Annotated in this window: 47 protein-coding genes (2 of these 47 cut by a window edge); 23 read left to right on the top strand and 24 right to left on the bottom strand. The window is 68.0% G+C overall.

Annotation, left to right across the window (positions count from 1 at the left end; translation table 11 throughout):
* On the top strand, positions 1-1,228 hold the 3' portion of the coding sequence (yczR, locus tag AB4Y75_RS11065) for a MocR-like transcription factor YczR (RefSeq protein WP_441435930.1). 260 nt of this gene lie to the left of the window's left edge; 1,228 of the gene's 1,488 nt are visible here — the last part of the coding sequence; the start codon falls outside the window, past its left edge; it ends in the stop codon at positions 1,226-1,228.
* A 103-nt stretch (positions 1,229-1,331) separates the two neighbouring features.
* Here the strand turns inward: yczR and AB4Y75_RS11060 are convergent, their stop codons facing one another.
* From AB4Y75_RS11060 to AB4Y75_RS11050, 3 genes are all read right to left on the bottom strand, one after another.
* Complete coding sequence (locus AB4Y75_RS11060) at positions 1,332-2,024, bottom strand: SRPBCC family protein (RefSeq protein ID WP_441435929.1); 693 nt, start codon at positions 2,022-2,024, stop codon at positions 1,332-1,334.
* On the bottom strand, positions 2,017-2,670 hold the full coding sequence (locus AB4Y75_RS11055; RefSeq protein WP_441435928.1) for a helix-turn-helix domain-containing protein: 654 nt from the start codon (positions 2,668-2,670) through the stop codon (positions 2,017-2,019). The genes AB4Y75_RS11060 and AB4Y75_RS11055 overlap by 8 nt, the downstream gene beginning before the upstream one ends.
* Before the next feature lie 162 nt (positions 2,671-2,832).
* Positions 2,833-3,270 carry a VOC family protein gene (locus AB4Y75_RS11050; RefSeq protein WP_441435927.1) on the bottom strand — a complete coding sequence of 146 codons (438 nt, stop codon included), beginning with the start codon at positions 3,268-3,270 and terminating at the stop codon, positions 2,833-2,835.
* Between the two features lie 169 nt (positions 3,271-3,439).
* Here AB4Y75_RS11050 and AB4Y75_RS11045 point away from each other — a divergent pair, with 169 nt between their 5' ends.
* Positions 3,440-4,390, top strand: a complete 951-nt coding sequence (locus AB4Y75_RS11045; protein ID WP_441436032.1) for a pseudouridine synthase — start codon at positions 3,440-3,442, stop codon at positions 4,388-4,390.
* A gap of 44 nt (positions 4,391-4,434) precedes the next feature.
* On the opposite strand, the gene AB4Y75_RS11040 is transcribed toward AB4Y75_RS11045, so the two are convergent.
* Entirely contained in the window at positions 4,435-4,851 is a 417-nt protein-coding gene (locus AB4Y75_RS11040) for a hypothetical protein (protein WP_441435926.1), read from the bottom strand.
* Between the two features lie 113 nt (positions 4,852-4,964).
* Here AB4Y75_RS11040 and AB4Y75_RS11035 point away from each other — a divergent pair, with 113 nt between their 5' ends.
* Positions 4,965-5,555: a DedA family protein gene (locus tag AB4Y75_RS11035; RefSeq protein ID WP_441435925.1), complete on the top strand. Its 591-nt coding sequence runs from the start codon at positions 4,965-4,967 to the stop codon at positions 5,553-5,555.
* A gap of 76 nt (positions 5,556-5,631) precedes the next feature.
* On the opposite strand, the gene ppc is transcribed toward AB4Y75_RS11035, so the two are convergent.
* The 5 genes from ppc to AB4Y75_RS11010 form a co-directional block, all read right to left on the bottom strand.
* Positions 5,632-8,466 carry a phosphoenolpyruvate carboxylase gene (ppc, locus tag AB4Y75_RS11030; RefSeq protein WP_441435924.1) on the bottom strand — a complete coding sequence of 945 codons (2,835 nt, stop codon included), beginning with the start codon at positions 8,464-8,466 and terminating at the stop codon, positions 5,632-5,634.
* Between the two features lie 133 nt (positions 8,467-8,599).
* Entirely contained in the window at positions 8,600-9,535 is a 936-nt protein-coding gene (locus tag AB4Y75_RS11025) for a class C sortase (protein ID WP_441435923.1), read from the bottom strand.
* A gap of 27 nt (positions 9,536-9,562) precedes the next feature.
* Positions 9,563-10,966 carry a SpaH/EbpB family LPXTG-anchored major pilin gene (locus tag AB4Y75_RS11020; protein ID WP_441435922.1) on the bottom strand — a complete coding sequence of 468 codons (1,404 nt, stop codon included), beginning with the start codon at positions 10,964-10,966 and terminating at the stop codon, positions 9,563-9,565.
* Between the two features lie 77 nt (positions 10,967-11,043).
* Positions 11,044-13,359 (bottom strand): SpaA isopeptide-forming pilin-related protein, encoded by a 2,316-nt coding sequence (locus AB4Y75_RS11015; RefSeq protein ID WP_441435921.1) that lies wholly within the window; start codon positions 13,357-13,359, stop codon positions 11,044-11,046.
* Between the two features lie 1,026 nt (positions 13,360-14,385).
* Positions 14,386-15,975 carry a sigma-70 family RNA polymerase sigma factor gene (locus AB4Y75_RS11010; RefSeq protein ID WP_441435920.1) on the bottom strand — a complete coding sequence of 530 codons (1,590 nt, stop codon included), beginning with the start codon at positions 15,973-15,975 and terminating at the stop codon, positions 14,386-14,388.
* 236 nt (positions 15,976-16,211) lie between these two features.
* Between AB4Y75_RS11010 and AB4Y75_RS11005 the strand changes: the two genes are divergently transcribed.
* On the top strand, positions 16,212-16,973 hold the full coding sequence (locus AB4Y75_RS11005; protein ID WP_441435919.1) for a hypothetical protein: 762 nt from the start codon (positions 16,212-16,214) through the stop codon (positions 16,971-16,973).
* 196 nt (positions 16,974-17,169) lie between these two features.
* Positions 17,170-18,054, top strand: coding sequence for a DUF1684 domain-containing protein (locus tag AB4Y75_RS11000; protein WP_441435918.1), 885 nt, complete (start codon positions 17,170-17,172; stop codon positions 18,052-18,054).
* A 38-nt stretch (positions 18,055-18,092) separates the two neighbouring features.
* Here AB4Y75_RS11000 and AB4Y75_RS10995 read toward each other — a convergent pair whose 3' ends face one another.
* Positions 18,093-19,265, bottom strand: coding sequence for an acyl-CoA dehydrogenase family protein (locus AB4Y75_RS10995; RefSeq protein ID WP_441435917.1), 1,173 nt, complete (start codon positions 19,263-19,265; stop codon positions 18,093-18,095).
* A 211-nt stretch (positions 19,266-19,476) separates the two neighbouring features.
* Here AB4Y75_RS10995 and AB4Y75_RS10990 point away from each other — a divergent pair, with 211 nt between their 5' ends.
* On the top strand, positions 19,477-20,532 hold the full coding sequence (locus AB4Y75_RS10990; protein WP_441435916.1) for a glycoside hydrolase family 76 protein: 1,056 nt from the start codon (positions 19,477-19,479) through the stop codon (positions 20,530-20,532).
* On the opposite strand, the gene AB4Y75_RS10985 is transcribed toward AB4Y75_RS10990, so the two are convergent.
* Both AB4Y75_RS10985 and AB4Y75_RS10980 read right to left on the bottom strand, forming a co-directional pair.
* Positions 20,516-21,238 (bottom strand): phosphatase PAP2 family protein, encoded by a 723-nt coding sequence (locus tag AB4Y75_RS10985; RefSeq protein WP_441435915.1) that lies wholly within the window; start codon positions 21,236-21,238, stop codon positions 20,516-20,518. The two genes, AB4Y75_RS10990 and AB4Y75_RS10985, sit on opposite strands and share 17 nt — an antisense overlap.
* Before the next feature lie 78 nt (positions 21,239-21,316).
* Entirely contained in the window at positions 21,317-22,132 is an 816-nt protein-coding gene (locus tag AB4Y75_RS10980; RefSeq protein WP_441435914.1) for a helix-turn-helix domain-containing protein, read from the bottom strand.
* Positions 22,133-22,337: 205 nt separating this feature from the next.
* On the opposite strand from AB4Y75_RS10980, the gene AB4Y75_RS10975 reads away from it, so the two are divergent.
* The 6 genes from AB4Y75_RS10975 to tgt all read left to right on the top strand — a co-directional run bounded on the left by AB4Y75_RS10975 (position 22,338) and on the right by tgt (position 28,784).
* Positions 22,338-24,329, top strand: coding sequence for an MDR family MFS transporter (locus AB4Y75_RS10975; protein ID WP_441435913.1), 1,992 nt, complete (start codon positions 22,338-22,340; stop codon positions 24,327-24,329).
* 77 nt (positions 24,330-24,406) lie between these two features.
* A complete protein-coding gene (locus tag AB4Y75_RS10970; protein WP_441435912.1) occupies positions 24,407-24,991 on the top strand; it encodes a TetR/AcrR family transcriptional regulator in 585 nt (194 codons plus the stop codon).
* 172 nt (positions 24,992-25,163) lie between these two features.
* Positions 25,164-25,679, top strand: a complete 516-nt coding sequence (locus AB4Y75_RS10965) for a VOC family protein (RefSeq protein ID WP_441435911.1) — start codon at positions 25,164-25,166, stop codon at positions 25,677-25,679.
* Between the two features lie 27 nt (positions 25,680-25,706).
* Complete coding sequence (locus tag AB4Y75_RS10960; protein ID WP_441435910.1) at positions 25,707-26,249, top strand: NUDIX hydrolase family protein; 543 nt, start codon at positions 25,707-25,709, stop codon at positions 26,247-26,249.
* A gap of 101 nt (positions 26,250-26,350) precedes the next feature.
* Entirely contained in the window at positions 26,351-27,445 is a 1,095-nt protein-coding gene (locus AB4Y75_RS10955; protein ID WP_441435909.1) for a DUF6707 family protein, read from the top strand.
* A 76-nt stretch (positions 27,446-27,521) separates the two neighbouring features.
* A complete protein-coding gene (gene tgt, locus AB4Y75_RS10950) occupies positions 27,522-28,784 on the top strand; it encodes a tRNA guanosine(34) transglycosylase Tgt (protein WP_441436031.1) in 1,263 nt (420 codons plus the stop codon).
* 221 nt (positions 28,785-29,005) lie between these two features.
* On the opposite strand, the gene AB4Y75_RS10945 is transcribed toward tgt, so the two are convergent.
* Positions 29,006-30,322 (bottom strand): MFS transporter, encoded by a 1,317-nt coding sequence (locus tag AB4Y75_RS10945; RefSeq protein WP_441435908.1) that lies wholly within the window; start codon positions 30,320-30,322, stop codon positions 29,006-29,008.
* Positions 30,323-30,469: 147 nt separating this feature from the next.
* On the opposite strand from AB4Y75_RS10945, the gene AB4Y75_RS10940 reads away from it, so the two are divergent.
* Positions 30,470-31,153, top strand: coding sequence for a hypothetical protein (locus AB4Y75_RS10940; RefSeq protein WP_441435907.1), 684 nt, complete (start codon positions 30,470-30,472; stop codon positions 31,151-31,153).
* A 327-nt stretch (positions 31,154-31,480) separates the two neighbouring features.
* On the opposite strand, the gene AB4Y75_RS10935 is transcribed toward AB4Y75_RS10940, so the two are convergent.
* Entirely contained in the window at positions 31,481-32,851 is a 1,371-nt protein-coding gene (locus AB4Y75_RS10935; RefSeq protein WP_441435906.1) for a hypothetical protein, read from the bottom strand.
* Positions 32,852-33,092: 241 nt separating this feature from the next.
* Here AB4Y75_RS10935 and AB4Y75_RS10930 point away from each other — a divergent pair, with 241 nt between their 5' ends.
* Positions 33,093-33,500 carry a DUF6264 family protein gene (locus AB4Y75_RS10930; RefSeq protein ID WP_441435905.1) on the top strand — a complete coding sequence of 136 codons (408 nt, stop codon included), beginning with the start codon at positions 33,093-33,095 and terminating at the stop codon, positions 33,498-33,500.
* A 119-nt stretch (positions 33,501-33,619) separates the two neighbouring features.
* Here AB4Y75_RS10930 and AB4Y75_RS10925 read toward each other — a convergent pair whose 3' ends face one another.
* Positions 33,620-33,814: a hypothetical protein gene (locus tag AB4Y75_RS10925; RefSeq protein WP_441435904.1), complete on the bottom strand. Its 195-nt coding sequence runs from the start codon at positions 33,812-33,814 to the stop codon at positions 33,620-33,622.
* A 9-nt stretch (positions 33,815-33,823) separates the two neighbouring features.
* On the bottom strand, positions 33,824-34,471 hold the full coding sequence (locus AB4Y75_RS10920) for a hypothetical protein (RefSeq protein ID WP_441435903.1): 648 nt from the start codon (positions 34,469-34,471) through the stop codon (positions 33,824-33,826).
* A gap of 296 nt (positions 34,472-34,767) precedes the next feature.
* Here AB4Y75_RS10920 and AB4Y75_RS10915 point away from each other — a divergent pair, with 296 nt between their 5' ends.
* Positions 34,768-36,060 carry an MFS transporter gene (locus AB4Y75_RS10915; RefSeq protein ID WP_441435902.1) on the top strand — a complete coding sequence of 431 codons (1,293 nt, stop codon included), beginning with the start codon at positions 34,768-34,770 and terminating at the stop codon, positions 36,058-36,060.
* A gap of 68 nt (positions 36,061-36,128) precedes the next feature.
* Here AB4Y75_RS10915 and AB4Y75_RS10910 read toward each other — a convergent pair whose 3' ends face one another.
* Positions 36,129-37,922, bottom strand: a complete 1,794-nt coding sequence (locus AB4Y75_RS10910) for a LamG-like jellyroll fold domain-containing protein (protein ID WP_441435901.1) — start codon at positions 37,920-37,922, stop codon at positions 36,129-36,131.
* A 26-nt stretch (positions 37,923-37,948) separates the two neighbouring features.
* A complete protein-coding gene (locus AB4Y75_RS10905; RefSeq protein WP_441435900.1) occupies positions 37,949-39,691 on the bottom strand; it encodes a PHP domain-containing protein in 1,743 nt (580 codons plus the stop codon).
* A gap of 218 nt (positions 39,692-39,909) precedes the next feature.
* Here AB4Y75_RS10905 and AB4Y75_RS10900 point away from each other — a divergent pair, with 218 nt between their 5' ends.
* On the top strand, positions 39,910-40,227 hold the full coding sequence (locus tag AB4Y75_RS10900; protein ID WP_441435899.1) for a hypothetical protein: 318 nt from the start codon (positions 39,910-39,912) through the stop codon (positions 40,225-40,227).
* Positions 40,228-40,337: 110 nt separating this feature from the next.
* Here the strand turns inward: AB4Y75_RS10900 and AB4Y75_RS10895 are convergent, their stop codons facing one another.
* The gene (locus AB4Y75_RS10895) at positions 40,338-41,066 is read right to left on the bottom strand and encodes a queuosine precursor transporter (RefSeq protein WP_441435898.1); all 729 of its coding nucleotides are present in this window, start codon (positions 41,064-41,066) and stop codon (positions 40,338-40,340) included.
* 530 nt (positions 41,067-41,596) lie between these two features.
* Here AB4Y75_RS10895 and AB4Y75_RS10890 point away from each other — a divergent pair.
* The 3 genes from AB4Y75_RS10890 to AB4Y75_RS10880 all read left to right on the top strand — a co-directional run bounded on the left by AB4Y75_RS10890 (position 41,597) and on the right by AB4Y75_RS10880 (position 43,187).
* Positions 41,597-41,833 (top strand): hypothetical protein, encoded by a 237-nt coding sequence (locus tag AB4Y75_RS10890; protein ID WP_441435897.1) that lies wholly within the window; start codon positions 41,597-41,599, stop codon positions 41,831-41,833.
* 5 nt (positions 41,834-41,838) lie between these two features.
* Positions 41,839-42,267 (top strand): hypothetical protein, encoded by a 429-nt coding sequence (locus AB4Y75_RS10885; RefSeq protein WP_441435896.1) that lies wholly within the window; start codon positions 41,839-41,841, stop codon positions 42,265-42,267.
* A gap of 71 nt (positions 42,268-42,338) precedes the next feature.
* A complete protein-coding gene (locus tag AB4Y75_RS10880; RefSeq protein WP_441435895.1) occupies positions 42,339-43,187 on the top strand; it encodes a hydroxymethylpyrimidine/phosphomethylpyrimidine kinase in 849 nt (282 codons plus the stop codon).
* A 111-nt stretch (positions 43,188-43,298) separates the two neighbouring features.
* Here AB4Y75_RS10880 and AB4Y75_RS10875 read toward each other — a convergent pair whose 3' ends face one another.
* The 3 genes from AB4Y75_RS10875 to AB4Y75_RS10865 all read right to left on the bottom strand — a co-directional run bounded on the left by AB4Y75_RS10875 (position 43,299) and on the right by AB4Y75_RS10865 (position 48,967).
* Positions 43,299-43,781: an SRPBCC family protein gene (locus tag AB4Y75_RS10875; protein ID WP_441435894.1), complete on the bottom strand. Its 483-nt coding sequence runs from the start codon at positions 43,779-43,781 to the stop codon at positions 43,299-43,301.
* A 296-nt stretch (positions 43,782-44,077) separates the two neighbouring features.
* Positions 44,078-46,789, bottom strand: coding sequence for a restriction endonuclease (locus tag AB4Y75_RS10870; RefSeq protein ID WP_441435893.1), 2,712 nt, complete (start codon positions 46,787-46,789; stop codon positions 44,078-44,080).
* A gap of 279 nt (positions 46,790-47,068) precedes the next feature.
* Positions 47,069-48,967, bottom strand: a complete 1,899-nt coding sequence (locus AB4Y75_RS10865) for a site-specific DNA-methyltransferase (RefSeq protein WP_441435892.1) — start codon at positions 48,965-48,967, stop codon at positions 47,069-47,071.
* Positions 48,968-49,075: 108 nt separating this feature from the next.
* On the opposite strand from AB4Y75_RS10865, the gene AB4Y75_RS10860 reads away from it, so the two are divergent.
* Positions 49,076-49,351: a helix-turn-helix domain-containing protein gene (locus AB4Y75_RS10860; RefSeq protein ID WP_441435891.1), complete on the top strand. Its 276-nt coding sequence runs from the start codon at positions 49,076-49,078 to the stop codon at positions 49,349-49,351.
* A 113-nt stretch (positions 49,352-49,464) separates the two neighbouring features.
* Here AB4Y75_RS10860 and AB4Y75_RS10855 read toward each other — a convergent pair whose 3' ends face one another.
* Complete coding sequence (locus AB4Y75_RS10855; RefSeq protein WP_441435890.1) at positions 49,465-50,889, bottom strand: amino acid permease; 1,425 nt, start codon at positions 50,887-50,889, stop codon at positions 49,465-49,467.
* A gap of 275 nt (positions 50,890-51,164) precedes the next feature.
* Positions 51,165-52,667, bottom strand: coding sequence for a helix-turn-helix domain-containing protein (locus tag AB4Y75_RS10850; protein ID WP_441435889.1), 1,503 nt, complete (start codon positions 52,665-52,667; stop codon positions 51,165-51,167).
* A 141-nt stretch (positions 52,668-52,808) separates the two neighbouring features.
* Between AB4Y75_RS10850 and aceA the strand changes: the two genes are divergently transcribed.
* From aceA to AB4Y75_RS10835, 3 genes are all read left to right on the top strand, one after another.
* Positions 52,809-54,125, top strand: coding sequence for an isocitrate lyase (gene aceA / locus AB4Y75_RS10845; RefSeq protein WP_441435888.1), 1,317 nt, complete (start codon positions 52,809-52,811; stop codon positions 54,123-54,125).
* 33 nt (positions 54,126-54,158) lie between these two features.
* Positions 54,159-55,784 (top strand): malate synthase A, encoded by a 1,626-nt coding sequence (gene aceB / locus AB4Y75_RS10840; RefSeq protein ID WP_441435887.1) that lies wholly within the window; start codon positions 54,159-54,161, stop codon positions 55,782-55,784.
* 255 nt (positions 55,785-56,039) lie between these two features.
* Positions 56,040-56,217 carry the start of a type II toxin-antitoxin system RatA family toxin gene (locus AB4Y75_RS10835; RefSeq protein ID WP_441435886.1) on the top strand. It continues 308 nt past the right edge of the window, so only the first 178 of its 486 coding nucleotides appear in the window; its start codon is at positions 56,040-56,042; the stop codon falls past the right edge of the window.

The following is a 56,217-nucleotide window of genomic DNA, read 5'->3' as shown; positions in this document are numbered from 1 at the left end:
CTGCATCCCCAGCCAGACGGGGAACGCGGACCCCTGGGCGGCCCGGACGGACTACGCGCCGGGACTGCGCGCACCCGAGGGGGTGGTCGACTTCGCCTACGCGTGCCTCCCCGCCAACGGCGCGGCCGTTCATCAGGCCTACACCGCCGCACTGAGCGAGCTGCCCGCACTGCTCCCCGGATTCGGCTACGACTCGTACGGGCTCCCCGAACTCCGGGAGGCCATCGCCGCGAAATTCACCGCCGAGGGCCTGCCCACCACCGTGGACCAGGTCATGGTCACGAGCGGGGCGCAGCAGGCGATGACCCTGGCCCTGGCGGCATTCGTCAGCCCGGGGCAACGGGTCCTCGTGGAACACCCCAGCTACCCTCACGCGCTGGACGCCCTCAACGCCCGCAGGTGCAAGGCGGTCCCCCTCGCGTTCCCGCTCGCCGGGGACTGGGACGTCGACGGCTTCGAGGCCGCCCTCGCCCGGCACCGCCCAGCCGCGGCGTACTTCATCCCGGATTTCCAGAACCCCACGGGCCGCCTCATGCCTGCGGACCAGCGACGCCGTGTGGTGCGGGCCGCGACGGCGGCCGGCACGGTGCTGATCGCCGACGAGACACTGCGGGACATCGATTTCGACGGCATCGCTCCCCCGCACCTGGGCTCGTACGGCCCGGGCGTGGTCACGATCGGCTCGCTGAGCAAGACCCATTGGGGCGGGCTCCGCATCGGCTGGGCACGGGCGTCGGCGGAGAACATCCAGCGCATGGCGTGGGCCCGGACTCCACTGGACCTCGGCGGCCCGGTGGCCGAGCAACTGGCCGGCCGGCACCTCCTCCAGCACGACCTTCCGGGCCTGCGCCCACGGCTGGTCGAGCTGGAGCGGCAACGGGACACCCTGCTCGCACTCCTGGCGGAACACCTGCCGGGATGGCGCACCGAGAAGCCCCGCGGCGGGCTGTCCGTGTGGTGCCGGCTCCCCGGGACGGGTGCCCAGGGCGAGGCTGTGAGCAGCGCTGCACTGACCCTCCTGGCGGCACAGCGCGGGGTCCGGCTGGCCGCGGGACCGCGTTTCGGCGTCGGCGGCGCGTTCGAACATTTCCTGCGCCTGCCGTTCACCCTTCCACCCGGCGACCTCGAACGAGGCGTGCTGGTGCTCAGGGACGCCCAGGACCAGCTGCTCCGCACCCCCGGACTCCGGCGCCTGCTGCCCGAACCGCCCGCCGTCGCGATCGCCTGACGCCCCGCCCCTCACGAACGACCGCTCCACAGGGCACCGATTCCACCCGTTTCCAGGGTTGGGACGGCGCCCTGCGGAGCAGTCGATTCGAAGGGACGAAAGCTCAGGAGTAGAGGCCCTCGAGGTACCGGCTCCACGCGGCGGCGGTGGCCTCGGAGTCCCCCGATCCGGAGAAGTCGTGGACGGTCAGACCCACCACGGAGCCGAAGTGGTTCCGGCCGAAGAAGCGGTACAGGGCGTCGCTCGTGCGGATCCCGAAGAACCATTCGTTGGCGTAGTCGAGTTCGCCGTTCAGCTCACCGACCCCGGGGACCGTCACGGAGACCTTGTCCCCGGCCTGCGCCTCGGCGATCCCGAAGGCCTCCTTGAGCTTGTCGAACGCATCGGTGGTTCCCGAGGCGGCCGGGCCCTGGACGTCGGTGAACACCACGGACTGGCCGTCGAAGTACTTGAGGTACTGCCCCAGGGTGTGCTGGTAGAACAGCGTGTGCTTGGACGCGCCGTCATACTGCTGGTCCCAGTCATCGGTGAAGACTCCGCTGTGCACATAGTTGATGCGGGACTTGCCGCCCGGAAGCGCCTCGATGGTGTTCTCCAGCTGGTTGAACCACCCGTCGGGGCCGTCCATCCGCGAGATCACATGCGTGGGGTATTCCTTGACCGGGTACTCGGCCGGCCACTGGTCCGTGGGGAACATCCAGGCGGCGGTGGCGTCGTTGATCGCCTCCCACACCCGTTCGGGAGTGGCTTCCACCTCGGTGGTGGCTTCGATGCGGAATTCGCGGTTCTCACTCATGGTCCTGCTCCTTGTCTGCGTCTACGGTGTCTGCGATGCCGCTTGCGGGCGCGGCGGCTTCCGCGCCCTTCTTCAGTTCGGGGTGCAGCGCGAGCACCAGGCGGTGCCGGCGCGCGCCGGGGGTGCCGGCGTCGTGATACTTCTCCACCAGGGAGTCGACGACGGCGGACAGCTCCTGGGCGAACTCCGCCCGGTCGCGGGCGCTGGCGAAGCTGAGCTCGGCGTCGATCGCGAAGGTCGCCAGCGGCTTCCGCGCGGCGACCGCTCCCGCGATCAGCTTGCCCACTTCCTGGACCAGCCGCCCCGCGAGGGCGAGCATCCAGAAGGCGGAGAAGCGGTCCGTGTACTTCTCGGGTTTCGGCGCCATGGAGGCCAGAGCCAGCGGCGAGATCAGGTACGACCCTGCGCTGGACTGCATGACCCGCTCGGTCATATTGCCCTTGCGCCGCTCCTCCACCAGTTCCACCAGACCGGCCGATTCCAGGGCCTTGAGGTGGTAATTCACCTTCTGCCGAGGGGCCCCGATCCGCCCGGCCACCGTGGCCGCCGAGGCGGGTTCCACGAGCGCTTCCAGGATCCGCGAGCGCATGGGGTCCAGCGAGACCTCTGCGACCTGGGGATCCTCGATCACTTCGATGTCCTTCATGGCTCCATGATTTCACCGACAAATTTTCTTGTCAAGAAGATTTTTCCCTCCAACCATCGACTGCTCCACAGGGTGCCGCTTCCGGCCTGAATCGGCGGGAAAACGGCATCCTGTGGAGCAGTCGATGAAAGGGGCGGTCTGCGAAAAGGAGCGGCCCGAGCCTCAGAGCGCCTGGGCGACCTCGACCAGCAGGCCTTCGGGGCCGCGGAGGTAAGCGAGCAGGTAGATGTCCTGGTAATTGACCAGCTCCCGCACCAGGCCGTAACCGGCCGCTTCGGCCCGCGCCACGACGTCGCGCACATCGTCCACCTGGTAGCAGATGTGGCTGAACCCGTAGCTGTTGACGGGTCGTCCGCCCGAATCGCCTTCGGCGGGCGGAGTGATGAAGCGGGTGAGTTCGAGCTTCCCCTCCCCGCCGCCGGGCGGCCGGACCATCGCCATCTCCACCTGGGTTCCGTTCAGGCCGTTCACCCGGTCAGCCCAGGGGCCGCCGACTTCGGCCCGGCCCTCCACCTCGAACCCGAGCGCCTCGAAGAACGCGATGGCGCCGTCCAGGTCCTGCACGGTCACACCCACATGGTCCAGCCTGAAAGTGGTCATGGCGCCAGCCTACGCCCGGGCCTCGCCGTCGGGGACCCCTGCGTGAGAATGCACTTTCTCGGGGTTCCAGACCTCATCGCCCCGAGAAAGTGCACAGTCGACGGAATGCGCGCCCCGCCAGCACCGCCCGCCACCCGACCAACCGCCTCCCGACTAAACTGTCCCGGTGATGAGATCCCCCCTGCCGGTCCGCGACGGCGTCAACGCCACCCGCCTGCGCCTGCCGCACGACGGCCCGTGGGAGACCGCGCTGGAATACATGCTGCACCGCTGGGGCCACGTCGACCCCCAGGGGATCCTGGATCGCTTCGACGCCGGGGAGATCGTCGGCGAGACCGGCGCACCGCTGGACCGTGGCACTCCCCTCCGCGACCACACCTTCATCTGGTATTACCGCACGCTCCCGGCCGAGGAGCGACTACCCGTGGAGTTGTCCATCCTGCACCAGGACGGCGATCTGCTGGTGGTGGACAAGCCGCACTTCCTGCCCACCACCCCCGGCGGGACCTACATCCAGGAGTCGGCCCTGGTCCGGCTGCGCAAACTGCTCGACATCCCGGACCTCATCCCCATGCACCGCCTGGACCGCATGACCGCGGGCGTGCTGCTGTTCTCCACCAACCCGGACACCCGCGGGAAGTACCAGGTGCTCTTCGAGAAGCGGAAGGTGCAGAAGGAGTACGAATGCGTCTCCGCCGCGATCCCCGCCGAGGGCTTCGCCGAACCGGAGTTCCCGGCCCTGGTCCGCAATCGCATGGCCAAGTCCCGCGACTACCTTCTGGCCCAGGTGGTGGACGGCGAGCCCAACACCGAGACGCGCATCGAGCGCGCGAAGGTCTTCAGCACCCGGAACGACGACGGCGCACACCCCCGCGGGCGCGCCCTCTACCGTCTGGAACCGCACACCGGGAAGACGCATCAGCTGCGCGTGCACATGGCGTCGCTGGGGCTGGGGATCGTCAACGACCCCTTCTACCCCGTCCTGCTGGACAAGGCCCCGGACGACTACGACCGGCCGCTCCAGCTCCTGGCCCGAGGCATCCGCTTCGTAGACCCGCTGTCCGGCAAGCCGGTGGAATACCGCAGCGAGCTGACGCTGTCCGAAGCGCACGGCGGCTGAGGGTCCTGCGGCTCAATACCCAGGCGAGTCAGCACCCGGCCGACTCAATACCCAGGCGGCTGGTAGCCGAGCCGGCTCGACAATCCCATGCCGACGCCGAGCACCCAGAGGATGCTGAAGCCCACGCTGATCCAGCCGAGCACCTTGCCCGCCGTCGCCGTGACTCCGAGGGCTTCGGCACGGCCCGCCTGGACGATCGCGACGGGCCCGAAGACGATGCCCAGCACGAACAATCCGATCACGCCCGACACGAGGGCCCGCGTGCGGTGGCCGACCCCCTGCAGGTAGTCCGTCTGGCTCTCGACCGTCAGCTGACCGTCGCGCAGCCGGGCCAGATACGCCGCGTCCTGACTGGGCCGAGCGCTGGCGACCACTGCCAGGATGAGCAGCGCGGCCACCACTCCCAGGGTCAGGATGATGATGAGCAGAACCGGCCACGGGCCATCGAACAGTCTTCCCATGGAAATACCCCCAAAGATCTCCGTACGAGTGAACGGTGCCCACTTTACCGGCCCGGGATTCACCGCCCGCGGCTCCGCCCCCACCCCGGCCCGCGGTGACGTACCTTGTAGCCATGGACTTCTCCGATCCCACCACGTGGAGCACCGCGCTCTACTGGTGGATCGTCCCCCTGGTGATGGCGGACACCGTCTTCCCGCCCCTGCCCTCCGAGGCGCTGGTGGTGGCGGCGGGCGCCCTGGCCGCGGAGGGGCACTGCTCCCTGCCACTCGCGCTGGCCCTCGCGACCCTCGGCTCGTTCCTGGGCGAGCTCGTCGTGTTTCTGCTGTTCAAGCGGCGGCTGGCCCATCTCATGGACCGGTGGACGCTCACCTCGAAGATCCATGCGGGGATACACCGCGCCCTGGAACGCGCAGGGCGGACACCGACCTACGGCGTGATCATCGGACTCCGCTTCCTGCCGGGCGGGCGGCTCGCGCTCTCCGCCGGATCCGGGATCGCGGACGTGTCCACCCGGAGCTTCGTGGCGTGCTCGCTCCTGGGCAGCCTCCTGTGGGCCGCGTGGAGCGTCGGCCTCGGCTACGTCACCGGCCACACCACCCGCCTGCCGTTCTGGGCCAGCTCACTGCTGGGGCTCGCGGTGGGCGTGCTGGTGGGCGGCGTGCTGGGGCTGATCGTGACCCGCCGCCGTCGTCGGTCATCCTGACACCGGACGGCGCAAGACACCGACGACGACGGCCGCGCGGGGCAGGAGCCTCCCGCCCCGCGCGGCGCGCCGCGGCTCAGCCCGTGTTGCGCAGGCCGGCGGCCACTCCGTTGATGGTGATGAGCATGGCCCGCTGCAAGGTCTCGGCGATCTCCGACTCCCCGGCGCCGGCCTCCTCCCGGACGCGGCGCAGGAGTTCCACCTGCAGGTAGCTGATGGGATCCAGGTACTGGTCACGGACCCGCAGGGAACGCTGGAGGGTGGGCTGCGCGTCCAGGAGTTCGTTCTCCCCGGTCAGACGTTCCACCTCCGCCACCGTCAGCGCGTGCTCGGCACGGATGGCGTCGAAGAGCCGGTGCAGTTCCTCCGGGACCAGCGTGCCGACGTAGTGACTCGCGATGTCCATGTCCGTCTTGGCCAGGGTCATCTCCACGTTGGAGAGCACCGAGGCGAAGAAGTTCCAGCGCTGCGCCATCTCCTGCAGTTCCTGCTCCAGACCGGCTTCGCGGGCGGCCTTCAGACCCGAACCGACGCCGAACCAGCCGGGCACGATCTGACGGGACTGCGTCCAGCCGAACACCCAGGGGATGGCCCGCAGACCGCCCAGACCGGCCCCGGAGTCGGGGCGCTTGGACGGGCGGGACCCGATGTTGAGCTGGCCCAGCTGCTCCACCGGGGTGGACGCCAGGAAGTACGCCGGGAGGTCGGGGTCGTCGATCAGCGTGCGGTACCGGGCGAACGCCGCGTCCGAGATGACGTCCATGACCTGGCCGTAGCGCTCCCGTTCCTCCTCCGTGGTGCGCGGGGCCCGGTGCAGGGCCGAACCCTGCATGACGGCCGCCAGGGAGAGCTCCAGGTTCTCGCGGGCCAGCTCCGGCAGCGAGTACTTGTCGCTGATGACCTCGCCCTGTTCGGTGAACTTGATCTCGCCTTCCAGGACGCCGTTCGGCTGGGCCAGGATGGCGTCATAGGTGGGCCCGCCGCCGCGGCCCACCGAGCCGCCCCGGCCGTGGAAGAGGCGCAGGCGCACCCCGTGCTTGAGTGCCACGTCGCGGAGCTTGCGCTGTGTCTTGTGGATCTCCCACTGGCTGGTCATCACGCCGGACTCCTTGTTGGAGTCGGAGTAGCCGAGCATGATCTCCTGCACGTCGCCGCGCAGCCGCACGAGTTCGCGGTACGAGGGTTCGGAGAGGAGCTGGTCCACGATCTCCGCCGAGGCACGCAGCTCATCCACCGTCTCCAGCAAGGGTGCGAAACCGATCTTGGCGTAGCGGTTCTCGCCGTGCAGCTGGACCAGGCCTGCCTCGCGGGCCAGGACCGCGGGGGCCAGAACGTCATCGGCGCCGCGGGTCATCGAGATGATGTAGGTCTCGATCACGTCCGGACCGTAGGCCTTGAGCGCCTGCCGGATCACCCGGAACACGTTGTAGGTGTTGTCCGCGACGCCGTCCAGCACGATTGGGTGGCCGGAGAGCGGGCGGTGCGAGGCCAGCTCGGCCCGGAGCACGTCCCAGCGTTCCTCCCGGGACAGCTCCGCGTAGGGGCCGCTCAGCTCGCCGATGCGGTCGAAGAGCTGGCCGACGGCGTCATGGTGGTGGTCCGCGTGCTCCCGGATGTCCAGCGTGGCCAGCTGAAGGCCGATCGAGGCGACGGCTCGCTGCACCCGCGCCAGCGCGCCGTCGGCGGCCAGGGATGCGGAGTGTTCGCGCAGGGAGTTCTCCACGAGCCGCAGATCCGCCAGGACGGCTTCCGTGCTGACGTAGTCACGGCCGGGCTCATGGGGTCCGCCCGCGGCGATGCGGCGGGCCGTGTTGAGCAGGCGCGCCTTGATGCAGGTCAGCTTGAGACGGTACGGCTCCTGGGCGTTCAGCTCGAGAACCCGCTTGTCCAGGCCCGGGAGCTTCGCCAGATCCTCGCGGAGCGACTCCTGAAGCTCCTCGCTGGCGCCGGCCAGGGCGGTGGAGTTGGACAGCACGGAGATGAGGTCGTCCAGGAGGGAGATGGCGATCCGGACCGCGTTCTGGTTCTGGAGCTGGAGGATCTCGCGGGTGACCTCGGCCGTGACGTTCGGGTTGCCGTCCCGGTCGCCGCCGATCCAGGAACCGAACCGGATGGGGGCCTTCTCGGCCGGCAGGGTGACGCCGTGTTCGGCCAGGAGGTCCCCGAGCTCGGTCATGACCTCCGGCATGGCCCCCGTGAGGATGTTGCCGAGGTAGTAGATGGCGTTGCGGGCCTCGTCGATCGGGGTGGGCCGGACCTGGCGCAGTTCGTCGGTCTGCCACATCTGGTCGATGATCTCGGCGAGCCGGCGGTCCTGGCGGCTGCGGGCGGAGGTCCCCTCCTCGGTGGGCTCGGACAGCACATCGGAGAGGGCGCGGAGCTTGTCCAGCACGGACCGGCGGGAGGCCTCCGTCGGGTGCGCGGTGAACACCGGGCGGACGTCCAGTTCGTTGACCAGGTCCTGCAGTGCTTCGGTTCCGGCGTGCTCGGCGATCTCGGTGACGGCGCGTGCCAGCCAGCCGTCCTTCTCAGCCCGGGAGCGCAGAACACGCACGCGGTGGACCTGCTCGGCTGCGTTCACCAGGTGGAAGTAGAAGGCGAAGGCGCGGACCAGGCGGGTGGCCTCCTCGAGCGGCAGGGAGGAGAGCAGCTCGCGGACCTGCTGCGCGACGTCGTCGGCGCTCCAGGGCCCGGTGGCGTCACCGACGCCGCGCGCGGCTTCCTTGGACTCCTTGGTCAGGAGGCGCACCTGCTCCACGAGCTTGAGGAGTTCGGGGCCGTGCTGACGCACCAGGGACTGGCCCAGGAGCGTGGAGACCCGGCGGACATCGGCACGCAGCTCCGCGGCCAGTTCCTCGCTGGGGTCACCCGGATTCGGGACGGCGGTGGGCACAGGGTTGTTCAACGGCATGGGCGCTTCCTCGGAACAGGGGATGGCCAGTACACGTCGCTGGATACTGAGAGCCAGATCGGCTGGCTGCTGAGCATGTGATCTTAGCCGCAAGCACCCTCTGAGGGGAACCATCGGCCGCCGTGCGGACCGTTCAGGCAGCGCTCCGCACGGCCCGGACGCGCGGCGCGTAGCCACTGCGCCAGACGTAGACGATCGCGAGCAGAAGTCCTCCGCCCAGGATCACGGCCCACCAGGGGAAGCCGGGGATGGTCGGAATGGCCGCGGCGGCTTCGATGTCGGCGGGCGGCGTCGGCGTGACCCGCTCCCCCGTGACCAGGATGCGCTGGGAGTTGATGCCGAGCGGCGTGCAGGTGACCAGGGTGACCAGGTCCTTGCCCGGGACGGCCTGCAGGGGCTTGGTCTGATCCGGGTCCACCACCTGGGTGTTGACGACCTTGTAGCTGATCACTTCGCCGGCGACGGAGAGGCTGAACATGTCGCCCTCCTTCACCCGGTCCAGATCGGTGAACATGGTGGCGTTCGCCAGGCCGCGGTGCCCGGTGATGACCGAGTGGGTGCCGGTGCCTCCCACCGGCAGGGAGGTGCCCTCCAGGTGGCCCAGACCCTTGAGCAGGGTGTCATCCGCGGTGCCGTGGTAGATCGGCAGATCGACCCCGATCGACGGGACCATGAGGCGTGCCATGACCCCGGTGGCGGGGTCTTTGAGGATCGCGTCGTACTTCAGCGAGCTGTCGCTGCTCTTGCCTTCGCCCGTGGGGATGCGCTGGTTGGCGTCGAGCACGGCGCCGGAGGCGAGGGCCTTGTTGTAGGCGTGGGCGAGCCGGAGCTGCTCGTTCTCGCGGCCGCGGTCGGCGTCCACGGACGTGGCGCTGTTGGCGATCACCCGTGACTGCTCGAGCTGGGAGTACCAGGAGGCCACTGTGGGATACAGGAGCACCGCCATCCCGGCCAGGGCTATGACGGCGACCACCACGGCGGCCACCGGCAGACGCCAGGCGCGGGCGGGGCGGGCAACGCGCCGGCCCCGGGCGGTGCCCGGGGCCGGCGCTGTGCTGGGAGCGTTCATGAACTCACCCGTTGGGGGTCACCGGTCTCAGCGCTGTGCTGCGCGACGGCGGCTGATGACCAGCGCGGCGCCGACGGCGACCAGGACCAGGGCGATGCCGGTGACGGTCAGCAGGAGCTGGCCCTCGGCGCCGGTGAACGGCAGAGTCACGGCGGGCTGCTGCGTGTTGGCGATCTTCAGCACGACCGGGGCGGTGTCACCGTTGGCCTTGACCGTGACCTGGGTCCACGGGTCCTGGGGCAGGGTGTAACCGGCCGGAGCCTGGGTCTCCTTGACCCAGTAGGTCTTACTGGTGACGTCGTTGTTGCCGACCCAGAGGCTGATGGAGGCCTTGCCGTTGGCGTCGGTCACGAGGGTACCCACGGGCTGAGCGGCGTCCTTGGCGGTGTAGATCTCGAAGTGAGCGCCGGAGAGGGTCTTGCTCTCGTCCTGCTGGGCGTACTTGAGGATCTGCAGCGGGCCCCAGTTGGTGCTCGGCTTGTTGGTGTCCACCTTGGAGCCGTTGGTGTTGACGGTGGCGCTGTTCTTGATGACGCCGTCGGTCCCGAGGGAGGTGACCTTGGTGGTCACCTTCGCCACGACGGTCTGGCCTGCGGAGAGCTTGGCCACGCCGGCCGGGGTGAAGGTGATGGTGACGAGGCCGTTGGACTCGGTGACGGTGTAATCGGTGCCGGAGGTGAAACCGTCCACGGTGGCGGAGGTGTAGCTCAGGCGGGAGTCCAGCTGGTCGGTGATGACGAAGGACTTGTAGGTGTCACCGGCGGCCAGGGCGGGCACCGGGGCGTTGATGGTCCAGGTGACCTGGGAGCCCAGCACCGGAGCGACCGGATCGGCCACCTCCTTGGTGGGGGTGGTGGTGTTGATCTTGTTCTTCGGGTACACGTGCACGTCGTAGAGCCAGTTGCCGTTGCTCTGCGGCAGCGGCAGGGTCACCAGGAACGGCTGGGCCGGGGAGATCACGTTGTTGGTGCCCGGGTCGGTCTCGGTGACCAGGTACACGGCCTGCGGCAGGGACTGGGTCACGGAGCCGTCGGCGCCGGTGGTCACGCTGACCGGGGTGCCGAACGCGTAGCCGTTCGCCGCGGTCACATCGGAGGCCTTGACACCCTGCAGCAGATCCCAGCCGGCCTGCGTGTGCAGGTCGAGGACCTGGCCGTTCTTCGAGGTCACCGGGGTGATCTTGAAGGTCACCCCGGCCAGGGCGTTGCCGAGCTGCGAGGTGTCGGTCTTCTGGGTGCCGTCACCGGCCGCGCCGGGCGTGCCGTCGTACTTGTGGATCGTCAGCGACGTCGGCGTGGACTCGTTGATGTTGCCTGCCGACGGTGCCGGGGTGTCCGCCTGGGCTGCGGCGGCGCCGCCGACCAGTGCGAGCGCGACGGCGCCGGCCAGGGCGGCGAAGCGCCGCCCCAGGCCAAACGTGGAGTGGCCCATGGTGTTGGTTTCCTTTCGGAGGTCACCGGCGGCGATCGCCGGAGATGCGGGGATGGAGTGTTGTCTGCGGTGGAAGATCATGACTTGGCGGCCCGGCGACGGTGCAGGACGACGGCGGTGGCGCCGGCTCCCAGCAGCACGGCGAGTCCGCCGAGGGTGAAGAGGTCCGAACCCGTGCCACCGGTGAGCGGCAGGGTCACGGCCGCACGCTGCACGTTCTTGAACGCCGTCGTGAACGCGAAGTCCTTGCGATCCGAGGTGAGCGTGAAGCGGTGCGGGGTCGTGTCCAGGACGTAGCCGGCGGGAGCGGACTTCTCCACGAGGGTGTAGTCGCCCAGGTTCAGGCCGGCCAGGCTGAAGGCGCCGGCGGCCGGGTCCTTGTCGGCGCCGGTGCAGGACGCAGCGGAGGAGGCGACGCAGTCGGTGACCTCCTGGGTGGCGCCGCCCGGACCGGTCAGGGTCCAGACGGACCCGGCGAGGGCACGGCCGGATTCGTCGGCCTTCTTCCAGGTCACGGAGCCGGCCTGGTCCTGGTTGGTGATGGTGCACGTGACGTTGGCGCCGGCGGCGACGGAGACCGTCTTGCCGTCCGCTGCGAGCGTGCCGCCCTGGCAGGTGATGCCGGCCTGCTCGTACCCGGCCAGGAGGTCCTCGGAGATGACCCAGGACCCGGTGGCGACGTAACGCTTCTGACCGGTGTTGTAGCTCAGCACGTTCTGGCCCTGGGCGGCCTTGAGGTGGCCGTTCCAGTCCGTGGCGCTGCGGGTGCCGCCGTGCGTGTTCTTGACGTTCTTGATCACGGTCAGGCTCTGGCAGGTCACGGTGTTGGTCACCTGGTAGACGTTCTCGGCGCCCGGGAGCTTCACGGTGGTGGGCTGCCCGATGGCCTGGGTGCCGTTGACGCCCGGCCCGGAGATCGTGGCGGAACTGAGGGTGCAGCCGGGGAACGCGTTCGGGTCGATGACCGTGGTCTCGCCGATGCCGACGTTCTGGCCGAGCGTGAAGCCGGTGCGGCGCTGGCCCCAGGCCACGGACCCGGTGCCGGTGCCCGCAGGGGTGAGCGACGGCGTCGCGGAGATCCCGGCGGGCTGCTGACCGTTCGCGTAGCTCGTGCCGTCCACCACCCAGGTCTTGTTGACGGTCACCGCGGCGGAGCGCGGCGAGTTCACGATCCGGCACAGGATTTCCTGACCGGTGGCCGGGATGGTCACGGAGCCGGAGGTTCCGGTGCCGGAGACCGCCGGGGACATCGGCTGACCGTCCACGGTGCACTGGTAGCTGCTGGTGTACCCGGAGAGGCTCGTGCCGCCGGCGCCGGTTTCGGAGAAGGTCACGGTGGTGCCGCGGACGGCGGGCAGCGGGCCCACGCGCTCGGACTGCACACCCGTGGCCGTGCCGGTGGTGGTCGCGGTGCCGAGGGTGGTGGAGCCCTGGGCCAGGTTCAGGGTGAACTGGTCGGTGTCGTTGACACGGCCCTGGACGTCCTTCTCCAGTGTGATGGTGGCCGGGGAGGAACAGGAGGCGAGGTCGGTGCCGGAGTAACCGGAGGTCGAGGACGCCACCGTGGAGGGGTTGGTCCAGTTGGGCATGTCGTAGGAGGTGACCGTGTTTCCGGTGCCGAGGTACGCCTTGCCGGAGGCGTCGAAGGCCACGCCGTTGACATTCGCGTTGGTGGTGAACGAGTTCGAGGTCGACGACGGGATGGTGCCGCCCGTGCCGCCCGCGAGGTTGGCCGCGGTCACGGAGAACACCGTGGTGGTGCTCCCGACGCCGCGCACCACGAAGAGGTTGCCTGCGGCGTCGAACGCCATGTCACCGTTGGAGGCGGAGTTCGCGTTCGCGGAGGTGTTCAGGGTGCCCATGAAGGTGAAGCGGGGCGTGCTTCCCGGGTTGTACCGCCACAGGTAGAAGCTGGTGCCGCTGCTGGAGAAGCCTCCGAAGTAGTACGCGCCGGTCTTCAGGTCCACGGCGCCGGCCACGAGCTGGCCGGTGTAGCCGTCATTCGCCGTGTTGTACGAGTCGCCGGTGTTGCTCCAGGTGCCGCTGTTCGGGTCGAAGGAGAACATGGTGGCCGTCCGCCCGGCATTGGTGCGCTCATAGGCCAGGACGGGCGAGCCGCCCGTGCCGATGCCGAGGCCGTTGAAGCTGGCGACTCCGCTGGCACGGGTGCCGATCGGCGTCACGGTGCCCGCGCTGACTTCCTGGAGCTGACCGGTGGAGGAGACACCGTAGACGTAGCCCGCGGTGCACTGGATCGTCGTCGCAGCATTCACCATGGGGACCGGCGCGGCGGGCACGGAGGCGGGCGCCGGGGTGCCGAGCGCCTGAGCGGGTGCTGCGCCGCCGATCACCGCGCCGGCGAGCAGCGCGCAGAGCAGCGCGACGTGCACCATGAGGGGACGTCTTCTCCCGGCTGGCGGGTTTCCAGGCCGAAACGGCACAAACATCAGGCTCTCCTTAGGGCGGGTGCGACGTCGGGCGACGGGGGCTTGACCGGTGCCGGTGTGATCTCCGGCGCTGCCTCTCCGAGGAACTCCTCGGGAACGAGAAGCTCGCGGTGGCACTCGCAGCGGCAGACCGGGCAGGCGTCATGCTTGCCGTCACGGCAGTCGAAGGTCGTGTACTTCGGCAGCCTGTCTCCGGCCCCGGTTCCGTCGGAACCCGGGCGCCGAGCACGAGGCCCCTTGCCGGGTTCGCGGCGCAGAGCACGCATGATCCAGTTCACGTCCGTCCTTCCCTGTGGCATCAGCGCTCAACCGAGCCCAGGGCGGCCGCCCCTTTCGCCTGTTCATGGACCTAGTGAGGGGTCTGACGGATTCGTGACGGAGAAAATGCGGACTTTCACCACAAATTTTCGTGTCGCGCAAGTCACATAAAAGAATGTCGGAAATTTAAGTGATTTCCGCGACACGATCCGCGGATTCCGCCCACTTAACCCGCTTTCAGGGCGGCGCCTCGGACGTCGCCGAAGGCCGGCTTCCAGGACTCGTCCGAGCGCCCCCAAATGACCGACGGGACGACGACGGCGGTCACACGGCGCGGGAAAGTGCCCATGGAAATGGGGCGACGATGAGACCGGCATCGGCAGTGAGCCGCAGGATCCGGGCCCCGGGAGGAAGAAGCGCGGGTGCCGGCTATGCCGCACAGGCGGCGATCTTAGGGAACGCCGGCACCCGCATCCCGTACACCGAGCCGCATCAGCTCAGCGCACAGAAGTCCCGGTCCAGGAGCAGAACGAGACCTGCATCGGGGGCCACGGCCAGACCGAGGCTCCCGACACCTATAGAGAGCAGTGCACGGGGCAAACGTGACGCACAAGCAGCAGATGAAATCCTCGTGACTGCGGAGGGCGCATCCGGCGGCCTCGGCGAGCCGCGCGGGCGCGCCCGCGCCGCCCCACCTCTCAGGGCCCCAAGGCCTCAGAAGAGGCCCACCTCGCAGAAGAACTCGAATCCGGGCAGGCAGACGATGGTGGTGGTCGGATTCGGCGTCGGCAGTCCGGTGTCGGTGGGCGTGGCGGTATCAGTCGGCGTCGCGGTGTCGGTCGGGGTCGCCGTGCTGGTGGGCGTCGCGGTATCCGTGGGCGTCGGCAGTCCGGTGTCGGTCGGGGTCGCCGTGCTGGTGGGCGTCGCGGTTTCCGTGGGCGTCGGCGTACTGGTCTCGGTCGGCTTGGCCGTGGGCGTTCCGGTCTTGCTCGGCGTCGAGACGGTCGTCGGCTCGGCCGTCGTCGACGGCGTGGTGCTCTTGATCGGCTCCGGCGACGCGGTGCCCGGCGCCGACGGCGCGGGAGTGGGCGTCAGCGCGGGAGGAGCGGGCAACAGGGGCGCGATCAGCTGCGGCAGATCAGACGGACTCGGCGCGGGCTTCGGAGCCGGATCCGTGGCCTTCGCCGGAGCGGCCTTCTTGGCCACCGGCGGCTTCGCGGAGGACGGCGTCACCGGGGCCGGGACGGACTTCGGCGCGGCCTGCTGGACGCTCGGGGCGGCCGGCGTCGTCGGCGTCTGCCACCCGGCCAGGACGGACGGCGCCATCACCAGACCCACGGCGACGACGGCGATCCCCGCCACGGCGGCACCGACGCCGAGAGCTCCGGCACCGGCCAGCGCACCGCCGGCGGCGCCACCAGCGCCACCGCCCGCGCCGCCACCAGCGGAACCGGCACCTGCGCCTGCATCTGCGGACCCCGCGAGCACGCCGGCGCCCAGGCTGCCGGCGGTTCCGCCGAGCGAGCCGAGGACGGCCGTCTGGCCCGCCGGGCTGAGCCACCAGGCGGCGGGGCCCACCCCGATGATGAGCGGCAGCAGGACGGCCTTGATGGTGGCGCGCACGTCGCCGAGCTCCACCATGATGGCCGTGCACTTGGCGCACGTCTCCAGGTGGTCCTGGACCTTGCGCTCGGCGCCGCGGGGCAGACTCCCCCGGACGTAGGCGCCCAGCTTGTCACGGTACGGACGGCACTCCTCGGGCACTTCTCCGTTCACGTGGGCCTGCAGGTATTCGCGGCGCAGAGCGTCCCGCGCGCGAACACCCAGGGCGGAGACGGCGTTGGGCGCCAGACCCATGATCGGCGCCACCGCCGCGGGTTTCTGTCCCTCCACGTCCAGGTACCAGAGGACCTCCTGCCAGCGTTCGGGAAGAGCCCGGAAGGCGGTGGCCGCGGCCTGGTTCTCGAACTCCATCAGCGCCGGGTCGTCGGGGGTCTCCAGGCGGTCGAGCTGCTGTTCGTCGGCCGTGGGGATGGCCCGCCCGGCGCTGCGGTTGCGGGCGTAGGCGGTCCGCCGCACCACCTGCAGAAGGTAGGCGCGGAAGAAGGTGTCCGGACCGTCGCCGGTCCTGAGCTTGTCCAGGACCGCGTGAAAGGAGTCCGCCACGACGTCTTCGGCGTCGGCGTAGTTGTCCACGGCCTGGCGGGCGATCGAGAGCGCCAAGGGGGCGTGCCGCTCGTAGAGCACGCCGAAAGCATCCTGGTCCCCTTCACGGACCCGGAGACACAGATCCCCGTCACTCATCTGGGTGTCATCCGACACGCCGTACCCCCTCCGTTGCGCCGCGTTTCCTCCGAAACGCTCCCCGTAGAAGAGAAGTAGTCTGAGGGTCCGGATCGTGACGCCGGAATGTTCAATCTTTTTTTAATTGTGACACTTCCCACGGTTTCCGGAAGTCGCGTCACGATGTGCCAAGCTTGCACACTGAATTTTACGTTAGACGTGAACGCTGAGGACTGGACGAAAAGGGGGGCGCCATCATGCACCCGACGCCGGGTATGGAGAACCAGGACCACCGGTCCTGGCGCGAGCTGGTGGAGACCTGGCGCGCCGCCAGCCTCGGCGCCGGCTGGCGACATACCGGCGACTGGGACCTGGCTCCAGTGGAGTCCATCGCCCAGCAGCTCCTCACGGACGCACGTCTGTCCTCCGAATCCAGTGCGAGTCTCGGCGCCGCCCGTGCCTGGGCCGGCGCGGGGGCCCGGGAGGTCCTCCTGGATCTCAAGGCGCTCTACGCCACCCTCGGCCAGGAGATGGATCTCGACGCCACAGCCTGCGCGATCGACGCCTGGGCCGAGACCAGCCACGACACCGCCGAGCTCGGCTGCCTCGATGTGGCCACCGGGCTCTACACCCCGTCCCACTTCCGCCATACGGTCCGCGAGATGCTCTCGGCGGGTTCCGGGCCGGTCCTGGTGACCTCGTTCGCCTTGAGGCACAACTGCGCGGCCACCCCGCTGAGCTGGACTCTGCTCGCGGAGCTGGGCGACGCCGTCAGCCGCACGCTCGGACAGGGCGTGTGCGCGGCGCACATCTCCGGCACGGTGGCCGTGGCCTGCCGCGATGACGAGGATTCGCTCCGCCGTCTCCAGGAGTGCCGGACCGCGTTGGAAACCCTGCGCGACGGCGCCCTGCTGCCCGTGGACGTCACGCAGGAGGAAGCGTCCGTGAGCAGCCTGGCCGGGGCTCCCGGAATCTCTTTGAGAAAAATCCCCGGCATCACGTCACGATTCGAGAGCTGACCGCACTCACTGTTCGGGAGGTCCCGAGGCACGCCCCCCATGGTCTCGGGGCCAGGCGCCGTGGTCACACCACGGCGCCATCCTCTTTTAAGCCCCCTCGGCGGAGCCCCTCTGCAGGCCGGGCCTCCGCGGAAGCCCGGGAATGACCTGCCCCGGCGCATGGTTAGGTGGAGTGAATTCCCGACCAGGAGGAACCATGAACCCCTCAGCCACGCAGTCGACCACCGGTACCGCCACCGATCCGCAGGAAGCACGCTGGCAGCGCTTCCGCGACAACCGGAACGCCGCCCTGGCGACCCCGCACGGCTGGCTCACCCTCACGTCGCTGCACTGGCTTCCGGACACACCTTCCTCTCTGGATGGTGTTCCCGGGCAATGGTGGACCGACGGGACCACCGCATGGCTGCGCGCCGCCGAGGAGGACGGGCTCCGGACTCTCAACGACGACGGCGCGGATAGCTCCGCGGGGCCCGACGGCGGACGCCGGGCCGGCTCCGTCGTCGGCACGGTGAGCGCGCGCCTGGCGGATGAGGAGTCCCTGGACTGGGTGGGCTTCGGCGGCCCGGACGGCACCCGGGTGGTCGTGGAACTGGCGGTCCGGGGCGGGCGGTACGCGATCCGCACGCGGGACGACGCCTCACCGGTCTACACCGGTTTCCAGGGCGTCCCCGTGTTCGACTACCGGCCGGAGCTGGTGGTGACCGCGCGGTTCGAACCGTATCCTGAACCGCGCGCCGTGCCGATCGCCACCGCGAATCCACTGGTGGAGAGCGTGCATCACTCGGTCGGCGAGGTGGTGTTCACCCTGCCCGGTTCGGACACCGAGTACCGTCTCCAGGCCGAGGAGGAGAAACTCGGCGCCCTCACGATCACCTTCCACGACGCGAGCAACGGGGACACCACGGACGAGTGGCGGAAGGTCTCCACGGCCCGGCCCCGGCCGGACGGCACCGTGGTGGTGGACTTCAACCGCGCCATCAACTACCCCAGCGCCTTCACCGACTTCGGGACGTGCCCGGCCCCGGTGCCCGGCAACTCCCTCCCGGTGCGCCTCGAGGCCGGGGAGCGGAAGGCTCGCTGACGCCGTCGGGCGCGCAGCCCGCGCCGCGCAGCCCGTGCTCAGTGAATCGCGGACACCCCGGTGATCTCCCGGCCCACGATCAGGGTGTTGACCTCGTAGCTGCCCTCATAGGTGTAGATGGCCTCCGCGTCCGCGAAGACTTTGGCGGCGCCATAGCCGGTGACGATGCCGTTGCCGCCCAGCACGGCCCGCGCATGGGCCACGGATTCCCGCATGGCCGAGGTCACGTGGGCCTTCGCGAGCGCGACCTGCGGCATCCCGGCGAGCCCCTGAGCGTCCAGCTGCGCGATGCGCGTCATCATCGTGGCCCCGGAGACGGCGTTGCCGAGGATCTTGACCAGACGGTCCTGCACCAGCTGGAATGAGGCGATCGGCTTGCCGAACTGTTCCCGTCGGACGGCGTAGGACCGGGCGACGTCGAACGCGGCCAGCTGCTGGCCCACGGCCTGCCAGGCCACCAGGACGCGTGAGCCGCGGAGGAGTTCGTTGGTGTCGGCGAAGCTGGAGATCCCGGCGAAGCGATCTGCCTCGCTCACCCGGACGTCCCGCAGCTCGATGTCCGCGTTCTGCACCGTCCGCAGGGCGGTCTTGCCCTCGATCCGGGACCGGGTGAGGCCCGGAAGCCCGCCGGCCACGATGAATCCGCGGACCGCCCCCTCCGAGCCGGGCGTCTGGTCCCTGGCCCACAGCAGCATGTGATCGCAGAAGGTGCCGTTCCCGATCCAGCGCTTCGACCCGTTCAGGACCCATTCGTCCCCGTGCCGGACCGCCGTCGTGGACAGCCCACGGGCGATGTCCGAGCCGTGCTCCGGCTCAGTGAGCGCGAAGGCGCCCGTCGTGCGGAGGGAGGCCGCGTCGTCGAGCAGGCGGTCCTTCTGATCCTGCGAGCCGAAGCGGTACAGGGATTCGACGAAGAGGTCGTGGTGGACCATGAAGAAGGTGCCGAGCGAGACGTCCGCGCGGCTCAGCTCCGCGATCAGGAGTCCCATGAAGAGGTGGCTGTATCCGCGGCGGGTGGGGGTGTTGATCTCCAAGGCCGCGAGTTTGGGCAGGAGGGCGAACGGGAACTCGGCGGCGTCCCACCACGCGGCGGCATACGGCTTCACCTCGGCGTCCAGGAAGTCGCGCACCTCGGCGAGTTTGGCCCGCTCCTTACCGTTCAGAAGGTCTTCAACGCCGTAGAAATCGGCGGTGGGCAGTTCCGGGGTCATGGGACAGCCTTCCCGACGCCCCGTGGTCAACCGGGCGCCTGTGCCGGTGCCGGAGGCCCTGATCCGGGTCCGGCATGCTGGTGATCAACCGCATCGACGTCCGGCCGGGTCAGGCCTCCGCGTTAATGCGTGTTAACTAAATCACATTCCGCCACGGGCATGGAACGCCTTGACCGGACCCGCCCCTCCGGCCAGCCGCTAGGCTCGGGGCATGGACGCACAGCAACGGGCGGCGGAGGCGGCCCGATCGGTCATCGCCCGCCACGGACGCCGACTGGCAGGCCTCCCGGGAACCCACCTCGGACGCATCAAAGCGCCCAGCCGCGCGTTCAGCGAGCTCGGCGCCTGGCACTACTGGTGGCAGGCCCATTACGTGGACGCCCTGGTGGACGCCGCCCTGCGGGAGCGCGAACCGGACGGCCCGGAAGCGGCCCTGGCGCGGCGCGTCATCCGGTCCATCCGGCTGCACAACCTCTTCCGCTACGTGAACTCCTTCACCGACGACATGGCCTGGCTGGCCCTGGCGGCGCAACGGCTTCAGGCCCTCGACCCCGGAGCCCGGCATTCCCGCGGCCTCGATTCGCTCCAGCGCACCCTGAACCGCCAGCTGGTGCTGGCCAGCACGGAGGAACTGGGCGGCGGCAGTTTCTGGAGCAAGGCCCGGGACTTCAAGAACACGCCCGCCACCGCGCCCGTCTCGCTCTACTTCGCGCGCAGCGGGGACACGGCGCGCGCCCGGGCCCTGGTGGACTGGCTGCGCGAACGCCTCCTGGACCAGGACACCGGGCTGTTCCTCGACGGAATCCACCTCCAGCCGGACGGCAGCACCACCGTGGCCCGCGAGGTCTACTCCTACAACCAGGGCCCGGTCCTGGGTTCCTACCTGGCGCTCGGCACTCCGGACGATCTGCGGCACGCGGAGGACCTGATCCAGGCCGTGGCGGAGCGGCTGACGCACCCCGACGGGGCACTGCAGACCCACGGCCCCGGCGACGGCGCCCTCTTCACCGGCATCCTGGCACGCTACCTCGCGCTGGCCGCCCGTGATGACCGGCTCACGACGACGGCGCGCGGCACCGCGTCCGCGCTCGTCACCCGGACGGCGGACGCGTTCTGGGCCGGCCGCGGGGAATCGTCCCAAGGCTGGGTCTTCCCGCGGGAGACGGCGGACGGCGCCTCCCGGCCGGACGGCACCGTGGAGTTCGCCGCCCAGCTCCAGGCCTGGATGACGCTGGAGGCCGCGGCGAGCCTCACGCCCGCAGCGTAGGGCTGTCCTCGCGCACTTCCGCAGGCCGGTTCCGGCTGAGCAGCAGATCACCGGCCATGACCGCGGCGACGAACACGAGAGCGAGGCCGGCCGAGGCCAGCACGTCCGTGAGCCAGTGGTACCCGAGATACAGGCGGGTGAAGGCCACCAGCGCCGTGAACGCCACTGCGAGCGCCGCCCCGAGCCCGAAGGCGCCTTTCCGCGAGGAATGGGCGGCCAGCAGGTAGGCGAGGGACCCGGCGAACACCGCCGTCCCCAGGGTGTGCCCGGAGGGGAATGAGTAGGACTGGTCGACGCTCAGCATCATCTGGACCGGGTCGGGGCGCGCGCGGCTCAGTTCGTGCTTGATGAGCGTGGAGGCCAGCACCGCGAGCGTCATGGCGCCCATCAGCAGGACGGGGCGGCGCCATTCCCGGGACAGGAGCATCCAGCCGAACCCCACGACCGCCGTGATGACGGTCATCCAGCTGGGTCCGGTCAGGGTGGTGATGAACGCCAGGATCGCGGTGACCACGGGCGTCCTGAGAGAGATGGCCCAGTCGTGCACCGGCTGATCCGCGGCACCCACTCCGAAGTGATCCAGATAGCTGAACATCATCAGCACGAACCACCCGGCGCCCACCACCACGAACGCCGCCGCGACCCACCGGACCCGGGCGGGGCGGGCCGTGAGAGGCGGGCTGGGGCGCAGGCGGGGTGTGGTCATCCGGCCAATCTAACGGGCGCACCTTGGCGAATCCCCGGAACGCGGGTCCTGCTTCCCGGCCTCTCAGCCCTCGGTGATTCAGCGGAGGCGCGGCGGCACGTTGCCGGCGGCGCGGGCCAGTTCCCCGGCACGACGCGTCTGCGCCGGGGTCTCCCCGATCACCTTGCGGTAGCTGCGGCTGAAATGCGCCTGGTCGGAGAAGCCGAGCCGGTACGCCAGGTCCGGCAGGGACGCCTCGGAGTCCGCGTAGAGCACCGTGGCGGCCTCCTGGAGCCTGCGGCAGTCGATCAGCCACTTCGGCGTCACCCCCACGTGCTCCTTGACGAGCCGGTCCAGCGAGCGCAGCGGCAGCCCCGCGGACCGTGCGAGTTCGTCGACCCGGAGGATGTCCGGGTCCTCCTCCGCCAGGCGGCACACCTCGTTGCAGAGCCGGATCCGTTCGTCCACCCGTTCCACGAACGGCGCCAGCCACCCCGAGAGGGCCGCGTGCAGCGCGGCCGGCGCTGCGGCGTCGTCGCGCCGGGCGTCCTGGACGGCCTCCACCGGCGCGCCCGGCAGCGGCACCACCCGCCCCACGAGTGCAGCCGGCGGCTCGGAGCTGAGAAGCCGCGTGGCCGCGGGCCTCAGCAGCAGTCCCAGCACCCAGGATTCGCCCGCCAGCTCCTGGGTGGCGACCGCCGTGCCGAGCCCCGAGAGCACCGCGCCCTCCGGACCGATGACCGCGTTCGACGCCGGGTAGCTCAGCACGCGCTGCCGCTGCACGGCGCCGTCGGGAAGGGACCACCGGACGCGCCAGAGGTGCCGCACCACGTCCCCGGTGCCGGGTGGCGGCGGGAAGCGGTCCAGTCTGACTCCTGGAGCCCCCGGGTTGAGATGTCCTTTGGAAGAGATCACGGTTCCATTCTGCCCGTGGCGGGGATCACAGACCCTTGCCGGAATTATTGCAGAATGTGTAAAGTTGCAGAGTCTGCAAACTTGTCGCCGAATCCGGCACTCCCCCCAGAATCCTTCACTGAAAGTCCTGGTCTCTTTCATGTCCACAAGCACTGCTCACGCAGCATCTGCCGAGGCCCAGCAACCCGGCTCAGGCAACCCCGTCATGACGCATCGCCAGATCCTTCTGGTCATCTACGCGCTCATGGCCGGAATGTTCCTCTCCTCCCTGGACCAGACGATCGTCGGCACGGCCATCCGCACCATCGGCGATGACCTCCACGGACTGGACCAGCAGGCGTGGGTCACCACGGCCTACCTGATCACCTCCACCATCTCGACGCCGATCTACGGCAAGCTCTCGGACATCTTCGGCCGCCGCCCCCTCTACCTCTTCGGCCTGGGCGTCTTCCTGGTCGGCTCGCTGCTCTCGTCCTTCTCGGACTCCATGCTCATGCTGGCCGCATTCCGTGGCTTCCAGGGCATCGGCGCCGGCGCCCTCATGTCGATCCCCCTGGCGATCATGGGCGACATCCTGGCACCCCGCGAACGCGCCAAGTACCAGGGCTACTTCCTGGCCGTCTTCGCCGTGTCCTCCGTGGTCGGGCCCCTGATCGGCGGGGTGTTCGCCGATGCCAGCCAGATCCTGTGGATCGCCGGCTGGCGCTGGGTCTTCCTGATCAACGTGCCGATCGGCCTGGCGGCACTCGCCATGGTGCTGGCGTTCCTGCACCTGCCCAAGTTCCACGAGCACGGCAAGGTCCGGATCGACTGGTGGGGCGCCACCGCCGTGGTCGTCACCCTGGTCCCGCTCCTCCTGGTGGCCGAACAGGGCCGGGAATGGGGCTGGGGCTCCGCGGGGGCCATCGCCTGCTACGTGATCGGCGCCGTCGGCCTCGCCGCCTTCATCATCATCGAGTCGATCATGAAGTCGGACGCCATCATCCCGCTGCGGCTGTTCCGCTCCGGGACGTTCTCCATGGCCACCGTGCTGGGCTTCCTGGTGGGCTTCGCGATGTTCGGCGCCATGCTGACCCTCCCCCTGTACCTCCAGCTCGTCACGGGCCTGACGCCCACCGAGTCCGGGTTCGCGACGCTGCCCATGGTGGCCGGTCTGATGATCGCCTCGATCATCTCCGGCCAGCTGATCTCGAAGACCGGCAAGTACCGGATCTTCCCGATCACGGGCACCTTCGCCACCGCCTGCGGCTACCTGGTCCTGACGTTCATGACCATCGACAAGCCGCTCTGGTTCCTCATGATCGGCATGTTCCTGATCGGCCTCGGCCTCGGCCAGCTCATGCAGACCCTGACCCTGGCCTCGCAGAACTCCGTGGAACCCCGGGACATGGGTGTAGCCACCAGCTCCTCCACGTTCTTCCGCCAGATCGGCGGCACCTTGGGCACGGCGGTGCTGCTGTCCGTGCTGTTCGCGGTGATGCCCAACAACATCACCACGGCCATGCAGAACGAGAACGATCTGAAGTCCTCCCTGGACGCCGCCCTCACCCCGTCCGTGGCCACCGCCCCGTCGAACCAGGGCGTCATGAACCAGCTGTGGAACCCGATCGTGAACCCGGTCAAGGAGGAGCTCCAGAAGGGCCTCGACCAGGGCACCGCTGCGGCGAAGAAGGCCGCCGACGACGCCGTGACCCGTCAGGTGACCGCAGCCGTCCAGGCGAAGGTCACCGCAGGCCAGCTCCCGGCGGAGGCGGCCCAGGGCATCATCGATCAGCAGGTCGCCGCCGCGAAGCCGGCTGCCGAGCAGAAGGCCCTGGAAGCCGCGGCACAGCAGGCGAACGCCGCCGTCGTCAAGGGCAAACTCGCCATCGACTTCAGCGACGCCGGCCAGCGTCAGGCCGTGGTGGACAAGCTCGCGCCCACCATGATCGATAAGCTGAAGGAACAGAAGTCGGAGAGCGGCGGCAGCACGTCCACCTCGGACACCTCGTACCTCAAGGGTGCCGATCCGCGCCTGACCCGTCAGTTCATGACCGGGTTCAACACCTCCGCGGTCAGCATCTACTGGGTGGGCCTGGGAGTGATCCTCCTGGCGTTCGTCCTCAGCTGGTTCTTCAAGGTGCCGCCACTGCGCCAGCGTTCGGCTCTGCAGGAACAGGCCGATAAGAACACGGCCGCCCAGCTCGCCGAGAGCTGAGCGGCACCAGGACTGAACCACCGTCCGGCTCCGGGATCCCCCGGAGCCGGGCGGTGGCCAGACCGGAGGAAGCATCCATGACATCCCCAACAGATTCCGTCCCCGGCTCCCTGCGGGAACGCAAGAAACAGCAGACCCGCCAGGCGATCCATGACGCCGCGCGAGCCCTGGTGCTCGAGGAGGGGCTGGCGCAGGTCACCATCGCGGACATCTGCGCCCGGGCGGGGATCTCGGAACGGACCTTCTTCAACTACTTCCCCTCCAAGGCTGCCGCCTCCCTCGGCCTGCCCAGCAAGCCGCTCTCCGAGGCGCGCACGCGTCTCTTCCTGGACAGCGACGGGCCGATCATCGACGACCTCTGCCATCTGATCGGCAGCCTCTCGAGCGGCCCGGACAGCGTCCCGCGCCTGAAGAAGCTCGTGGACAACGAACCCGAGCTCATGGCCGCCGTACACCACTGGATGTCCGGGCTGCGGGCCGAGATCATCGGGCTCGCCGAGCAGAAGACCACACCGCTGCGGGCCCGCGCCGCCACGTCGCTGGTCTTCGCGGCGCTCTTCCTGCATTCGGACAGCAGCCACGCCGGGATCGAGGACCGGCCCACCGCCGAGGACCTCAAGGCCATGATCACGGTCCTGGCCGAGGTGGCGCAGGGCCGCTGAGACGCTGAGCCGCGGCGGGGCATGAGACGCGGCGGGGCACCCGGGCTCTCGCGGCCGTGCGTACCGCCCCGCCCGGCACCCGGCCGCCCGGCAAGTCCCCTCACCCGACAGGCACGCCCCCGTGGCCGATTTCTTCAAGACGCAGCCTGGGCCGCCGGGCGAGAGTGGTGTCATGAGTGAATCACCAGCACAGGATCAGCCCACCGCACCCGCCACCGGCGCGTTCACCACCGACGGTCTCCCCCACGGCCGCACCTCCATCACTCCGCACGTCGTGGTATCGCCGGCCACCGCGGCCCTGGACTTCTACCGCGACGTGTTCGGCGCCGTCGTCGTCTCCGAGACCCGCATGGGCGACATGATCGGCGAAGCGGAGCTGCGCTTCAGCTCCGGAAGCATCACGATCGGAGACCCGCTGCCCGAGTACGGGCTCGTGGCGCCGCAGCCGGGCGGCGTCAGCATGTCCCTGGCGCTGTACGTCACCGAGGTGGATGCCGTGACGGCGAAGGCCGAGGCCGCCGGCGCGACCATCCGTGAGGCTCCCGCGAACTTCGTCTCGGGCGACCGGTACGCGTCCATCGTCGATCCGTTCGGTGTCCGCTGGGCCGTGATGACGCGGGTCGAGGACCTTTCGCCCGAGGAGAGCAAGCGGCGCGTGGACGAGTGGGCCGCGAGCTTCTCCGGCTGAGCCCCGCCCGCCGGTCATAATGGGTTCATGAGCGTACGCACCCCGGACCCCTACCCCGGCTGGCTGTCCGATGAGGACCTTTACGAGGCCAGGAACCGCCTCCCCATGGTGTATGTGGAGGCGGTTCCCGTGCGGCTGGATCCGCTGGGCCTCGTGATTGAGGTGGGCTCCCTGCTCCAGGGTGACGCCGAAGGCAATATGGTGCGTTCGCTGGTGTCCGGGCGTGTCCTGTACCGCGAGACCATCCGCGCCGCGCTCCTGCGTCACCTGGAGAAGGATCTGGGCGCGCTGGCGCTGCCGCAGCTCCCGCCCAGCCCGGTCCCGTTCACGGTGGCGGAGTACTTCCCGGCGCCCTCCCAGACCGGCTTCACCGACGACCGGCAGCATGCCGTCTCCCTCGTCTACCTGGTGCCCGTCACCGGTGAGTGCAGCCCGCGCCAGGACGCCCTGGAACTGACCTGGATGTCGCCGGATGAAGTGCTCAGCCCCACGGTGCAGCAGGAGTTCGACGGCGGCCGTGGACAGCTGGTGCGGCAGGCCCTGGCGTTCTCCGGCATCGCCGCCTTCTAGACCGCCCGGACTCCCGGCGGGACCGGCTTCCCGCTGAATTGTCAGGCGCGGTTTGTAGACTGTCGGGCGAACTGCACCGGACACCGGGAGGTAACCCACCGATGGAACATCACGAAGCGCTGCGGGTCGAGCTCGCGGCCGGCCTGATCACCAAGGGGGTCCGCGTGGTGCTGCCCGACGGCACCCTGAGCGCCCTGGTGGAAGCCGTGGTCACCGAGGATGACGACCTGGGCAACCCCCTCCTGAACCGCCTGATGCTCGACGACGGCGCCGCCCTCCGCGTGGCGCTCACCGCCACGGTGCGCGTGGTCGCCGGCGCTGGGGCCGGGATCATCGCCGGCGGCGCGTCGGACGGCCAGGAGGACGCCGGCGCACCCTCGGCCGGCAGTCCGGTGGAGCCCCACACGGAGAATCGCGCCGAGAACCCCGCCGGAAGCCCCGCGGACCGTCTGGCCGCCGCACCGCTGGGAGGCGCCACGGACGGGTCGCCCGACGGCACCGGTCCCGGGTCCCCGGCCCCCACGCCGTTCCCGTCGCCCACCGCTCCCGCACCCCGGCCCGAGGACCCCGCCGTCGTCGCGGCGCGGGAGCGGATCCCCGCGCTGCCGGACACCCCGGAGCAGCTCATCCGGGACGTCGCGGAACGCTACCCCGGCCGAGGATCGCTGCAGAACCTGGCGGACCGGCTGGTCAAGGGCATCAACGTCAAATCCGGCAGCTGCCTGGCCGATCTGCGGGCCTTCGCCCAGGACCTGTTCCTGGAGTACCAGGATCCCCAGGCCTCGCTGGAGGTGGCGGATCTGCTCAATGTCCTGCCGTTCGACGCGAACCCGGCCCGCTGGTCACACACGGAGGCTAGCCTGGCCCTGTCCAGCTTCGTGGCGGAGCAACTGGGCGAACCGCAGCGGGCCGCCGCGTACCGGGTGCTGCTGCGTGCGCCGGAAGACCAGGAGCTGGACCCGTTCCGGTCCCGTCTGGAGGCGAAGATCCGGCAGCGGCGGCTCAACGAACCGAATCTGTATGACACGGAGATCTTCCGGGCCATGGACAGCGGGAACCACGAGGCGGAGCGCGAATGGCGCGTCCTCCGCGTGGAGTCGCTGCTCCATCTGCTGGCGCACGGCGGCTCCCAGACGCTGTCCCGGGACGAAGTGGAGCGGCGCGTCCGCCAGGAACTGGAGCTCATCCGGGCCTGAGCAGCGACGCCACTGCGTGGACCTGCCGGCCGGCAACCTTTGGCAGAATGGCAGGGTGTCTTCCACCGCTGAATCCCTGACCGTCCCTGCCGTTCCCGAGCACGAGCCTGCCCGGCAGGAGGAGTTCGGTTTCACGGTCGGCACCCGTCTGGCCGAACAGGAGGGCGAGGCCTTCCACGGCCGCACCGGAACCATCCGGACGCCCCACGGCGAGATCCAGACCCCGGCGTTCATCGCCGTCGGCACCAAGGCCACGGTCAAGGCGGTGCTGCCCGAATCCATGAGGGAGCTCGGCGCCCAGGCCCTGCTGTCCAACGCCTACCACCTGTACTTGCAGCCCGGGCCGGAGATCCTGGACGCGGCGGGCGGGCTGGGGAAATTCATGAACTGGCAGGGCCCCACGTTCACCGACTCTGGCGGGTTCCAGGTCATGAGCCTGGGCTCCGGTTTCAAGAAGGTCATCAACATGGACGTGGTGGACCACTCCGGCCCGGACGACGCGGTCGCCCCCGGCAAGGAGCGACTGGCCCATGTGGATGAGGAGGGCGTCTGGTTCAAGAGCCACCTCAACGGGGACAAGCACCGCTTCACCCCGGAGATCTCCATGCAGGTGCAGCATCAGATCGGGGCGGACATCATGTTCGCCTTCGACGAGCTGACCACCCTCCAGAACTCCCGCGCCTACCAGGAGGAATCCCTGGAACGCACCCGCCGCTGGGCGGAACGCTGCGTGACGGAGCACTTCCGCCTCACCGAGGAGCGGGTCGGCAAGCCGTACCAGGCGCTCTTCGGCGTCATCCAGGGCGCCCACTACGAGGATCTGCGCCGCAAGGCCTGCCGGGATCTCGGCGCCATGAACTTCGACGGTTTCGGCCTGGGCGGGGCACTCGAGAAGGAGAATCTGGGGACGATCGTCGGCTGGTGCGCCGAGGAGCTGCCGGAGGACAAGCCGCGGCACCTGCTCGGCATCTCCGAGCCGGACGACATCTTCACGGCCATCGAGAACGGCGCCGACACCTTCGACTGCGTCTCCCCCACCCGCGTGGCCCGGAACTCCGCGTTCTACACGCCGGACGGGCGCTTCAACCTGTCCGGGCGCAAGTACAAGGCGGACTTCGGGCCCCTTTACGACGGGTGTGACTGCTACGCCTGCGCCAACTACACGCGGGCGTACATCCACCACCTCTTCAAGGCGAAGGAGATGGTGGCGGCCACGCTCGTCTCGATCCATAACGAGCGCTTCGTGGTGAAGCTCGTGGACGACGCCCGCCTGGCCATGGAATCCGGCGACTTCGCGGCCTACAAGGCGGAGACCCTGGGCCGGTACTACTCGGCCTGAGCCCCTCTCCTCCCCGCAATCCGCCCAACTCGCCCAACCCGCGAGAAGCCAGTTGGGCACAGTCCACGGCTCCGTGACTGTGCCCAACTGGCTTCTCGCGCATGTGCACGGGGACGACGACGGCGCACGGCTGCCCGGCCGCCGTTGGACCACCGTGGTGATCCGCTCGGCCGGGCGCCGCACGCCGTCGTCGTCGAACGCCGCGTGGGGGGTGCGCAGCGTCAGTCGAGGTCCTCCGGCCGGTCCTTCGGCAGGAAGAAGATGTAGACCACGAGCGAGAGTGCGATCGTGATGGTCACGTACGTGAAGAGCCATTCCTTGTGTCCCTGGGCGGACAGCCACTCACCGATCAGCGGCGTCGTCCCGCCGAAGAGCGAGTTCGCCACCGCGTAGCCCAGGCCGACGCCCAGCGCCCGCACCGAGGAGGGGAACAGCTCGGCCTTCATGATCGCGTTGACCGAGGTGTAGTTCACCACGATCAGCAGCGCCGCGACCATGAGAAGGAACGCCGGGACGGGGTCGTGCACCGTGGCCAGGGTGGACATGATCGGCCAGGTGAAAACCGTGCCCAGGACGCCGAAGACGATCAGCAGGGTCCGGCGCCCGATCCGGTCCGAGAGCCAGCCGAACAGTGGCTGGATGAGCATGAACAGCAACAGCGCCCAGAAGTTGATCACCGAGGTCTGTGCCTTCGGGATGTGGGAGACGTTGTTCATGTAGCTGAGGATGTACGTGGTGTAGAGGTAGAACGCGCACGTGCCGCCCATGGTGAAGAACACCACCACCAGGAACTGCTTCCAGTGCCTGGTGAAGAGCAGCTTGAGGGTGCCGGGCTGAGGCCCGTCGGCGGTGTGGATGGCCTCACGCTGTTCCACGGTGATGGTCTCATCCATGGTCCGCCGGAGCCACAGGACCAGCAGGGACGCCGCGGCGCCGATGAAGAACGGGATGCGCCAGCCCCAGTCGTGGATGGCCTGCTCCCCCAGCGTCTGCTGCAGGATCACGAGGGTCAGCAGGGCCAGAACCTGGCCGCCCACCAGGGTCACGTACTGGAAGCTTGAGAAGAAGCCGCGTTTGCCGCTGACCGCCGCTTCACTCATGTAGGTGGCGCTGGTGCCGTACTCGCCGCCCACGGAGAAGCCCTGGAGCAGCCGCGACGCGTACATGAGGACCGTGGCCCAGACGCCGATCTGCGCCACGGTCGGCAGCACGGCCACCAGGAGCGAGCCGAGGCCCATGAGGCTGACGGACAGGGTCAGCGCGGCACGGCGTCCGCGGCGGTCCGCGAAGCGCCCGAAGAACCACGAGCCCACCGGCCTCATCAGGAAGGTGAGGGCGAAGGTCAGGTAGGCGTCGATCTGCGCCTGGGCCGGGTCCTTGCCGTTGAAGAACGAGCTGGCGAAGTAGGAGGAGAACGCCGCGTAGACGTAGAGGTCGTACCACTCGATCAGGTTGCCGGCGGAACCCTTGAGGATGTTCGCGACGGCCCGGCCCATCGTGGGCTGTTTCACCGGTTCGGCAAGACGTGTTCCTGACATACCGTTGCACCTTTCCGCCGCAACGCGCCGGTGCGCCACAGCCGCGGGCCACGCTACCGCCGTGCTGCCCCGCTCACGGTGTATTGGTCATATTGGTCACGGCTGCGACCGGAGGGGGTTCGCGGCGGAGGCCGTTAGGCTTCACGCATGGGGAACACGGCGGGTCAGGGCAATGCGACGTACGACGGCGGCGCGGCGGCATCTGCCGGCAACGCAGCGCACGACGGGAACGCCGCACAGCCGCCGGTCATCCCGGGGCTGCATCCGGAGATTCAGGAGTTGCTGACGGCGCGGTATGGGTCGTCGGCCCCGCGCGATGACCGGCCGGAGGAACGCCACGGCCGGCCCGCAATGGTGCGGTACCCGCTCGAGGCTCTCATCCTCGGATTGATCGCGGCCTACGCGATGCTCGGGATCCTGTTCGAGACCGCTTTCGTCCTGGGCCCGGAATTTCCCGTGGAACCCGACAGCTCACACCATCAGGGACTGCCCGCAGGCCTGTGGAACCGACTCTTCGGAAGCGTGACCGCCGTGGGCTATCTCATGCTGTTCGCTCTGCTGCCGGTCATCCTGGTGGGAGGGCCGCTCTCAGCCGGCGTGGCGCGGGCGCTCCGCACCGTGAAAAACCAGGGGCTGCATGTCCTCGGGTTCGCTGTTGCGGGGTTCCTCACACCGATGCCCGCGGTGCTGCTCATGGGGCTGGGAGGAACTGGGGCAGGTTTCACCTCCTTGCTCCTGTTCGGAGGCGCGGGGGCGCTGTGCGCCGTCGTCGGGCGCCTGGCGATCTGGAAGCTCGTCGACGTGACGCTGCCCGCGGCTCCGGCCCCGTAGCCCGGTTGGCGACGCTGCCATTACGGATCATCGTGTCCGGGACGGTGACGAGCACCATGTCCGCGATCACCAACGGCCTTCAGTCTCACTGCTTCTCAAGACCCCTGTTGCAGCGCGTTGATGCCCAGAAGTTCAACGGGTCAGAAACGCCCCTCGCGAAGTTTCGACGCGGTCCACCTGATGACTCACGTTTCTGACGCAGCGGGAAGTCTCTGAGGACATCCACCGCTGCAAAGTCGATCAGTGTGCCGGCAACGAACGATTACCACTCGCGCGCCCATGATCATCCGGGCGAGTCGCAACTGGGTACACGATGACGCGCACCGATCAGGACGGCACTGAAACGATGCCCTTTCGGCCTTGGAGCCAGGCCTGGGCGTCCTGCAAAGACAGCCGACCAACTGATGTACGTAGGTACTCCCTGATAGCTCCCTTATCGGCTGGTATCTCCTCGCCATGGCGAAGCAACACATACAAAGCCGTTGTATCCAAAATCAGCCCGTTCTCTGACGCGAAGGGGGCAACTTCGTCTGAACGGAGAATTGTGCTTCGAGCTGCTGGGTCCTTACTGATTTCCCGGTTCAGCAGATACCACATTCCAGGGATGCGACCAGGCTTTTCCTCGTAAACATACTTGGTCACATATGACTGAAGAGCCGCGGTCTTTCCACCCTTGGCGTTCCCTTGGACGCCAGTTGCATCACCAAGAACCAACCACGTGGGATCGGACGGATCAGTGATTCGAAAATCTTCTCTGCGCTCATTTTCAGGCCACTCTAGGTCCATGTCCCGGACCCCGAACCCGAGATCTCTAAGTGCATCTCGAACGGAATCTTGTAGTGGATCCCCTTGGCCCACCAGAAGTTGCCTCGACCCTACCGAAGCCTGCTCGCGGGCATCTGATAACGCTGCTTCCAGTCCTTCCAGAGTCGATAGGAACTGCGCCTTGGCGTGTTCAAACGCGGCCACCTCAACTTCGATCTTTTTCGCGATCGTCCGTTCATGAGCCGAGAACCATTCGAGGCTCTCCCACCAATCGGGGTCGCCAGGGAACTTCTTTGGATCCTGGCGCCGCCAACTCTGCATTGCCGCGAAAAGCCAGGGACGCAGGCTGTCCACCTCAGTTGGAACAAACCACACCTCACCGCGGCCAGGTGCTTGAAGAGCGCCGGCCAGCACAAGATCTTGAGGCCCCCGCGCAAACTCATCCAGAATCACTCCCTTCGGAAGCGACTCTGGCACAAGCAAACCCACCTGGTGGGATCGGGCCTCAACAGCCGCCACAAGAGAGGCCCGCAGATCAGGGTCTAAGCCCGTATTCACACGGACCTCGTTACCTGGCACGTGACCTCGGAGTTCGAGATTTACCCAGTCGTCCCGCTGATCCGCCCCCTTTACTCTGTCCAACCTCCCTGGGTTTGCGTTCCATCCGCCGGGAAGCACACTAAAAATGTACAAATGTTCAGCGACCCTATTATGAATAAAATCGAAGTTGTTGAAAGTGGACACCATGTGGCGACGATTAGTGATGAGCGCGTCCCACTCCGAGGGATCGACCTGCTCTAAGGAAGAAACCACTTTCAGTGTGCAGGAAAACTCTACATCTTGCTGGACGCGCTCAGGAAAACCCTTCCCGTCATCAAGGATCAAGATCCTCGGATGCTCTTGCCGGTTGGCGATGACGTGGGTTGCAGGCATTGGCTTCCAATCTACGCAGGGGATCGTCGCGGTTAAAGTTAAAGGCGACCCCCATTATAGGTTCTCAACGGACCACAACATCCAGCCAGAGCAGAACGATCGCACGAGGCTTACAGACCTCTCGGTCAGAGCGCGTCAGAAACGACCGCTACCGGCACAGCGATTTCCGCCCCAAACCGGATGACGAAATCGTACCGGCGCATTCCCTGGCGGGCGGGCGGTGCCATGCAATACTGTCGCCATGACGGTACAGCCACCACCGGAATTCTCCGGCCCCGCGGGGGCAGGGGCTTGGCCGGGCGTTCCCAAGCCGGCCAGGTCAGGTGCCCAGACCGCGGACCTGATCGTCTCGATCATCCTGATCGTCATCGGCGTCGTCGGATTCGCATTCCTCGGATTCCTGACCCTGTTTCTCTCGATGATGTCTGACGGCTGCTCCGCGAATCAATGCAATACCGGCCTGATGTCGGTCGGTTGGCTGATAGCTCTCGCTGTACCGCCCGCCGTCTTTGTCGGCGCGATCATCTGGACCATCATCCGCCTCGCCCGCCGCAAGACCGCTTGGTGGATCACCCTTAGCGGCGCCTTCCTCGCGATCCTGGTCTGGGCAGCCGGCGCCGGCCTCATGCAAGCGGGCCTCGGACGCTGACGACGCCGTTCCCCACCTCTCGCTGGGGCGCCTCGGGAATGGTCCGTGCGGGCGACACGATCTGGAGCTCCCACCTGCGCCAGGCGGAAGCTCCAGATCGTCTATGGGTTGCGGTACGTCTACTTCTGGGAACTCTTGATTCCTGCGGCGATGCCGGCTGCAGCGGTCGGCGCCAGCACAGTGAAGAAGATGCTCAGACCGCTTTGATGTTCGCCGAGCAGGTTGCGAATCACAGCGGTCACAACGCCGATCGCGAGTCCGAAAAGAAGCCAGAGCAGTGTCCGGGATAACGGGTTGCGGGGAGTTTTCGTCATGGCAGGCTCCTAGCAGCTGGTGGCGCTCTGGACTCCGGAGATGATAGCCCCGGTGAGTGCGCCAATGACAACTCCGGGCACACCGGCGCCAGCGCCGGTGACGACGCCGCTGCCCATACCCCACAGCAGATTATTGAGGGCGCAGTTTTGGTCCACAACAGTGCGCACGGTGGCTTCCGAAGCTGTCGAGGTCCACCGGTACACCACGTCTACCTGCTGTGCGTCGTTGCTCAGGGTGAACTTGAGAGCATAGTGAACACCGTTGATCGTGAACTGGGCCGGCGTGGAATCGATGACCTTCCCTCGGGAATCCTTGGCCTGCAGAGACCCGTCTTGCCCGAGGGAGAAGGTCGCTCCGGAAGCGTTCAGCCGCACAACCTTTTGCCCGTTCACCCGTGCGACGGATGAGACAACGTAAGGTTCAGAAGGCTTGGGAGCCGAAGGCTTAATCGTCAGATCGTTCGGCGACTTGTCTTCCGCTGAAGCGACTACCGTCCGCGTGTCAGGTTCAAACTCCCTCGCACTGCCGGCGTTTGTCACTGTGGATCTTTCGCTCTCGCTGCTCTGAGGCTGGGCAGCATAGCCCAGGCCGAAGGATCCAACTCCAATCGCCAGCGCAAGCGCCCCGGCGCCCAGAGTCTTAGATGTCGCGTTCATATCTGGCTCCAATCTGGCTGACCGGGTTACGGCCCGCCGCGTCATGAGGTAAGTAGTGCGGAACATCAATGACCTATGTAAAGGTCATTTTTCACTCTATGAGGCGCCATCGATCAACCAGGTCATCCCGAAGGATGACTCCCGGACCGCGGCAGGAACGGCCAATCAAGACGCGACCGCACGGGCGCGAACCGCAGAATATGAGAGTGCCCTCCGAGACGACCTCAGCGCTCCAAGACGTTCATCATGGTGGAAACGAACGACTTCGGGCAGCCTGCGTTTTGTAAGCTGACCGCATGAGCGATGGCCCCCGTCACACTGATTCCGTTGATGTGGAGCGTCCGCTCGAGGTACTCCGTGTACGAGCGTTCCGGCTGTTCTGGAGTGCGATCACCATCCGCGCTTTCGGGAGCGCGATGGCCGGAGTCGCATTTCAGGTTCTGATCGTCACCGTCATCGCGGCGACGCCGTTCCAGATCGGAGTGATGAGCGCTCTGAGCGTCCTCCCGTACCTGTTCCTCGGCCTGATCATCGGCGCCTTGATGGACCGCTGGAACCGGCAGCGCACCTTGATCCTCACCAGCCTCGGCCGGGCGGTAGTTCTTGCTGCCATCCCCGTTCTTCTCCTGTGCAACGCGCTCACCTTCTGGACTCTGGCGGCGGTGGTCCTCGCTCTCGGGACTCTGACCTTGTTTGCGCAGTCTGCGGAACAGCCGCTCCTGCCGCACTTGGTCCCCCGGTCTTTGCTGGTGCCGGCCAACGCACGCCTCGGGCAGAGCGAGACCGTGGCCGGCACTGCCGGGCCCGCCCTCGGCGGAGCACTGTTCAATCTCCTCGGGGCACCGATTCTTTTCGCCGTCGAAGCGGTCATTCATGCGATCTCCGCCGTACTGCAGGCGCGGATCAAAGCCATTGAACCGGCGCCCACTCCTCGGCCGCAGGGGCGGCACCTTGGCCACGAAATCGTGGAAGGCATGCGTTTCACCTACGGCCATAGGACCCTACGACCGCTAGCCCTCTCGGTGCACACCTGGTTCCTCGGAAACAGCATCGTCGCAACCATCTTCGCGGTATTCGTCCTGCGAGAGCTCGGGCTCCCCGTATGGACCCTGGGCATCGCGCTTGCCTTCGGTGGAATCGGCGGGTTTCTCGGAGCGGTACTCGCCCCCTCGATCGGGGCGCGGATGGGAGCCGGCCACGCAATCCTTCTCGGCCGCTGTCTTGTTGTCCTGCCCTGGGCTCTCCTGGCACTCATCCCCCTGGGACCAACCAGCAACACTGCCGTGCTGGTGGCACTTACCGCCACCGCGCAGTTCCTTTACGGCCTGTCCATGGGAATCGAAGACGCCAACGAGATGGCTTACCGCCAGGCGGCCGCGCCGGACGGCATCCAAGGCCGTATGAACGGAACCATCCGCACCATGAACCGCATCATCTTCTTCTTCGGCGCATTGGCCGCAGGAGGACTGGCGACCTGGCTCGGGTATACGGCCAGTCTCGGGCTGGCAGCGTTCATCTTTCTGATCGCTGCGCTCATCATCGCTTTCTCACCTCTGCGCACCGCACGTCACGAAGACGTAGCCCATTGACCACAGCACCACGTCGATGCTGCTTGATCAAATGACGCCCTTGACCGCGCAGGCATCACACGCAGGCATCAGCTGATCATGAATTCGCGGACCTGCAAAGGCCTTGAAACGACCCGGATGTCTCCGATGGTGCCCATCCAGGTCTTGTCGAGCTCGCCATTCCAGGAGTACCCGCCCACAGCCCACTTCATCCCCGGGCCCCTCGAACCGCCGAGGAGACCAGCGTTGACGGTCGAGGGATTGCGAACCACCGGGCACCCGTCGATATACATGGTGGTGCGGCGCCCGTTGTTGACGACCGCGACGTGCCACCACCTGTCCGTCCGCAGCTCGTGTCCCCAGTTCGTGACCGAGCGGTCCAGGTTCGTCGGGTAGACGCACCATTGCAGTTCGCGGCCTCCCGAGACCGACAGCGTGGCCACAGGTTCGTCCTGGTCACCGCCGAAGCGTCCGGCCGACGCTGCCGATCCCCAGCGGGAGAACAGCGCGCTCCATGCCGCGCCCGCAGTGAACGGTTCGGGCAGTTTGAAGAACGCCTCGAAGGTGTAGCCGCGATCGAGCGATGCTGAGTTCAATGGCGCTTTGTCCACGGTCAGGAGATAGCCGCCGGTCTTGCCCGACCCTGCGAATCGCAGTGACTCGCCGGCCGGTTGTAAGGGATGACGCTCCGTCACGCGGCTCAAGGTCGGGCTTCCGTCACCGACCACTTCCAGGTGATTGCCACGACCCGAGTGGTCCTCAATCCGGGATCCTCTGGTCAGCGGCCCCTGTCCGTCGAACCTCCAGTAGGCCTCCGTGCCGCGCACCAACAGCGCTGCTGCGGGCCGGGTCGGTCGGCTCGGCCTGTCGCGGAGGCTCGGCGGGACGGGGAAGGAGAATCGGTCGGCCACGCCGGTCATCCTCAGTTCCTCGCGTTCCAGTTGGTTGAGGCCGTGCTGACTGGAGAAGGGAACCTCGGTGGACACATCGACCACACCACGGTCCAGATCGAACCGGTAAAGCCGGACGGCCGCTGCACCGCCGTAGTAGGTCTCCTGGTAGTTGGCGAGGTGGAGTTCAACCGGCTGACCGGCCGAGTTCGGCTTGCTCATCCGCCCGGAGGGCCAGAAGTGGCCGTTGATGGAGAGGAAGACCTGAGGATTGTCCTTGATGAGGCTGTCCCAGATCCTCTGGCCATGCTCGGAAAGGTTCGCGGTCGCACCGTCGGTATCGACGGCGTCGTGAACGGTGATGATCGTGGGAAGCTGCGCGTGGGCCTGAAGAACCTCACGGGCCCACCCCAGGCCTTGGTCCGAGACCCGCCAGTCCAGAGCGATCAGCAGGAAATCGTGACCGCATGCGGAGAAGGTGTAGGCGGTGTTGTATCCGCCTTGGTCACGACTGATCCGGTTCCGGACTGCGAGATCGGCGAAGGTGCCGAGGAACGGGGTCGGTCCGCGACGGTCGTCCGTGTGTGAATCGACGTCATGGTTTCCAGCGAGCACGGAGAAAGGAATCCTGCGGGATTTCAAGGTGTTGAACGGGCCCGCAGCGGCGGCGAACTCTCGTTGCCGACCGTTCTGCGTGACGTCACCCAAGTGGGCCACAAACGCGAGATCATCAAGCCGGGAAAGCCACGCGACGGTCGCTTCGAGGGGCTCCGGGTGCAGGGAGTCCCCGTCGAAGAGGTATTGGGTGTCCGGGATCACCGCCAGCGTGAAGGTCCGGCCGCCACTCGTCCCACGGCCATCGGCACCTTGACCGGTGGCCGGGATTTCGGCCTCGGGCGTCGCCGCAGCCGATGCCGCGGTGGGGATGGTCAGCGCCGCGGCGCCGGCCAGGGAACCGATGATCACCGCACGACGTGACGTTTCCGCGGACATGGGCTGCGTCCTGTGATCCCCGTGCATCAGCGGACGTCGACGAAGATCGGGTTGGCATAGAACCACGTGTCCAGCCACGGATCCCCTTCACCGGCACCATGACGCAACGGACCTGCCGGGTCCACGGCGGAACCGTGGAAACCGACCCCGTTGCGGTTGCCGTCGCTTCCGCGGAAGCGGACGTAGAACGGACGATCCACGCCTCGGAACACGTGAGTGACGGTGAAGGTGCCACGACGGCCGGTGGTGTCGAATTGGCGCACCACGCGGGTTCCCGGTGCCCTGATCACGTCCGGATCAGATGCCGGACCGGTCACCGGACCGGAAATCAGATCGACGTGTGCCAGGTGCGGAATGATCCCCGCCGCGTTCGCGTAGTCAGTGGTCGTGATGGTGATCGACACTTCGACGTCCTGCCCACGCTTCGCGGTGAGGCGGCCGCCGAGTGTGGCGGAAGAGCCCGCCTGGTTACCCCAGCCGGTGCCGTTGCCGTTTCCACGGCCCTTGCCCTTGCCGGGCATCGTCGCACGCACTCGCACATCGAGACCGTTCAGGAGGTGGCCATGATCCACCCACATGCGTCCTTGGCGCATGGCCTCCAGGACGCCCGCGTAGCTGCGTTCGACGACGCCCGTGTGCAAGCGCGAGAACTCGCCAGGCCAGAAGTCACTTCCACCCTGCGGCTGGCCTGTGTCGATGGGATCCGGTCGCATGCCCCGCACAGCCCAGCGGTCGAACTCGTTCGGCAGGCTCGCGTACGGCTCACCGGCCGGATAGTCGCCGATCCGCCACGTGTCCTTGACCGTCAAGTGGTTATCGGAGTTCGACGTGATGAAGAACGGTTTGCCCTCGGCGAGCATCGCGTCCCACAGGCCCCCGACCGTGGCCGTGATCCAGTCGAAGCCGCCATACGGACGGTAGGCGTCGACGGGGTATCCGGGCCAGCTGTCCGGGCGCGGGGAATTGGTGTACTCGCCGCGTTGGTCGCCGGGTCCGGCGTTTCTGCTGATGGCCGACCCCTGAGCTCCAGGCGCGCCTTCCATGCCGATGAAGATTTCAGCGTTCGCGTCGCGCCAGGTGCGGATTTCATGCGGGGAGTCGATACCGAGACGCATCGGATGATTGGCGAGCATCACGGCGTCGCCGATCTTGCCTGCCCTCTTCTGGGCACCCAGCCAAGCGATCGCCTCCGCGGCTCGACGCGTGAACTCTGCCGCCTGAGCATCGTTCACAGGCTTGTCCCACCCGTTGAGCTTGCCGTCAAACGCCAGTTCGAAGGCGCGGATCACCGCTGTGTCACCACTTCCCGGAGTGATCAGAACGGTCGCGTGCTCAGCGCCGGGGATGTACCACTCCAGGCCCTGGAAGATGAGCATGTCCCGGGAGCCACGCTCCTGCTCGAGAAGACGCCGGGCCGCCGGCAGTCCCCGATCCGCATGGGCGAAGTTGCTGTGCTCGGTGAACGCGAGCCAATCGACACCATAGCGCTGCGCGGCGTCCAGCTGCTGGGCCATCCGGTACTTCGCATCATGGCTGAACTGGGTATGGATATGGTGGTCGCCCACGAGCCACTTCAGTTCCGATTCGGAGCCTGGCCGCGCCGCCGGAGCACTGGCCTGTGCCGCACCCACCCCACCGAACGCCGTCAGGCTCCCGGCGGCCAGAGCTATTCCCGCCGTGCGAAGCATCTCCCGGCGAGAGAAGCCGAGAGAGCGAAGTTCGGCGTCCGCGTCGAAATTCGCCACGGGCGTGGAGAGCTGGTCACACATGTCGATCCTCCGTACATCCGGTCAGTGCTCCGAACGGTATTCACCGGGAATGAACGGCAGGAAAACGTTTAACGACGACGGATCGCCGTGTCTGGGGAGTGACTCTCGGGGGATCCCGTGGGGCGGTCACCGGGCGGCGCCATCGATGGCGGACCGCGTGCACACATCCAGGTCGAGATGGGTGGAATAGCGGCGTCTTCCGCAGTAAATTGCACCTCATGGGCACATGGACCGGGCTTCCCAGGGAGTCGTCAAATTACCGGCCGGGCGAACCCTTGCGAGCATGGGCCAGTGGCGAACCCATCGCCGCCATCGACGCGGAACTGGCGCTGCAAGCTGCTGATGCTGGTTGGTCAGTGGAGAAGCTCTTGCGGGGCGAGGAACTGGATGATCAAGATCTGATCGCGTTCGGCCGCCTCAATTCATACTGTGTTCTGCAGTGGTACGAACCGATCGTCAGCCTCGTCAGAGATCCGGTCATCGACCCTGAAGTGGCGACGTTTCTCACAGAGACCATCCCTCACCTTCACCGATGAACCAAGCGAGACCCCCAGGTCCTGGCTGATCGCGAGGTCAGCCAGGACCTGCCCGCCGTCGTCGTCCGCCTGGCGATCTGGAAGCCCGCCGACGCGACGCCGCCCGCGGCTCAGACCCCGTAGCTCGGTTCGCGGCGCTTGATCCACCGGATCACCAGGGTGGTGACGGGGACCAGCGCGTACTCCACCAGGGTCTTGTAGAGGAAGCCGACCAGGACGTAGTTGATGAAGGTCGGGGCGTCGGCGATCCCGATCACCGGGGCCGCGATCGAGCAGAAGATCAGGGTGTCCACGAACTCGCCCACACCGGACGATCCCATGAGGCGGGCCCACAGGGTCTTCTCGCCGGACCGCGCCTTCATGCGCACCAGGATCCACGAGTTGATGGTCTGCCCGGCCAGGAAGGCCAGCAGGGAGGCGAGCACGATCTGCGGCACCGGGCCCAGGGCGCCTTCCAGGGCGGCCTGCTTGGCGTGGCCGTAGTCGTCGTCGAAGCCGGGCAGCGCGATGATCACCCAATAGGACAGGGATGCGAACACCGAGATGGCGAACGTGGTGATGATGGCCTTCCGCGCCACCTTGAAGCCGTACACCTCCGAGATCACGTCGCCCAGGACGTATGCGAGGGGGAAGAGGAAGAACCCGCCGTCCGTCACGATCGGCCCGATCACCACGCCCTTGGAGGCGCCGATGTTGGACAGGATGACGATCACCGCCATGATCGCGAGCAGTATCCCGAAGAAGGGACTGCCGATGGAGGCGTAGCTCGGGCCCTTGACGGTGGAACTGGTGCCGGCGCCCGGCTGGGATGCGGGCACGGCGGGGTTCTCGGCATTCATGCGGTTCTCAATTCAGGTGAAGGGCCGTCGAATCCCCGCACGGTGCGCGGCAGCGTCGGGGTCAGGCCCGGAAAGTGGTTCGCCAGGGCCCTCAGGCCCCGCTGTATTAGCACTTGGAGGACTCCGGCTCGGCGGAACCCCTTCGGTATTCTCCCATGACGCGCGGCGGGGCTCCGGGCACGCGGCGGCATCGATGGGCAGCACTCCCCATGTTGCGCCGGTTCACGCGGTAGTACCGTGGCCTCACACCCGGCGATCCGCTGCCGCGGCGACCGCACCTCCCGGAGATGACATGTCAGTTGTGACACTGGACCACTCGATCGAACTGAACGTTCTCAGCTGGGCCCTCGCAGTGGAGAAGGCTGCCGGGGCCGCGAGCGCGCCGCGCCCCGCCGGTTCCCTGCCGGACCCGCTCGCGGATCTCACCACGGAGCAGCGCGAGACGCTGGAGTCCGAGCTTCGTGCCCTGGGCATCACGGACGACGACGGCGCCCTCACCCCGGACTGGCAGCAGACTCTGACGCGGGCTCGTGCCCTGGGCGAGAGACAACAGCGGCACGGTGGTCACCCTGCCCAACCCGCCGGGGGTCGGCCTCTTCGACGCCGTGGGCAATCACGACTTCAACAATTACGCCGATTCCGTGGAACGCTATGCGAGCGCCCCGGATCGGGCCTCGTACCAGAACGACCCCTCGACGCAGCGCTTCATCACCGACGACCTCAGCCAGGTGAGTTCGACCGTGTCCAACATCGGCCGGAGACAATGAATCCCATGAGAAGACTGAAACTGATCCTGCTGGCAGCGACCCTGATCGCGCTGCTCAGCGCCTGCACGGGCGGGTCGAAGGAGGACGACGCCGCCGTCGCCCAGAAGTACAAGACCGCTGTCGCCTCACTGCCTCACGTCGCCTCGGTCGACAGCCAGTACTCGACCAAGCAGGGCATGGGGCGGACCGCCACCGTCGACATCAAGGCGGACACCAGCGACGACGCCGCGCTCAAGGACCTCATGCGCCAGGCCTTCCCGGCCATCGTCAAAGCCGCGGACGGCGATCCGGAAACGTCACTGACGATCCTGGTCAGCGCGGCGGACGGCTCCGGGTCGTACTCCCCGACGGTGCTCGGCTACTCCGGCGGGAACACCCTCAGCAGCTACCGCGACTTCCTCAAGGCGCACCCGGACCTGACCTCCGCGGGCTGACCGATCGCCGTCGTCGTCCGCTGTCCATCCGCACAACGCGCGCGTGTGGCGCGTGATGGCAGGATGGTGCCATGACGTCCACCGAACTGCATTCCGAATCCCCCGCCATCGCGCTGACCATCGCCGGTTCCGAGGCGACCGGCGGCGCGGGCGCCCAGGCCGATCTGAAGACCTTCCAGGAACTGGGCGTCTTCGGGATCGTGAACCTGACCTGCATCGTCTCCTTCGACCCGAAGGACGACTGGAACCACCGCTTCGTCCCGGTGGACCAGCAGGTCATCGCCGACCAGCTCGAGGCGACCACGGCCGCCTACGGTCCGGAGTCCGGCGCCGGGAGCATCCTGGACACGGTGAAGATCGGCATGCTGGGCAGCCCGGCCACCATCTCCACCGTGGAGACGGCGCTCCAGGGCGGCGGATTCCGCAACATCGTGCTGGATCCCGTGCTGATCTGCAAGGGCCAGGAACCGGGTCACGCCCTGGACACCGATCAGGCGCTCAAGACGCAGATCCTCCCGCTGGCCACCTTCGTCACCCCGAACCACTTCGAGTCCGAATCACTCTCCGGCATGACCATCTCCACGGTCGATGACCTGGTGGAGGCCGCCAAGAAGATCCACGCCCTCAGCGGCGCGGCCGTGCTGGCGAAGGGCGGCGTGCGCCTGGCCGGTGACGCCGCCGTCGACGTCTTCTACGACGGCGAGACCCTGGAGATCCTCTCCGAGCCCAAGGTGGGCGAGGTCGCCGTCTCCGGCGCGGGATGCTCGCTGGCCGCGGCCGTGACGGCCGAGCTTGCCAAGGGCGCCACCCCGCTGGAGGCCGCGCGCACCGCCAAGGCCTTCGTCACCCGGGGCATCGCGAACCGCGTGACCTCCGGAGCCCCCTTCACCGCACTGTGGCAGGGCGTCGCCGGCGCCTGATCAGTCCGGAAAGAGCTCCGCACCTCCGCGCTTCACGCGAGGGAACAGGTGGCGCCCCTACCCGGCCTGGGKAGGGSCGCCACCTGTTCCCTCGCGTGCAGAAGGCGCCGGCTAGGAGCTGGTCACCACCTCGTTGAGACCAGCCAGGCCGGTTTCGAAGTCTTTGCCCACCATCTTGTCCATGTTGAACACCTTGGCGAAGATCTTGGAGAACAGGGTCTTGTTCTCGCCGCTCATGGTCCAGGTGACCTTGGTGCCGTCGCCCTCCGGCACGAACGTGAAGAGGGTGTGGTTCTCGTTCTTGAACGGCTTGAGGAAGTTGAGACGGATGTCGATGGAGCCGGACCCGTCCGTGCTCTGGGCGGGTTCGGTCGTCGCCTCGATCAGCATGGACCCGGAACCGGCCTTCTTCCCCTCCCAGGAGTAGGCCGCGCCGCGGCCGGACTCCGGGCCGGTGTAATTCTTGGTCATCGCCGGGTCCAGACGCTCCCAAGGCGACCAGGCACCCCAGAGGTGGAAATTGTTGACGTGGGCGAAGACGTCCTGGGGCGCGGCCTGGATGAAGGCGCTGCGGGTGACGGCGAAGGTGCTCATGCGATCAGCTTAAGCCCCGGCGAGGGCGCCGTCACCGGTGGGTTCGCGGCGTGACCAGCACGGCCGACGACGACGGCGGGCGACCTCGCCCTCCTGCCGGGCCGTCGGGCTCGCCGCCCGTCGGCGGACGTCTCAGCGCAGCGGCCAGAGCAAGGCCGGGATTCCCCCGTCCGCCTGCTCCGGAACGGGCGGGGGCCAGGGGGAACCGCCGCCTCCCGGCCACTCCCCGGCCGGCAGGCCGGGCCAGCTCGCGCTTCCGAACGGGACACTCGTGCACGGATCCACCGCTCCCCCTGTCAGATCTCCGAGGCGTCGACCACCGGCGCCTCATACCGGACCCCGAGGGCCGCGAAATGCGCCCTCCCGCAGGCCATCTTCCGCTGTTCCTCCGGCCGCAGTGCGTCCTGGCGGTGCGTGGACTTGGTCTCCGCCACCACCGCCACGTCCTGCATCCGGCCGTCCCGGAGCTCCATCTTGAGGACCGCCCAGTCCGGGTTGTAGCCGCCCATCGGGGTGGGGATCCGGAAGCGCGGCGGGAGCTTGAGGAACAGCTTCACATCGCCGTCGGAGTCCCCGTCGGCGAACCGGTCGTCCAGTCCGCGGGCGAAGTCCCGTTCCACGTCCGAGTCCACCCGGACGTGGCTCACGATCGACCCCTCCACACCCACGAGATGCCGCGCGTCCACCTCACCGTCCAGGTCCTGAAGGATCTCGAGCGGCCATTCGCCGTGGTCCGGATCGTCCACCCGGTGATAGCTGATGCCCTGGACCATCTGAGCCCTCCGCGACTCGTTGATGATCCGGACCAGCAGATCCAGCACGGCCTGAGGGTTGACCGTCAGCTCCGCCGCCCGCCCGGATGCCTTCACGATGCCCGCCAGCGTGGCCCGGGTGAGCCCGGTTTCGCGCTGCAGATGGCCCAGGATGTCCGGGATCCTCGGCGTCGTCTCCACGGTACCGGCGTCCCTGAACCCGCGGGTCAGCCGGGCATCCACCCCGCCGGCGCCGTCCTCGCCGGCCCGCCTCATGCTGAGCACCGCGTCACCGACCACGAGGCGCGGCGCCCGAACCTCAGGCTCCCGGCTGAGCCGATCGACGACGTCGGCCAGCAACGCCCCGGCGTCCAGGCTCACCTCGTAGCGCGTGCGGGGTCTGATGCTCCGCCACAGCGCGCGGAAGGCCGGGTCGTCCGCCAGCTCGGCGAGCTCCGGCACCGCGACGCGCAGCTGCGCCCGCTGATCGCGGATCCGGCCGCCGTCGAACCGCACGCCGGTCTCCTCCTCGATCTCGGCCTGCAGGGCCCGGGCGAAGTCCTCGTAGTGTTCGTTGGCGATGACGGTGAGCCGGTTGACGGCGGGGTCGAAGCAGCGTTCGCCGTTTTCGTGCACCGGCAGGCGAAGGCCGCGTCCGATCTCCTGCCGCTTCCGGTCCGGGGAGACGGATTCGTTGAGCGTGCAGATCTGGAAGACGTTGGGGTTGTCCCAGCCTTCGCGCAGCGCCGAGTGGCTGAAGATGAAGCGACGCGGGTTCCCGTGCTCCAGCAGGCGGGTCTTGTCGCGCATGATCTCGTCATAGGCGGTCTGGTCATCCGCGGTGGTCCCGGAGGTGTCCCTGGGCCGGCCGGCGCGGTCCTTGGCGAAGTACCCCGTGTGCACGTCGTCCACTTCCGGCAGACCGAGGTCCGCGAACCGCGGCTGGGCGGACAGCTCCGTGTACGCCTCCTCGAACCAGCGGCGGATCTTCGGCTCCTGGTCGCCGGACCCCGTGTAGTTCGCCACGCGGTCGATGAACACCACGGAGAGGACTTTGATCCGGCGGCCCGGCTCAGGGAAGCGCCGGCGCAGCAGGACCTCGTGCTGGAGATGGCTCTCCACGGTGGCCCTGAGCTGGGCCTTCATGAGTGCGTCCCGGTCCTCTCCGGTGCGCTCACCCACCCGGAGCACACGGTCGTTGGCGAAGACCACCTCCCCGGTGTCCGCCCGGATGTCCTCCACCACCCAGGAGGCGTACCGTTCCAGCCCGCCCGAGAGATCCTGGAGGTCCTGGCCGACGCGGTCCAGGCGCACCGTCTTCCGTGCCACGCCGTCGCCGGTCCGGACGTCGATCTCCACGGTGGCGCCGACGCCGGCCCGCTCGGCTTCGACGGCCCGCAGGACGATCCCGGCCTGATTGGGATCGTGTTCCTGGAGGACGGAGCGGACGACGATCTGTTTGACGAGCCCCAGATCGTAAGCCCGCACCGGGTCGAGGGTGTGGAGCTGGTGGTAGCGGTCCTTGTGGGTGGCGGAGTAGCGGAGCGTGAAGAGGGGCCGGAGCTGGCGTAGCGCCTCCTTGCTCTTGCGGCTCTCCATCTTCTGCGGTTCGTCCAGGATGACGATGGGCCGCGTCTCCGCGAGCAGCCCGATCCCCCGGCCCAGCCCTTCGAGGTCCTTGTAGAGGACGTTCCCGGCCTTGTTGAAGGACGCCAGCGTCATGATCATGACCTTGAGGTCGCTGTCGCGGTTGAAGCTGCGCACCTTGTTGACGTCCTTGGAGTCGTACACCCAGGCGTCCATGCTCTGGTGCTCGAAGAGGTCCGCGAAGTGCTCTTCCATCGCGCGCAGGCTCTGCAGCACGCCCTCCCGGATCGCCACCGAGGGAACCACGATGATGAACTTCCGCCAGCCATACCGCTCGCGGAGTCTCCGGATGGTGCGGAGGTACACGTAGGTCTTGCCGGTGCCGGTCTCCATCTCGACGCTGAAATCGAGGGACTCCAGGGACTCATCGCGGGCCTCGGCGGGGACGAAGTTCTCCGGGCGGCCCTGCACGGCGCGGAGGTTCTCCAGGATCTGGTCCTCCGGGATCGCCAGCCGGTTCCCCACCCCGCCGCCGGAGAACAGCACACCTTCCTCGTTCAGCGCGGTGCCGAACGCGCCTTGCGCCAGCGGCTGTCCACTGAACAGCTCGACGACGGCGTCCACCGCCGCGAGCTGGTGCGGCTGGGTGGCGTCGAAGGTGAGTTCCATGGGTTTCTTCCTGGGGGTTTCGGGTGGGCGGTTCGGGGCGGGGTTTCGGGGCGGGGCGGTTTCGGGACGGGGCGTGGTGCTGCGGCTCGACCGGACGGCCAGCGCGGGGCAAGTCCCGGGGGCCGCCGGGGCGGTGCTCTCTGGACGGTGCGCTCTGGACGGTGCGCTCTGGACAGCGCACTCTGGACCGTGCTGCGTAGACCATGCTGTCTGAGCCGGGCTCTCTGGCCGGGCTCTGTGGACCGCGCACTCTGGACCGTACTGTTCAGACCGTGCTGCTCAGACCGTCCGGAGCGCGTGGTCGCGGTCCGGGTCGCTCTCGCCGCGGCGGGACGCGAACAGGAGCCGGGCGTTGAGTTTGAGCGAGTCGTCCTCCCCGAAGGCGGAGTCCAGCAGGAAGACCTGCCGCGGGGACGGTTCGAGGGCGAGCAGTGCGGCGAGGAAATCCCTGGTGATACGCCGCGCGGCGCTCACGGCCACCGTCCCGCCCTCGGCGAGCACCAGGGTCTCACCCGCCAGCGGGACCGTCTCCAGAGAGGTGTCCAGCCGCACCCCGGCCTTGAGGAGGATTTCGTGGACGATCTGCTCGTCCGTCGCCGACGACTCGACGTTGTCCACGAACACCTGAAGGTCCTCGCCGAGCAAGGTGCTCTCCTCCGGTTCCCACTCGCGGAAATGGGAGGCGCCCAGCCGGAAGGCCCGGAACCCCGTGTCGCCGGGCACAGGATCTCCGGTCAGGGTGCCGACGGGAAGGGTGTCCCCGGGATCCGCGCCCGGGGCAGCGGAACCCGGGCCGGATCGCAGCAGGCGTCCGACCCGCCGGACCCGCTCCCGGGCGACGGCTGCGATGGTGGGATACCCGGGCCGACCGGACTCCTCGGGAAGCTGGACGAGCAGGAAGCGGCGGTCACCGCCGTCGTCGGCGTTCTGACGGAGCACGGCCTCGGCCGTCGTGCCGGAGCCGGCGAAGAAGTCCAGCACCAGGTCGCCGCCCGTCGGCGAGGTGGCCGCGCGGACGAGCTGCTGCACGAACTCCACCGGCTTCGGATAGTCGAACGCGCCGTCCAGGCCCAGCCGCTCCAGGTCCTTCCGGCCCTGCTCGGAGAGGACCTTCACGATCGAGTACAGCTTGGAGGACGCCTCCCGGACGGGGGTGCGTTTCGCAACCGCGTGCTTGCCGTCGGCCCAGGGCAGCAGGAAGAGCTCGCCGCGGCCGATCTTCTCGTCCACCTCGCGCTTCTTCGCCTCGCCCTTGTACTCGAGCAGTTCCTCGTACAGGCAGCGGCGCTCCACCCCCGGCTCGTATTTGCCGAAGGTCTTGCGGATCACGTCGTCGTCCACGAGGTACCGCACGCCGTCGATCTCCTCGACCCGCCCCTGCACCACCTTGTCGCGGCGCAGCGGCGGCAGGCTCCGCAGGGACTTGGCCACCACCAGGGCGTAGTCGTGACCGCGCACCACATGCCGCGCGTTGCCGCCGCCCTTCGCCCGCTGGTGGATCAGGGTGGACACGAAGTTCTCGGAGCCGAAGATCTCGTCCACCAGATGCCGGAGGGACGCGAGTTCGCCGTCGTCGATCGACACGATCAGCGCACCGTCCTCGGCCAGCAGGCTCCGCGCGAGCACCAGGCGCGGATACATCATGCTCAGCCAGTCCGAGTGGAAGCGGCCGGACGTCTCCCGGTTCGCCGAGGTGCGGAACCCCTGCCCGTCCACCTGGCCGGAGCGCCGGAGATAGGCCGCGGTGGGCTGAGTGAAGTCGTCCTCGTAGACGAAGTCGTGGCCGGTGTTGTAGGGCGGGTCGAGGTAGATGAGCTTGACCGTGCCGTAATACCCCTTCTGCAGGAGCTTGAGGACCTCGAGATTGTCACCTTCGACGACGGCGTTCCGGGTGCCTGCCCAGCCGACGGACTCGCCGTGGAGCGGGTCCAGAGTGCCGGTGGAGGGACGCTGGGCCAGCCTGATGGCCTCGCGCTTGCCCGGCCAGCTCAGCCCGTACCGTTCCTGGGGTTCCTCGACGCCGACGGCCGGGACGTCACCGCCCAGCAGAGCGCGCAGCCGGGCGAGGTCCACGGCGCCGTCCGCGAAGGCCTCCGGGAAGAGCCTCCTCAGGTCCGCGACGCGGTCCGGCAAGCCCTCCGCCGCGAGTTCCTGGATGGTCCGGGATCCGTCCGGCATCCCTCCTCCTCCCTGCTGGACCGTTGCAAACAGTCACAGTGATCGATTTCGCACACTATGACATTTATACATGTCACGAACAGGGGCTTTCTACTCTGTCATTGATGGGTGTCCAGTCATGCCAAGCTCACTCCGGAGGCCTCCAGGGCCCTCGGCATGCGCTTGCAGGCACTCCGCGCGGACTTCGGGTGGACGCAGGCGGAGGTGGCCGGACTCATCGGCCTGTCCCGCGGTCACTACCGGACGCTGGAACTGGGGCACCGCGACTACGGCGACCGCGCGACCTCGAATCCCACGATCGCCACCCTGCTGGAACTGGCGCGCGTCTACCGGATCGATCCCAAAGAGCTGATCGACCTGGTTCTGGAGAACAGCGGCAAGTGATCCTCCGGTCATGACCGGAGCCTACGCCCGGCCTCCGACATTCTTTTCGCGGGGAACGGCGAAGGCCGCCGGAACGCATCCGACGGCCTTCCCGGCACACACTGGCTGACCGCTCAGTGCCCGCTGATCTCCACGGGCACGCCGTGCTCCTCCTGCCCGGCGGCGCGGCGGGCCTTCAACTGCTTGCGGACGAACGGCCAGCAGACGGCCAGGACCGCCACGGACACCAGCGAGGTCCAGACCTGCGTCCGGCCGGACTCACCGGAGAAGAGCATGACCACCACGATGCCGAGCACGGCCACGATCACCAGGATGCCGAGCCACGGGTGCAGCCACATCTTGAGCTTCAGCTGCGACTGCTCCTCGGGGCTCATCGCCGAGCGGGTGCGCAGCTGCGTGAGGGCGATGAAGGCGTAGACGAACAGCGCCACGAGCCCGGCCGAGTTCATGATGAAGTCGAAGATGCCGGAATCCGGTGCGGTGAAGTTGATGATCACCGCGGCGTAGCCACCCAGGGTGGAGGCGATCACGGCAGCCACGGGCACGCCCGAGGAGGACTTGCGGGCGATCAGCTTCGGCGCGTAGCCCTGCTCCGCGATGGAGGAGAACATGCGCGCGGCGGAATACAGGCCGGAGTTCAGCACCGAGCAGACCGCGGTCAGGATGACGGCGCTCATGACCACGTCCGCGCCCGGGAGCCCGTACAGGCTGAAGAGGTAGGCGAACGGCGCCTTCTCCTTGGGATCCGGCAACTGGTTCCACGGCACGATGGTGACGATCAGCAGGACGGCGCCCACGAAGAAGATCAGGATGCGCCAGATGACGGTGCTGGTGGCCTGACGGACACCCTTGGCCGGGTCCTCCGACTCGGAGGCGGCCATGACGGCGATCTCGGTGCCGAAGTAGGAGAAGATCACGATGGCCACGCCACCCACCACGGCGCCGACGCCCTGGGGCATGAACCCGCCGTGCTCCCAGAGGTTGGGGATGGCGAAGTGCGCGTTGGGCCACAGACCGAAGGCGAACAGCACACCGACCACCAGGAAGACCACGATCGCCGCGACCTTCACACTGGCCAGCCAGAACTCGGTCTCACCGAAGGAACGCAGGGACACGAGGTTCGACCCCGTGAACACGAGGAGCAGCAGGATCGAGAAGACCCACTGCGGCATCCCGGGCACCCAGCCGTTCAGGATGGAACCGCCCACCACGGCCTCGTAGGCGATCACGCCCACCCAGAAGTACCAGTAGAGCCAGCCCACGAAGTACGCGGCCCAGTCCCCCAGCCCCACGCGGGCGTACTCCATGAAGGAGCCGACGGCGGGACGTGCAGCAGCCATCTCGCCCAGCATCCGCATGGCCAGGAAGACCAGCAGGCCACCGATCAGATAAGAGATCACGGCGGCCGGTCCCACCGCATGGATCACATTGCCCGACCCCACGAACAGGCTGGAACCGATGATCCCGCCCAGCGTGATCATGGTGACGTGGCGGGAGCGGAGCTTCTTCCCCTCGGGGTGCGGGCTGTCCTGGGACATGGAGCCTCATTTCTGCAGAAGGTGGTGCGATGCGCCCGAGGGCACCCGGAATCCTACGCCACAACGGGTGGGCATTTCACGTCATACCCCGTCTCGAGACTCCGTCCTCCCGCGCTGAAACAGTGAGTTTCCGTCGAAACAGTGATCTGAACTCGCTGTTTCGACGGAAACTCACTGTTTCAGCGCGAGAGGGGGCGCGGGAGGAAGCCCGGCGGAAGGAGCGCGGAAGGAGCGCAGGCGGCCCGGCAGGAACCGGGCTGCCTGGCCCTCCCGTCCTATTCGTGTTTCGCCAGGAAGCTGTAGACCTCGGTCTCGTCCACGCCGGGGAAGGCGCCCGGGGGCATCGCCGCCAGGAGATGGGAGTGCGCCCGGGCGGACGGCCAGGCATTCCCCGCCCACGCGTCGGAGAGCTGCGCCGGAGGCTGGCGGCAGCAGCTCGGGTCCGGGCAGTTCGAGACGGACCGGACCGTGGTCTCGCGGCCACGGAACCACTTCACATGGGCGTACGGCACCCCCACGGACAGGGAGAACTCGCCTCCGGCGGAGCGTTCGGTCCGTGCCGTGCACCAGAACGTGCCGGCCTTGGTGTCCGTGTACTGGCTGTACGGGCTGAACTTGTCGGCCACTCCGAACACCACCCGGCTGGTCCAGTTCTTGCAGCTGGGCTGGCCCTCGATCGAGCCCGTGTGGTCCTTGGGGAAGATCACGCCGTCGTTCTCGTAGGCCTTGTAGATGATGCCGCTCTGGTGGGTCTTCTGGAAATGGGTAGTGATGCCCAGATGGTGCGTGGCCAGGTTGGTGAAGCGATGCGCGGCGGTCTCGTAGGACACGGCGAAGTGATCCCGCAGATCCTCGATGGCGATCTCCTTGGCCGCCTTGGCGTGCTGCAGGAACTCCACGGTGGCATCCTCGGGCAGCATGAGCGCGGCCGCGAAGTAGTTGGTGGCCACCCGCTGGTGCAGGAAGTCCCCGTAGTTGCGCGGCGTCTCGTGCCCCAGGACGTAGTGGCCGAGCGCCTGAAGCAGCACCGAGCGCGGATCGTGGTCGCCGGACGACCCTTGGGTCAGGTAGATCCGCCGGTTCTTCAGATCCGTCACGCTCCGGGTGGAGTGCGGGAGGTCCCCCACATGGTGCAGCGTGAACCCGAGGTGCGCGGCGATGTCCGAGATGACGAACTGGCTGAGCGGCCCTCCGCTGTACCCGACCCCGGCCAGGACCTTCTTGGCCTCGGCTTCGTACTCCGGGAAGTAGTTGCCCCGCTGGCGCATCATCACGCGCAGCTCGGCGTTCGCCCGGCGCGCCTCCTCGGGGGTGGCGAGCTGTTCGTTCAGCCGCCGTTCGAGTTCCTTGAGCAGCCCCAGCTGGGCCTCGAGGACATCGTTGGGCAGCCGCGGACCCACCCGGATGGCGGGCAGATTCAGCGACTCGTAGAGCGCGCTGCGCTGATAGCGCTCCAGCTCGATCTCCATGGCGGCGCGGCGGCTGGGAGGCTCCGTGCCGAGCAGATCATCCAGCCCGACGTCGAGCGCTCCGGCGAGCTGCTGCAAGGCACCCAGGCGCGGCTCGCGTTTGCCGTTCTCCAGCAGGCTGAGCTGACTCGGCGCCATGCCGACGACGCCGGAGAGGGCCTCCAGCGTCAGGCCCGCCTTCTTGCGCAGGTGGCGGACGCGGCGGCCGAGCGCGATGACATCCACCCCGCCGCTGTCGCCGAGGGGCGCGGGCCTTTCGAGGCCGGCATGCCAGTTGCCACGGACCGGTTGCTGCTCCGAACGCGTCATTTTTTGAGAATACGGGAAGAAGTGCATTTCTTTCCAGGGAAAACGTCTGGTGAGGGGGTTGAAACTGCGGAAATCTTGAAGCACGGCAAAGAACAGCCGGCATCAAGAGCTCAGCGAAGAGCCCTACTTGAGGAGACGGACATGACCGCAGAATTCACCACTTCCCCGAGCACCCCCGAAGAGTCGGCGGCGGCCCTGGAACTGGAATGGTCTGCCAACCCGCGTTGGGAGGGCATCCAGCGCGACTACTCGGCCGCCGACGTCGTCCGCCTCCGCGGTCGTGTCAGCGAAGAACACACGCTCGCCCGCCGCGGTTCGGAGAAGCTCTGGGCCCAGCTCAAGGAGCAGCAGAGCAAGGGCGAACACACTCACGCCCTCGGCGCCCTGACCGGCAACCAGGCGGTGCAGCAGGTCAAGGCCGGACTGAAGGCCATCTACCTCTCCGGCTGGCAGGTGGCCGCGGACGCCAACAACGCCGCGCAGACCTACCCGGACCAGTCCCTGTACCCGGCCAACTCCGTGCCGCAGGTGGTCCGCCGCATCAACAACGCCCTGCTCCGCGCGGACCAGATCGAATTCTCCGAAGGCAAGCAGACCGTGGAGGACTGGCTGGTCCCGATCGTGGCCGATGCCGAAGCCGGTTTCGGTGGCCCCCTGAACGCCTACGAGCTCATGAAGTCCATGATCGCCTCCGGAGCCTCGGGCGTTCACTGGGAGGACCAGCTGGCCAGCGAGAAGAAGTGCGGCCACCTGGGCGGCAAGGTGCTCATCCCCACCCAGCAGCACATCCGCACTCTCAACGCGGCCCGTCTGGCCGCCGACGTCTCCGGCGTCCCGAGCGTCATCATCGCCCGGACCGACGCCGAAGCCGCCACGCTCATCACGAGTGACGTGGACGAGCGGGACCAGGAGTTCATCACCGGCGAGCGCACGGCGGAGGGCTTCTACAAGGTCCGGAACGGGATCGAGCCCTGCATCGCCCGGGCCAAGGCCTACGCGCCGTACTCCGACCTCATCTGGATGGAGACCGGCACCCCGGACCTGGAACTGGCCCGGAAGTTCGCGGAAGCCGTCAAGTCTGAGTTCCCGGACCAGATGCTCGCCTACAACTGCTCCCCGTCCTTCAACTGGAAGAAGCACCTGGACGACGCCACGATCGCCAAGTTCCAGCGCGAACTGGGCGCCATGGGCTTCACCTTCCAGTTCATCACCCTGGCCGGCTTCCACGCCCTGAACTACTCCATGTTCGACCTGGCCCACGGCTACGCCCGTGAGGGCATGAGCGCCTACGTGGAGCTCCAGGAGCGCGAGTTCGCCGCCGAAGACCGCGGATACACCGCAACCAAGCACCAGCGCGAAGTGGGCACCGGCTACTTCGATCTGGTCTCCACTGCCCTGAACCCGAACGGCAGCACCCTGGCCCTGGTGGGATCCACCGAAGAAGGCCAGTTCCACTGAGGTTCCCTGCACTAATTTTCTAAGGACAGTGACATGACCACCACCTTCGAGCTCACCGCTCAGCCGATCCGGAGGCAGGGAGAGATCCTGACCCCGGAGGCCCTGGAATTCATCGAACGACTGCACCGGGCGCTCGGCGAGCGCCGCGTCGAACTGCTGGACGCACGGCACGGCCGCCGCGCCCGGATCGCCGGCGGCGAGGACCCGCAGTTCCCGCACGGCACCGAACACCTCCGGGAGGACCGGAGCTGGCGGGTGGCTCCCCCCGCCCCCGGCCTGAACGAACGCCGCGTGGAACTGGTCGGCCCCACGGACCGCCGCACCACCATCAGCGGGCTCAACTCCGGCGCGTCCGTCTGGGTGGCCGACTTCGAGGACTCCCTGACCCCGTCCTGGCGCAACATCATCTCCGGGCAGCTGAATCTGACGGACGCGCTGGAACGGCGCATCGATTTCACCGCGCCGGACGGCACGGAGCTCCGCCTGAACGAGGGACCGCTCCCCACCATCCTGATGCGGCCCCGCGGCCTGCACCTGCCGGAGAAGCACCTGCTGTCCGGCGGTCAGCCGGTCTCCGGGTCGATCGTGGACTTCGGTCTGTACTTCTTCCACAACGCACGCCGCCTGCTGGCCCAGGGCCGCGGCCCGTACTTCTACCTGCCGAAGGTGGAGACGCACCAGGAGGCCCGCTGGTGGAACGATCTGTTCGTGCTGGCCCAGGACCTGCTGGGCCTGCCCCAGGGGACCATCCGCGCCACGGTGCTGATCGAGACCATCACGGCGGCCTTCGAGATGGAGGAGATCCTCTACGAGCTGCGGGACCACGCCTCCGGGCTGGCCGCGGGTCACTGGGATTACATCTTCTCCCTGATCAAGACCTTCCGGACCCGTGGGCCGCGTTTCGTCCTCCCGGACCGCTCCCAGATCACCATGGAGCAGCCGTTCATCCGGGCGTACTCGGAACAGCTCGTGCACATCTGCCACAAGCGCGGTGCCATGGCGATCGGCGGCATGTCCGCCGAGGTCCCGAGCCGGCGCGACGCCGCCCAGAACGCCCGGGCGACCGCCGCAGTCCGCGCCGACACCACGCGCTTCGCCGTGGACGGCTTCGACGGCACCTGGGTGGCGCATCCGGACCTGGTGGCCTCCGCCCGTGAAGTGTTCGACGCTGCGCTGGGTCAGCGCCCGCACCAGATGGACCGGCTGCGTCAGGACATCACCCCGGACGCCCGGGCCCTGATCGATCTCTCGCAGACCACGGGCACCATCACCGAGGCGGGCATCCGCTCCAATGTGGAGATCGGCATCCGCTACATCGAGTCGTGGCTGCGGGGCAACGGCGCCGTGACGATCCGCCGCAACATGGAGGACGCGTCCACGGCGGAGATCTCCCGTTCCCAGCTCTGGCAGTGGATCCACAACCAGGCGATCACGGACCAGGGCGAGGTCGTCACCCGCGAATGGGTGACGGAGATCTTCGAGGAGGTCTACAGCGGGCTGGAGCGGTTCGAGGGCGATCGCTTCCGCGACGCCCGGGAGATCTTCGAGGAAGTGGCCCTGGCCTCCTTCTTCCCCACCTTCCTGACCATCCCGGCCTACGCCCGGTTCCTCTCCACCTCCGCGGAGGATGCGAGGGAGCGCCAGCTGGTGGCCGCCTGAGACCACCTGTCAGCGCCGGGCTGCGACGCGACTCGCAACACGTACCCCGATGGCCGGGGGCGGCCCGGCCGACAGGGAACATCCCCCCCACGACGACGGCGGCGCACCTCTCCGGTGCGCCGCCGTCGTCGTATGCCCCGCTGCCCCTGTTGTGTGCTCAGTTGTTGCGGGTCCGAGGCGCCGGCGCCCACCACAACCGAGCACTCGACGCATCACTCGGCCGGGCCTGGCGGGGCAAGCCCCTAGACTGTGTCCATGCCGACGATTGAGGCCTCCACGACAGTCGCCATCGACCCCGAACTCGCGTTCGCGGTGTCCCAGACGCACGGCGAGCTGCGCCTCCGCTGGGACCGGTTCATCCGGGCCGAACGGCTTCTGGACGGCGCGGACGCCCAGGGCAAGGGCGTGCGGACCTGGACCCGGCACCGCTGGG

It is taken from the genome of Arthrobacter sp. RAF14 (assembly GCF_052114185.1).
Taxonomy (GTDB): domain Bacteria; phylum Actinomycetota; class Actinomycetes; order Actinomycetales; family Micrococcaceae; genus Arthrobacter_E.
The sequence above is the reverse complement of the archived record's forward strand: the minus strand, read 5'-3'. Positions and strand labels throughout refer to the sequence as shown.

Excerpts from the sequence above, each read along its gene's own strand:
- AB4Y75_RS11060 (WP_441435929.1), bottom strand. The coding sequence starts at position 2,024 with ATGAGTGAGAACCGCGAATTCCGCATCGAAGCCACCACCGAGGTGGAA.
- AB4Y75_RS11055 (WP_441435928.1), bottom strand. The coding sequence starts at position 2,670 with ATGAAGGACATCGAAGTGATCGAGGATCCCCAGGTCGCAGAGGTCTCG.
- AB4Y75_RS11050 (WP_441435927.1), bottom strand. The coding sequence starts at position 3,270 with ATGACCACTTTCAGGCTGGACCATGTGGGTGTGACCGTGCAGGACCTG.
- AB4Y75_RS11045 (WP_441436032.1), top strand. The coding sequence starts at position 3,440 with ATGAGATCCCCCCTGCCGGTCCGCGACGGCGTCAACGCCACCCGCCTG.
- AB4Y75_RS11040 (WP_441435926.1), bottom strand. The coding sequence starts at position 4,851 with ATGGGAAGACTGTTCGATGGCCCGTGGCCGGTTCTGCTCATCATCATC.
- AB4Y75_RS11035 (WP_441435925.1), top strand. The coding sequence starts at position 4,965 with ATGGACTTCTCCGATCCCACCACGTGGAGCACCGCGCTCTACTGGTGG.
- ppc (WP_441435924.1), bottom strand. The coding sequence starts at position 8,466 with ATGCCGTTGAACAACCCTGTGCCCACCGCCGTCCCGAATCCGGGTGAC.
- AB4Y75_RS11025 (WP_441435923.1), bottom strand. The coding sequence starts at position 9,535 with ATGAACGCTCCCAGCACAGCGCCGGCCCCGGGCACCGCCCGGGGCCGG.
- AB4Y75_RS11020 (WP_441435922.1), bottom strand. The coding sequence starts at position 10,966 with ATGGGCCACTCCACGTTTGGCCTGGGGCGGCGCTTCGCCGCCCTGGCC.
- AB4Y75_RS11015 (WP_441435921.1), bottom strand. The coding sequence starts at position 13,359 with ATGGTGCACGTCGCGCTGCTCTGCGCGCTGCTCGCCGGCGCGGTGATC.
- AB4Y75_RS11010 (WP_441435920.1), bottom strand. The coding sequence starts at position 15,975 with ATGAGTGACGGGGATCTGTGTCTCCGGGTCCGTGAAGGGGACCAGGAT.
- AB4Y75_RS11005 (WP_441435919.1), top strand. The coding sequence starts at position 16,212 with ATGCACCCGACGCCGGGTATGGAGAACCAGGACCACCGGTCCTGGCGC.
- AB4Y75_RS11000 (WP_441435918.1), top strand. The coding sequence starts at position 17,170 with ATGAACCCCTCAGCCACGCAGTCGACCACCGGTACCGCCACCGATCCG.
- AB4Y75_RS10995 (WP_441435917.1), bottom strand. The coding sequence starts at position 19,265 with ATGACCCCGGAACTGCCCACCGCCGATTTCTACGGCGTTGAAGACCTT.
- AB4Y75_RS10990 (WP_441435916.1), top strand. The coding sequence starts at position 19,477 with ATGGACGCACAGCAACGGGCGGCGGAGGCGGCCCGATCGGTCATCGCC.
- AB4Y75_RS10985 (WP_441435915.1), bottom strand. The coding sequence starts at position 21,238 with ATGACCACACCCCGCCTGCGCCCCAGCCCGCCTCTCACGGCCCGCCCC.
- AB4Y75_RS10975 (WP_441435913.1), top strand. The coding sequence starts at position 22,338 with ATGACGCATCGCCAGATCCTTCTGGTCATCTACGCGCTCATGGCCGGA.
- AB4Y75_RS10970 (WP_441435912.1), top strand. The coding sequence starts at position 24,407 with ATGACATCCCCAACAGATTCCGTCCCCGGCTCCCTGCGGGAACGCAAG.
- AB4Y75_RS10965 (WP_441435911.1), top strand. The coding sequence starts at position 25,164 with ATGAGTGAATCACCAGCACAGGATCAGCCCACCGCACCCGCCACCGGC.
- AB4Y75_RS10960 (WP_441435910.1), top strand. The coding sequence starts at position 25,707 with ATGAGCGTACGCACCCCGGACCCCTACCCCGGCTGGCTGTCCGATGAG.
- AB4Y75_RS10955 (WP_441435909.1), top strand. The coding sequence starts at position 26,351 with ATGGAACATCACGAAGCGCTGCGGGTCGAGCTCGCGGCCGGCCTGATC.
- AB4Y75_RS10945 (WP_441435908.1), bottom strand. The coding sequence starts at position 30,322 with ATGTCAGGAACACGTCTTGCCGAACCGGTGAAACAGCCCACGATGGGC.
- AB4Y75_RS10940 (WP_441435907.1), top strand. The coding sequence starts at position 30,470 with ATGGGGAACACGGCGGGTCAGGGCAATGCGACGTACGACGGCGGCGCG.
- AB4Y75_RS10935 (WP_441435906.1), bottom strand. The coding sequence starts at position 32,851 with ATGCCTGCAACCCACGTCATCGCCAACCGGCAAGAGCATCCGAGGATC.
- AB4Y75_RS10930 (WP_441435905.1), top strand. The coding sequence starts at position 33,093 with ATGACGGTACAGCCACCACCGGAATTCTCCGGCCCCGCGGGGGCAGGG.
- AB4Y75_RS10925 (WP_441435904.1), bottom strand. The coding sequence starts at position 33,814 with ATGACGAAAACTCCCCGCAACCCGTTATCCCGGACACTGCTCTGGCTT.
- AB4Y75_RS10920 (WP_441435903.1), bottom strand. The coding sequence starts at position 34,471 with ATGAACGCGACATCTAAGACTCTGGGCGCCGGGGCGCTTGCGCTGGCG.
- AB4Y75_RS10915 (WP_441435902.1), top strand. The coding sequence starts at position 34,768 with ATGAGCGATGGCCCCCGTCACACTGATTCCGTTGATGTGGAGCGTCCG.
- AB4Y75_RS10910 (WP_441435901.1), bottom strand. The coding sequence starts at position 37,922 with ATGTCCGCGGAAACGTCACGTCGTGCGGTGATCATCGGTTCCCTGGCC.
- AB4Y75_RS10905 (WP_441435900.1), bottom strand. The coding sequence starts at position 39,691 with ATGTGTGACCAGCTCTCCACGCCCGTGGCGAATTTCGACGCGGACGCC.
- AB4Y75_RS10900 (WP_441435899.1), top strand. The coding sequence starts at position 39,910 with ATGGGCACATGGACCGGGCTTCCCAGGGAGTCGTCAAATTACCGGCCG.
- AB4Y75_RS10895 (WP_441435898.1), bottom strand. The coding sequence starts at position 41,066 with ATGAATGCCGAGAACCCCGCCGTGCCCGCATCCCAGCCGGGCGCCGGC.
- AB4Y75_RS10885 (WP_441435896.1), top strand. The coding sequence starts at position 41,839 with ATGAGAAGACTGAAACTGATCCTGCTGGCAGCGACCCTGATCGCGCTG.
- AB4Y75_RS10880 (WP_441435895.1), top strand. The coding sequence starts at position 42,339 with ATGACGTCCACCGAACTGCATTCCGAATCCCCCGCCATCGCGCTGACC.
- AB4Y75_RS10875 (WP_441435894.1), bottom strand. The coding sequence starts at position 43,781 with ATGAGCACCTTCGCCGTCACCCGCAGCGCCTTCATCCAGGCCGCGCCC.
- AB4Y75_RS10870 (WP_441435893.1), bottom strand. The coding sequence starts at position 46,789 with ATGGAACTCACCTTCGACGCCACCCAGCCGCACCAGCTCGCGGCGGTG.
- AB4Y75_RS10865 (WP_441435892.1), bottom strand. The coding sequence starts at position 48,967 with ATGCCGGACGGATCCCGGACCATCCAGGAACTCGCGGCGGAGGGCTTG.
- AB4Y75_RS10855 (WP_441435890.1), bottom strand. The coding sequence starts at position 50,889 with ATGTCCCAGGACAGCCCGCACCCCGAGGGGAAGAAGCTCCGCTCCCGC.
- AB4Y75_RS10850 (WP_441435889.1), bottom strand. The coding sequence starts at position 52,667 with ATGACGCGTTCGGAGCAGCAACCGGTCCGTGGCAACTGGCATGCCGGC.
- aceA (WP_441435888.1), top strand. The coding sequence starts at position 52,809 with ATGACCGCAGAATTCACCACTTCCCCGAGCACCCCCGAAGAGTCGGCG.
- aceB (WP_441435887.1), top strand. The coding sequence starts at position 54,159 with ATGACCACCACCTTCGAGCTCACCGCTCAGCCGATCCGGAGGCAGGGA.